We start from the raw sequence: 55861 nt of genomic DNA, 5'->3' as shown, positions 1-55861 counted from the left end.
GATCGCGCCGGTCCGCGCGGGCTTCGCACCGACGGACACCGAACGGGAGTGGGCCCGTAAGATTCTCACCGCGGGGGAGTCCGTGTCCACTGTGGACGGCCGGATGGTGGACAAGCCGGTGCTCGCCAGGGCCCGGCGGATCCTGGGGGAGTGAGCGCATGGTCCGCAAGACGCACAAGGTCGCGCTGCGCCGGCTGAGGTCCGGCGACGACGAGTTCTGTTTCCAGCTGCACCGCAGCGCGCTCGGCGAGTACGTCGAGGCGATCTGGGGCTGGGACGAACCGGCGCAACGCGCGCACCACGAGAAGCACTTCGACGCGGAGCACACGCAGATCATCACCGTCGACGGCCACGACGCCGGCGCGCTGACCGTCGAAGACACCGGCACCGACGTCGTGCTCGGCCTGATCGAGCTGGATCCGGTGTACCAGGGCCGCGGCTTCGGCGGGCACGTCGTCCTGAGCCTGGTCACCGAAGCGGCGTCGCGCGGCCAGGCCGTCGTGCTGGAAATCCTCGACGTCAACAAGCGGGCGAAGATCTTCTACGAACGGATCGGCTTCGTCGAGACCGGCCGCCCGCGGGCACACAAGATCGCGATGCGCTACCCGCCGCCCTGACCTCGCACCGTCGCCGGGTCGAACCCGAACTCCGTCAGCACCGCGTCGGTGTGCTCGCCCAGTGCCGGCACCGGGTCCATCCGCGGTGCGCGGCCGGGCACCGTGATCGGCGGCAGCGTGGCCCGGATCGGCCCGCCCGGCGTCGAGACGTCCGCGAAACGGTCGCGCGCCGTGAGCTGGGGGTGCGTCAGGACGTCGGGCAGTTCGCGGCGGCGCGCGTGCGCGATCCGGCCCTGACGAAGCCGCGTCTCCAGCTCGGTTCCGGTCAACCGCGCGAAGATCGCGTCGATCTCACGCTCCAGCGCCGGCCGGTTCGCGACGCGGGCACTGCCGGTCGCGAACCGCTCGTCGGTGACCCACTCCGGCCGCTCGACCGCGTGCTCGCAGAACGCCGCCCACTCGCGCTCGTTCTGCACCGCCAGCACCAGCTCGGTCCCGTCGCCCGCGGCGAAGGTGCCGTACGGCGCGATCGCCGGGTGGCTCGTGCCGGTCCGCGGCGGGGGCGTGCCGCCGTAGCCGGCGTAGTAGAGCGGGAACCCCATCCACTCGACGAGCGAGTCGAACAGGCTGACCTCCAGCTCGGTGCCGAGCCCGGTGCGCTCGCGGTCGTAGAGCGCGGAGAGGATGCCGGAGAAGGCGTACATCCCGGCACCGATGTCCGCCGCCGGGATGCCGCTCTTGGCCGGCTCGGACTCCGACCCCGTCACCGAAACCAGGCCGGCTTCCGACTGGATGAGCAGGTCGTACGCCTTCGCGTCGCGGTACGGGCCGCTCGAGCCGTAACCCGACACCGAACACGTGATCAGCCGGGGACGCGCCGCGCGCAATGACGCCGCCCCGAGGCCGAGCCGTTCCGCGACGCCGGGGGCGAAGTTCTGCACGAACACGTCGGCCCGGTCCAGCAACGCCGCCATGACCGGCGCCGCCGCGGCACTCTTCAGGTCGAGCGTGACGCTCTCCTTGGAGCGGTTCAGCCAGACGAAGTGGCTGGACTGGCCGTGCACGGTTTCGTCGTACGCGCGGGCGAAGTCGCCACTGCCCGGCCGCTCGATCTTGAGCACCCGGGCCCCGAGGTCGGCCAGGTGCCGGGTGGCCAGCGGCGCGGCGACCGCCTGTTCGCAGGACACGACCGTGACGCCGTCGAGGGGCAAGGAGCGCATGGCCGCATCCTGCCACCTGGGGTCAGATCGCGCGGGCGATGGCGATGTTGCCGGCCAACCGCTCGCCGGCTTCGTAGATCATGTACTCACGGCCCTGGTAGGTGCCGAAGCTGGGCGCCGCGGACCGCCCGTTGTCCGGGGCGCCCGCCAGCGGGGTGTGGAACGTCCCGAGGTGGGTGCGCTTCGAGAAGTCGTTGCCGACCTCGGTGATCATCAGCTTGCCGCCGTGCCCGATGTCGGTGTTGTACACGACGTAGGTGCTGTTGTTGCGGTACAGCAGGTGCGGGCCGCCGATGTCGTTCGCGCCGACGTCGGTGTGCCGCACGAGCGGCGTCTGGGAGAACGTCCAATTCAGCGCGTCGGGCGACCAGCCCCAGCCGATGTCGCGGTGGTTCGTGGTGTTGTTGAGCATGAAGACCATGACGAAGCGGGCGTTCTTCGCCGGCAGGTCCTGGCGGAACACCCGCGCGTACGAGGTTTCGGTCGTGCCCGCGGGCTGGAGCCGGGTCGACAGCACCTCCTTCTCGTAGGTGAAGTGGATGCCGTCGGCGGAGCTGGCGAGGCGGGTGACGGTGTTCTCGCCGTGGAAGTACAGGTAGATCCGGTCGACGTCGTCGTTCCACAGGGCGTGCGGGGAAGAGACGTGGCTGACGGAGTACTCGCCGGGCCAGGAGTTCTTGATGATCGGGTTGCCCGCGTACTCGGTGAACTCCTCGTCGAGGGAGTTCGCGTACGCCAGGCAGATCCCGCCCGGGGCGTCATGCGGCGCGTAGTAGAGGTAGTACGCGCCGAGGGCGTTCGGGATGCGGTCCTTGGTGCCGCGGACGCACGGGAAGATCAGTTCGCCGGTCGGGTTGTAGCGCAGCTTGCTCTTGACGAGGGCGAGCCGCTGGTACCGGTAGTCGGGGAAGCCGGCGGGCGCGGCGACGGCGGGGACCGGGAACATCGCGCCCGCGCCGAGCGCGGCGGCGCCGGCCAGCAGGCCGCGTCGGGTGAGGGTCATGACCGCTCCTTCGAGGTCTCGTGTCCGGCGACGGTGGCACGCGCTCGAAGGCCAGGTCAATGGAGTAATACGTATTAGTACGGTCGGGACAGGTTTGCTGGAGTTTCGGGCAAAACGGTTGACGGGCCCTGGTGAGGCTTGCACTCTGAATCGGATCAGCTGACTCCGGGCGAGGTGGCGATGGGCAGGGTGCGGCGGATGCCCCGGCAGGCCGACATCGCCCGCGTGGCCGGCGTTTCGCAGGCGACGGTGTCGGTGGTACTGGGCGGCAACCGCACCGGCGTCCGGCTCTCGGAACAGACGAGGCTGCGGGTGCTCGAGGCGGCCGAGCGGCTGGGGTACGTGCCGGACCCGGTGGCGAAGCGGCTGGCGTCGTCGCGCAACAACCTCCTGGGGCTCTACACGTTCACGCCGGCGTTCCCCGTCGACGTCGCCGATTCGTACTACCCGATCCTGGCCGGCGTCGAGGCGGAGGCGGCGGCGCTCGGCAAGGACCTGATCATGTTCACCGCGTCCAGCGCGGTCCCCGACCGGATCCGCCGCACCCGGCTCGCCGACGGCTGCCTGTTCCTCGGCCGGCACGTCCCGGTGGACGGGATCGCCGACCTGCTGGCCGCCGGCTTCCCGATCGTCTACATCGGACGCCGCACGGAGCTGGGCGGCCGCATCCCGCACGTGGGCGCGGACTACGTGTCCGCCTCGGCCGAGGTGATCACGCGGCTGGCGCGGGCGGGCCACACGCGCGTGCGGTACCTGCGCGAGCCGGACGACGCGCCGTCGTCGGGCGACCGCGAACGCGGAGTGCGCGCGGCGGCGGCCGACGTGGGCGCGTCCCTGGTGGTGACCCGCACCGACGGTCCGGACCTCGACGCGGCCTCGGTCCGCCGCTGGCTCGCCGACGGCGTGACGGCGCTGGTGGTCGAGGAGACCGACACGGGCGCGGTGTTCCACGCGACCTGGCGGGCCCTGGGCGAGGCCGGGATCTCGGTGCCGGGCGACGTCTCGCTGGCGGTTCTCGGCCGACCTCCGGAGGGGACGCCGGGGCCGGTGATCAGCGGGTTCGAGGTTCCGCGGCGGGCGCTGGGCCGGGCGGCGGTGCGGCTGCTGGCGTCCCTGGTCGAGCCGGGGGCGGGGGAGCCGTCCTTGCACCGGTTGCTGACGTGCCCACCGGTGGTGGGGGAGACGATCGCGACGGTCGCCTGAGCGCCCCAAGGCCACCTTGGGTGCGTTCAACGCACCGAAGGCCGCCTTGGGTGCGTTCAACGCACCGAAGGCCACATTGGGGCGCTTGGATCCACGCTGGGCTCAGAGGCAGCCGGCCAGGGCCTCCAGCAGCAGTGAGCCCCGCTGGTCGGTGTCCTCGGGCTGCAGCTCGCTCGTCGTGAACGAAAACCCCAGTTCCTCCTCCGGCCACGCTCCGTGCCGGCCGCCGCCCGCGCCGGAGTGGCCGAACGCCACCCGGGCCGGGCCGTAGGTTCCCAGCGAGTCGGCCAGCTCGTACCCCAGGCCGAAGCGGACCGGGCGGTCGTTGATCGCGTCCGTGCCCGCCGACCACGTCGACGTCGCCGCCGCGAGCACCGGACGCGGGAGCAGGCCCGCGCAGATCCGGTCGTACAGCCGGGCCATCGCCGCCGCCGTGCCGGTCGCGCCGCCCGCGGCCAGCTCCGCCCGGCGGTACGCGGCCGAGTTGATCGCGTCCGGCTCCAGCAGCCCGCGGTACATCTTCTCCACGATGCGACGCCGGGCGGGATCGTGGAGAAAAGTACTGATCCGGTAGTCCGCCGACCGGGTCAACCGGGCGACGCGGTGGTCCTCCGACGCCGGCGTGCCGAGGTGGATGTCGGTGTCGCCCAGCAGGGACCGCACCACCGCACCCGCGGAACGGCCCGTGACCCGCCGGATCAGCTCCGTGCACAGGTAGCCGTAGGTCGCCGCGTGGTAGGCGACCCGCGAACCCGGTGTCCACAAGGGACGTTGCGACGCCAGGGCCCGCGCATTCGCCCGGTTGTCCAGGACGGGCACGTCCGCCTCGACGTACGGCAGCCCCACCGTGTGGGACAGCACGTGCGACACGTCGCCCGAGGAGAACTCCGGCCAATACCGCGAGACCGGCGACAAGGGGTCGATCCGCAGCAGCGCCATCACTGTCGCCACGACCCCCTTCGTGCCGGAGAACAGCACGACGAGGGTGTCCCGCGCCCAGCCCGGCCCGCCCCACAGCTCGACGAGCACCTCACCGCGCCGCACGACGCTGAACGCCGCCCCGCCGGCGGTCCGGGCCAGCACGCTGGCGAACGCGTCGCGCACCGGCTCGAACCCCGGTGCCACCGAACCCTTCACAGGCGCGGCGTCGCGGCCAGCAGTTCCCGCGTGTAGGAGTGCGACGGCGCGTCCAGGACGGCCCGGACCGGACCCTCCTCGACGATCGAACCGCCCTGCAGCACGGCGATCCGGTCCGCGACCTCGCCGGCCAGCGCGATGTTGTGCGTCACGAACAGCATCGCCATCCCCAGCTCCCGGCGCAGCTCGCCGAGCAGCTCGACGATCGTCGCCTGCACCGAGACGTCCAGCGCGGACGTCACCTCGTCGCACACCAGCACGTCCGGGGTGGTCACCAGCGCCCGCGCGATCGCGGCGCGCTGGCGTTCACCGCCGCTGAGCTCGTCCGGCAGCCGGTCGGCCAGCTTCCGCCCGAGCCGGACCCGGTCGAGCAGCTCGCCGACCCGCGATCGACGTTCCGCGCGCGAGAGCGACGTCAGCCGCGTCAAGGGCACCTCGATCGACTGCGCCACTGTCTTGCGCGGGTTGAGCGAGGAGAACGGGCTCTGGAAGACGTACTGGATCCGGCGCCGCTGCTCGTCGGACCGCTGCCGCGTGGACACGGCCAGCCCGGTGCCCGCCAGCGACACCGTCCCGGTGTAGGACCGCGTGAGCCCGGCGATGCACTGCGACAACGTGGTCTTCCCCGAACCCGACTCGCCGAGCAGCATCAGGCACTCGCCGCGGGCGACCGCGATGTCGACCCCGCGCAGCACGACGTGCGGTCCATAGGAGACGGTCACGCCCTTCGTGGCGAGCAGCGGATCTTCCGGGGGCGGCGCCACGGTCGTGGCGTCCGGATCGGGCACCGCGTCCAGCAACCGCCGCGTGTAGGCGTGCGACGGCGTCCGCAGCACGGACGACGCCGGCCCGCATTCGACGATCCCACCGTGGTACATCACGGCGACCCGGTCGGCGATCTCGGCGACCACCGCGAGGTCGTGGGTGATGTACAGGGCCGCGACGCCGTGCTCGGCGGTCAGCGACCGGACCGTCTTCAGGACCAGCGACTGCGTGACCACGTCGAGACCGGTCGTCGGCTCGTCCAGCACCACGACGGCCGGCCGGCACGCGAACGCCATCGCGATGCCGACCCGCTGCTGCTGCCCGCCCGAGAGCTGGTGCGGGTAGCGGCGCCGGTACGCCGGGTCCGGCGGCAGCCCGACCTCTTCGAGGACTTCGCCGACGCGCTCGTCGACCGAGCCCGGGTAGCCGTGGGTCTCGAGCACTTCGGCGATCTGCAGCCCGATCCGCAACGCCGGGTTGAGCGACAGCGCCGGGTCCTGCGGGATGTAGGCGACCGTGCTGCCCCGCAGCCGCCGCCGGCCCTCCGCATCCAGCGAAAGAACGTCGACGTCGCCCACGGTGATCTGTCCGCCGGTCGCCGCCAGCCCGCGCCGGAAGTGGCCGAGCGCGGCGAGCCCGGCGGTGGTCTTGCCGGACCCGGACTCGCCGACCAGCGCCAGGACTTCGCCGGGCGCGACGGCGAAAGAGACGTCGTCCAAAATGGACACCCCGGCCACAGTGGCCACGGCGAGCCCGGTGACCTCGAGAGCGGTGTTCATGCGCGGGCCTCCCGCTTCCGGCCGGCCGCGGCCGAGGCCAGCGCGTCGGCCACGAGGTTGGTTCCGACGGTCAGCGCGGCGATGGCCAGCACCGGGAGCAGCACGCCCCAGGGCTGGACGACCAGCGCGATCCGGTTCTCGTTGATCATCAGGCCCCAGTCGGCCGAGGGCGGCTGGATGCCGAGGCCGAGGAACGACAGCGACGCGATGTAGCCGATCGAGTAGGTCAGCCGCAGCCCGATCTCGACCATGAGCGGGCCGGTGATGTTCGGCAGGATCTCGCGCAGCAGGATCCGCGACCGCGGCACGGCGTACATCTCGGCCGCGCGGATGTAGTCGTGGCCGGTGACCGCGACGGTGGCTTGGCGCGCGACGCGGGCGGTCCGCGGCGCGTGCGTCAGGCCGATGACCAGCACGAGCAGCCAGCCCTGCGGCCCGATCACCGCGATCGCCAGCAACGCGATCACCAGCTGCGGGAAGGACAGCAGGACGTCGTTGCCGCGCATGAGCAGGCTGTCGAGCCGGCCGCCGCCGTACCCGGCGACCATGCCGAGCAGCGCGCCCAGGACGATCCCGAGCACGGTGGCGAGCACCGCGTAGAGCAGCAGTGTCGTCCCGCCGGCGAGGAACCGGGTCAGCACGTCGCGGCCGAGCCCGTCGGTGCCGGCGAACCCGTCCGGCTTGAACGGCTTCCCGGCGAAGTCGGTCGTGGTGTGCCCGGTGAGCACCGGCCCGAGCCATGGCCCGAGCAGGGCGATCAGCACCACGACGAGGGTGAGCGCCGCGCCCACCTTGGCCTGCGGGAACGTCCACGCGGTGCGGAAAAGCCCACCGGAGCGGGCCGGCGGTGCGGTCTCGGTGACGCTGCCGGGGAGTTCGACGGCGGTCATCGGCCTGCCTCCGTCCTGAGTTTCGGGTCGGCGAGGATGCCGACCACATCGGCGAGCAGGTTCACGACGATGTAGACGGCCGCGATGAGCAGGGTGATCGCCTGGACGACGGCGACGTCGCGCTTGCCGACCGCGTCGATCAGCGCCTGGCCGATGCCGGGGTAGCGGAACAGGAACTCGACGACCACGACCCCGCCGGCGAGCCACGCCAGCTGCAGCGCGACCACCTGGGCGACCGGGCCGATCGCGTGCGGCAGCGCGTGCCGGACCAGCACCGTCCGCTCCCGGACGCCCTTGAGCCGGGCCATCTCGACGTACCCGCTGTCGAGGACCTCGTTCATCGTCGCCCGCATCATCCGCGTGATGTACGGCGTCACGACCAGCACGAGCGTGAGCACCGGCAGCACGAGCTGGGCCGGCTCGTCCCACACTGCTTCGCCGGGCGCGGTGATCGTGACCGACGGGAAGATCTTGAACACCGTCGTGGAGAGCAGCACCACGAGCGCGACGCCGATGACGAACTCCGGCAGGGCGGCGATCACCAGGCTGATGCCGGAGACCACCTGGTCGGCGGCCCGGTCGCGGCGGAGCGCACTCCACGTGCCGAGCGCGAGCCCGAGCGGGGTGGCCAGCACCGCGGCGACGAGCAGCAGCACGAGCGACGCCGAGACCCGGTCGCCCAGCAGTGCCGTGACCGGGCCCTGGGTGGACGTCGACGTGCCGAGGTCGCCGGTGAACAGCCCGCCGAGCCAGTCGAGGTAGCGCTGCCACACCGGCAGGTCGAGGTGCAGCTGGTGCTGCAGGGCGGCGACGCGCTCGGGCGTGGCCTGCTGGCCGAGGATGGCCCGCGCGGGGTCGCCGGGCAGCAGCAGCGTCGCGACGAAGACCAGCAGGGACACCACCCAGAGCACGAGGACGCTGACGAGCAGGCGGCGCAGGATCAGCCGGGTCATCTCACGCCTCCTTCGTCGTGCCGAGCCAGGCATTGCGGAACTGGTAGCCGCTCAGCGAGATCCCGGTGCGGTCGGGGACCAGCCCGGCGACGTACTTCTGGTGCGCGTCGACCTGGTTGACGAAGCCCCAGACGATCAGCCCGCCGCGCTCGTACTCGATCTTCTGCGCCTGTTTCAGCAGGTCGGCCCGGGCCGCGGGGTCCACGGTGGAGCCGGCGCGGGTGACCAGGTCGACGAACTCCGGGTCCTGCCAATGGGTCTCGTTGTACGGCGCCTTCGGCAGCGTGCCCGAGGCGACCTGCGGGAGGTAGTTGCGGGTGTACCAGAAGTCCTGCGCGAAGTCCCAGGACAGGTAGTTCTCGCCGTAGAACGTCGTCGTGTCGAGCTTGCGGATCTTGACGGTGATCCCCGCCGCCTTCGCCTGCTGCTGGAACACCTGCGCAGCTTCGACCGCGCCCGCCTGGATGGGCGCGGTGACCAGCTCGACGTCCAAAGTGGAGTGCCCGGCTTCGGCGAGGAGCTGCTTCGCCTGGTCGATGTCGTGCCTGCGCTGGGGGAGTTCCTTGGCGTACGCGGGGTCGAACGGCGCGTAGAGGTCGTTGCCGAGCCGGCCCTGTCCGCTGAGGACCTGGTTGATCATCTGCTCGCGGTCCACGACGAGCCGCATGGCCTGGCGCACGCGGACGTCGTCGAACGGCGGCCGGTCGACGCGCATGGTGAACGGCAGCCAGGTGCCCGTCTCGGCGGCGAGCACCTCGAGCCGGGGGTCGCTGCGCAGGACGTCGACGAGAGCCACCGGGACCTGGTCGATCGCGTCCACCTGGGACGAGAGCAGCGCGTTGATGCGGGCGTCGTCGTCGGCGAAGTTGATCAGCACCAGTTCGTCGAGGTAGGGCTGACCGGGCCGCCAGTAGTGCTCGTTGCGGGTGAAGGTGCTCTGCTGCCCGGCCGTGAACGAGCCGGCCTTGAACGGGCCGGTGCCGATCGGGTGCTTCAGGTCGAAGTCCGCCGGGACGATGCCGAGCGAGTACTGGCCGAGCAGGTCGTCGAAGCCCGCGTTCGGCGTGTTCAGCCGGAACTCGACGGCCCGGTCGCCGCTCGGCGCCACCTCGGCCAGCATGGTCAGCCCGGCCGCGCCGCTCTTGGGGTCCTTCGGGTCCATGATCCGCTTGAAGGTGGCGATGACGTCCTGCGGGGTGACCGGGCGGCCGTCGTGGAACTTGACGCCGTCGCGCAGCACCGCCGTCCACGTCCGGGCGTCGGGCGACGGCGTCAGCGACTGTGCGACCAGGAACTCCAGCTTGTAGTCGTGGTCGCGGTTGAGCAGCGGCTCGTACAGGTTGATCACCCGCGCGATGTCCGGGTTGGTCGCCGGGGTGTGCGGGTCGAGGGAGTCGGACGCGCCGCCGCCGGTGACGCCGACGCGCAGCCGGCCACCGGACCGGGGCGGCCCGGTCGGGACCGGCGCGGCGTACGTCGCGCCGCAGCCGGCCGCCAGCAGCGCGACCCCGGTGGCGGCGAAGAACCGGCGGCGGGTGAAAGGACTACATCGCTCTTCCATGGTGGGGACTTCCGGTGGGAGCGGGCGTTCGGGTCAGGCGATGGCGCGCCCCGCGTAGTCCGGGACCGGGCTGAGGTGTTCGCGCAGCCGCTCCGCGACGTCGTCGGGAAGCGGCGAAGCTCTTGAGTCCGTGACGTGGATCGCCAGGATCTCCTCGGTGGCGACGAGGTCACCCGCGACCCGCATCTCGTGGCAGAGGCGGACCTTCTTCGCGCCGAGGCCGACCACCGACGTGGTCACGTTCAGTTCGGCGTCCGGCCCGACTTCGCGCAGGTAGCGGACGTGGGCTTCGACGGTGTACAGCGAGGAACCGCTGCGCTCCGGGCCGAGGCCGACGGTGTCCATCAGGTGTGTCGTCGCATCGCCGAAGACCAGCACGTAGTACGGCTCCGACAGGTGGCCGTTGTAGTCGATCCACTCCGGACGGACGCGGTCGTGGTGGGAGAGTTCAGCCACCACGCGCCTCCTCGACGGCCCGCTGGACGGCGATGATCGCCCGGTCGCGTTCGGCGACCAGATCGGCGATGGTGCGTTCACCGGCCTCGTCTTCACAGCCCTCGACAACCGCGTCCCGCAGTTCCGGTGTCAGTTCGGGGGCTTCGAGACGGGTCCACGGCGCCTTCAGCGACGGGCCGAAGTGGTCGAGCATGTGCGCCATGCCGCCCTCACCACCGGCGAGGTGGAAGGTGAGCATCGGGCCCTGGATGGGCCAGCGCAGGCCCGGCCCGGCGGTGATGGCGGTGTCGATCTGCTCGACGGTGGCCTCGCCGTTGTCCACCATGTGCAGGGCCTCGCGCCACAGTGCTTCCTGCAGCCGGTTGGCGATGAAGCCCGGGACCTCGCGGTCCATGGTGATCACGGTCTTGCCGACCCGCCGATAGAACTCCGCGGCCCGCTCGACCGCCCAGGCTTCGGTGCGCTCGCCGCCGGCGACCTCGACCAGGGGGATCAGGTAGGGCGGGTTGAAGGGGTGCCCGACGACCAGGCGTTCCGGCGTCACGGCGTCGGCCTGCATCTCCGTCATGCCGTAGCCGGACGTCGAGGACGCGACGACGATCCCGGCGGGGGTGACGGCGTCGATCTCGGCCAGGAGCTTCCGCTTGAGCGGGAGGTCTTCGGGGGCGCTCTCCTGGACGAAGGTCGCTTCGGACACCGCCTCAGCAAGCGTGGCGGTGACGACGAGGTTGTCCCGGCTCGCGCCGTCCTTCAGGCCGAGTGAGGTGAGCGCGGGCCAGGCGGCGTCGACCAGCCTCTTCAGCTTGGCTTCCGCGTCCGGTGCCGGGTCCCACGCGCGGACGTGGAAGCCCTGGGCGAGGAAGTGCGCGACCCAGCCGCCGCCGATCACCCCGGCGCCGACGCACGCGACGGTCTCAGGCATGGACGCGCTCCTTCAGGCCGAGGATCTCGCGAGCACGGGAAGCGCTTACCACGGTGGCGCCGAGATCCTGGACGATCCCGACGGCGCGCTCCACGAGCTGGCCGTTGGTCGCCTTGACCCCCTTGGCGAGGTAGAGGTTGTCCTCCAGCCCGACCCGGACGTGCCCGCCGAGCAGCACCGACTGCGCGACCCACGGCATCTGGTCCCGCCCGATGGCGAACGACGCCCACTGTGCGCTTTCGGGAAGCAGCTTCACCATCGCTTGCAGGAGCCCGGGGTCGACCGGCGCGCCGTAGGGGATGCCCATGCAGAGCTGGAACAGCGGGGGAGCGTCGATCAGGCCCTCTTCGACCATTTTGGACGCGAACCAGAGGTGGCCGGTGTCGAAGATCTCCAGCTCGGGCTTCACGCCGAGTTCCTGGATCCGTTTGGCGCCGGCTCGCAACATGTCCGGTGTGGACACGTAGAGCTGGCTGCCCTCACCGAAGTTGAGGGAACCGCAGTCGAGGGTGCAGATGTCCGGCAGCAGCTCTTCGACGTGCGGCAGGCGATCCATGGCGTTGACGAGGTCGGTGCCGTCGACCGGCTTGAGCGGGTCCTCCTGGTCGATCACCAGATCGCCGCCCATGCCCGCGGTCAGGTTGACGACGACGTCCACTTCGGACTCTTTGACCAGCCGTACGACTTCGCGGTACAGCGCGACATCCCGCGACGGCGAGCCGGTTTCGGGATCCCGTACGTGGATGTGCACGACGGCGGCGCCGGCGTTCGCGGCCTCGACGGCGCTCGCGGCGATCTGCGCGGGAGTGACCGGGACGTGCGGGCTGCGGCCGACGGTGTCCCCGGCCCCGGTGAGGGCACAGGTGACGATGACCTCGTGGTTCATCAGGGGTTCCCCCTTTTCAGCGTTTTCTGTGTGGACTGGTGACCTTCACCCGGCCGAGGTTCGGTGTCTTCGAGCGCGGACAGTTAGCGTCGCCGGTGTGTCTCGATTCCGCCTGTTGCCGACGCCCGTCCAGGAAGTCGGCTTGGTGGAGCATTGCTCGCACGCCCGGTTCGTGTGGAACCTCGCGTGCGAGCAGTACGCCCACTGGCGACCGGGCCGCGCGGCGGCTCCCGGCTACGGGGAGCAGGCGCGTCAGTTGACCGATGCGCGTGCGGCGTTCAAGTGGCTGAGGACAGGCAGTGTCACCGTTCAACAACAGGCTCTCCGGGACTTCGCTCAAGCGATGGCCAACTTCCACGGAGGAACACATCGCCGCCCGACTTGGCGTAAGGCGGGGCGACACGAAGGCTTTCGCCAGGTTGGTATGAAGCCCAGTCACGTGCACCAATTGAGCCGGAGGCGAGCCCGGCTCTGGGTGCCGAAGGTAGGGTGGGTCAGGTTCGTCCTGTCCCGTCGAGTGGGCGAGGCCGCGAGGTCCTATCGGGTCACAGTCGACCGGTGCGGGCGGTGGCATGTCGCGTTCGCGGTGGCTCCCGAACCGATACCGGCGCCCGGTAATGGCCGGGCAGTGGGAGTGGACCGTGGGGTCACTGTTTCGGCGGCGTTGTCGACCGGAGAGTTGTTGAAGGTGCCCGGTCTCACCGCCGGCGAATGTCGGCGGCTGAAGCGCCTTCGAAGAGCTCTGGAGCGGGCCGTTCCGGGATCGAACCGACGCAGTCAGGTCCGTCGGTCGTTTGCCCGGATGAAGGCTCGCGAAAGTGACCGGCGCAAGAACTGGGTGGAGCTGGTCAGTACGGATCTCGCTCGTGGCTTCGATCTTGTACGGGTCGAGAAGCTCGATATCCGTGCCATGACACGTTCCGCGAACGGGACGAATGATCGGCCAGGCCGGAACGTGCGGCAGAAAGCGGGGCTGAACCGGGGAATCCTGGCCAACGGATGGGGTCGGCTGGTCGTCAGGCTCGAGCAGAAGGCTGCAGGTCGCGTCGAGAAAGTCAGTGCCGCGTACACATCGCTGCAGTGCGCTACCTGTGGGCACGTCGCGCCGGAGAACCGCAAGAGCCAAGCGGCCTTCCGATGTGTCGCCTGCGGGTTCGCCTGCCACGCCGACGTCAACGCCGCACGCAATATCGCCACCGGACGGGCGGTGACAGCGCGGGGAGCCCTCCAGCCACTGGGCGGGGCTGTGAATCGCGAACCTCGACACAGTGCCTCCGGTCCTTGATCGGCGGTGTGGGTCGGAATCCCCGCGATGCGCGGGGAGGACGTCAACAGGCTCCTTTGACGATCGAGCTTTCGATGAAGTCGTGCAGGTGGTCTCGCATGCTTTCGACGGAGCTGCCGGGCCGCCCGGTCATCACCTGGATGCCGAGACCGTCGATCAACGCCGTGAGGAGCGTGGTCGCCGCGTCCGGGTCGGTCACCGCGAACACGCCCTGCTCGCGGCCCGTCCGGATGGTCATGGCGATCGAGCGGTACCAGCGGTCGATCGAGTCCGTGTACAGCGCGCGGAACGACGGGTCGAGCGAGGCCTCGTTCCAGACCTGCAGCCACACCGACCACTCGGCGCGCAGGACGCCGTCGGTCGGCAGCTGCAGCTCGACCAGGCGGTGCAGCCGCTCCTGCGCGTCCTCGATGGAGTGCAGCTCGGCCACCTGGCGGTCGAACGCGAGCTTCACGTTGCGCCGCAACGCTTCGTTGAGGACTTCGGTCTTGCTCGGGAAGTGGTAGTGGATGGTGGCGGTGCTGGTGCCACACGCCTCGGCGATGTCGGCGATGCGCACCTTGTGGTAGCCGCGTTCGGCGATCAGCGTCCAGGCCGTCTCCAGGATGCGGCGGCGGGGCTCGGACTGGGCGAGGTGGTCGGGATCGTCGCTCGCCAGGCGGGCGGCCGGCGCGGGCACCGCCGTGACGGTGACCGCGTCGTCGCTGCCGTTGAGCAGCCAGTTGACCGTGACGCCGCAGTACTCGGCGACGCGGACCAGTTCGTGCGGCGAGAACCGGCGGGTGCCGTTCAGCGCCTTGGACAGCTTCGTCTCGTCGAGCCCGATCGCGGCGGCGAACTCCCGCTGGGCCCCCGGCATGGCCTTGACCAGGCCGCGGACCCGGTCCCGCAGCTCGACGGTTTCGTCCATGCCAGGAGACGGTAACGCCACGTTGCGATAACCGCAATCCTTGACTGATGAGTCAGTCGAGGCGCAAGACAGGTGCGGACGTCAGCGCGGCACCACCGTGAACCGACGCAGGTCGAGCGCCGGGTTCTTCGCCCGTACCTCGGTGATCCGCTCCGGCGATACCTCGCCGACGGCCACGCCGGTCTGCTCGCCGAGCGAGGTGACGACCACGCCCATCGGGTCGACGAGCATGCTCGTGCCGGACCCGGTCGGCGCGGCTTGACCCGCCGCGGCGACGTAGAGCGTGTTCTCGATCGCGCGAGCGCGGACCAGCGTGCTCCAGTGGTACTCCTTGAGCGGCCCGGGCACCCACTCCGCGGGCAGCAGCACGACCTGCGCGCCCGCGTCGGCCAGCCGGCGCGTCACCTCGGGGAAGCGCAGGTCGTAGCAGGTCTGGAGGCCGAAGCGGACGCCGTCGACCTCGAACGTCTCCGGTTCGCTGATCTCGCCGGCGCGCACGACGTCGGACTCGCGGAAGCCGAACGCGTCGTACAGGTGGATCTTGCGGTAGAGGGCGGCCACCGCACCGTCCGGACCGGCCGCGACGAGGGTGTTGGAGATCCGCGAGCCGTCGAGGCGTTCGTTCATCCCGCCGACGATCGCGACGCCACGATCCTTCGCCAGGCCTCGCAGACCGGTGACGAACTCGCCGTCGAGGTCCTCGGCGGACTCGACGAACCGCCGGTCCATCGCCGGGACCGTGAACATCGCGTATTCGGGCAGCACCACCACTCGCGCGCCGCGGTCGGCCGCGTCGGCGACCAGCTTCGTGATCAGCGCGAGATTGGCGGTCTTGTCGTCTCCGGGCGCGAACTGCGCCAGGGCCACGTGCGTCATGCGACTTCCTTCCGGGGAGCGGCGGGCATGCGGTCGAGCTTGCCGAGCACGACCGTGTAGCAGAAGATCCCGGCGAGCAGCACCACGCCGGTGACGAGGAACGCGCCGGCGAACGAGCCGGTCACGTCCACGACGGTGCCGGTCACGATCGGCGCGGCGATGCCGATCATGTTGGCCACGAAGTTGACCAGCCCGCCGAGGGTGCCGGAGCAGCCTTCCGGCGCGATGACCGCGACGATGCTCGACCCGGCCGGGACCGACACGGCGAGCCCGGCGGCGCCGACCGACAGGAACACCAGCGCCACCGCGACCGACCCGGCGTAGGCGGCACCGGCGACCGAGAGCGCCACCAGCATGCTCGTCACGAGCACGATCCGCCGCGCCTTCGTTTCGTTGCCGGTGCGGGCGATCAGCCGGTCCAGCACGACCCCGCCGACGAGGAACTGCGCGAGCACCGCGACCAGCCACGGGATCATCGTGTAGAAGCCGCCGGCCAGGAGCTTCACGCCGAACTGCTTCTCCAGGTAGCCGGGCAGCCAGGTCAGCAGGACGTAGTACGCGTAGGTGTAGGAGGCGTACCCGAGGGCGAGGCCCCAGGTCTTGCGGCGGCGCAGCAGGTGTCCCAGCCCGGTGAGCGAGCTCGGCGTGGGCGCGTCCTCGTCGTCCGCGCCGCCTTCGCGCAGGTACGCGAACTCTTCGGGGGACAGCCTGCCGCGGGCCAGCGCCTGCTTCGGCGTCAGGTACAGCAGCCACCAGACCAGGAGGTACCCGACGCTGAGGACACCGGTGAAGACGAACGCCGCGTGCCAGCTGAACGCCGTCACGAGGAACGCCATCACCGGGATGCCGAGGACGTTGGAGATCTTGGCGCAGCCGTCGAAGACCGCGGTGGCGCGGCCGCGTTCGGACCGCGGGAACCACTGCCCGATCGCCTTCCAGCCGGCCGGGATCGTCGGCGCCTCACCGAATCCGAGGATCAGCCGCGACGCCATCAGCAGGCCGAGCCCGCCGGATGCCGCGGTCAGGAACGACGCGATCGCCCACAGCAGCGCGGCCGCGCGGTTGACCCAGCGGACGCCGATCCGGTCGATGATCGCGCCGATCGGCAGCTGCAGCACCGCGTACGTCCAGAGGAACGCCGAGGCGACGACACCGAGCTGGGCCGCGCTGAGGTGGAACTCGCGCATCATCTCGGGCCCGGCGATGGACAGGTTGACGCGGTCGACGTAGTTGACGAACGAGCCGAAACCGAGCACGCCGGCGATCGTCCAGCGGGTGCGGCCCGCGGTCCGGGTCTTGGTTCGCTCGGCCGTCGTCATCGCGTCTGCTCCGCGAGTGTGGTGGTCTCCTGGAAGGCCGCGGTGAGGCCGGCGGCGAGCGCGCCGTGCTGCATCGTCAGCGCGAGCTGGCCGGCGCCGTGGGCGAGGGCGAACTCCTTCTCTTCCCGGCTCCACGCGGGCAGGACCCACGGCTTTCCGGCCGCGCGGGCAGCGTCGGCGACGCGCTCCAGGTCGGCGAAGTCCCCGGGTTCACGGGTGTAGGCGCCGCGGTCCCGGCGCAGGGACAGGTCGGACGGGCCGACGAACACCCCGTCCACGGAGTCCAGCGCGAGGATCTCGGTGATGTCCTCGAGCGCGCCGGCGTCCTCGATCATCGGCAGGCAGCGGGTGCGGCGGTCCTGCTCGGTGACCCAGTCGTCGGTGAAGCCGCGGTAGCCGGTGGTGCGCCCGCCCGCGAAGCTGCGGTCGCCCAGGGGCGGGAACTTCGCGAACGCCGTCACGGCCTTGGCGTGCGCCGCGTTCTCGACGTGCGGGATGACGACCGCGTCGGCGCCGAAGTCGAGGGCCTGCTGGATCGGGCCGCGCTCGGGGCCGAGGACCTTGGCGAGCACTTCGAGCCCGAGCGCGCGCAGGAACGGGACGAACCGTTCGAGGTCGGCCAGGTCGAACGCGCCGTGCTCGATGTCGAGGACGGCGGCGCCGTAGCCGATCCCGCGGGCGATTTCGGCGGCCGCGAACGAGGGGTCGGAGAGCCAGACGGCGTAGCGCCGGTCGGCGGGGACTGGGGACATCGGGGAACCTCCTGCGCGCTCATGACGGTAGCTCCGGTCTTTGTGTGCACCGTGTATACACGATGGATATCAGTGGGTCCAGACGCTAAGCTGGCCGCCGGGACGACGAGGGGAGAGGCATGACGACCAGCGCTCCGGCCGGGCCGGCGCGGGACCGCGTGTACGCCTGGCTGCGCGACGGGATCATCGCGGGCGAGCTCGAAGGCGGCCGGTTCCTGGACGAGCAGTGGGTCTCGGGTGCGGTCGGGGTGTCGCGGACGCCGGTGCGCGAGGCGTTCCACCGCCTGGAGGCCGAGCGGTTCATCAGCCTGCTGCCGCGCAAGGGCGCGCAGGTCCGGACCGTGACGGCGCGCGAGCTGGAGGAGGTCTACCAGAGCCGGCGGCTGATCGAAGGCCACGCGATCGCGGAGGTCTGCGCGCTCCGGGCGGGGGCGCCCGCGGAGATGGCCGGCCTGATCGAGGAGATGGACCGCGCCGGGAAGGCTCGCGACTGGTTCGCGGTGTCGGGCCTGGACCGCTCCTTCCACCGCGCGATCGTGAACGCGGCGGGCAACTCGGTGCTGACGGAGTTGTACGACACGCTGCGCTCGCGCCAGCAGCGGGTCGCCGTGCGAGCACTGGAGGCTCGCCCGGAACGGCTGCCGGTGATCGACGCCGAGCACCGCGCTTTGGTGGCCGCGCTGGACGCGCACGACGCCGGGGAGGCGTCGAGGATCCTGAACCAGCACCTGCGCCCGGTGTCCGAAGTGGTCTCGGCCCTGGACCGCGGCTGACCCTCGGACGTCATGAACGACTCTTTCATGTCGTCCGGCGCGGTGAACGAGTCTTTCATGGCCTGTGGCGGGCCGGCGTCCCACGTAAGTCCGCGACCAGCGGCACCGGCCGGGCGAATGATAGGAATGGCCGGTGACCGAACCGAACCTGATCGAAGCCGCCGCGGCCGAGGCCGTCACGCTGACCAGCGAGCTCATCCGCATCGACACGACCAACACCGGCGACCCCGACACGCTGGTCGGCGAGCGGGCGGCGGCCGAGTACGTCGCGGAGAAGCTGACCGACGCCGGCTACGAGATCACCTACGTCGAGTCGGGCGGCAAGAACCGGCACAACGTCATCGTGCGGCTGGAAGGCGCCGACCGGTCCCGGGGCGGCCTGCTCATCCACGGCCACCTCGACGCGGTGCCCGCCGACCCGTCCGAATGGTCGGTGCACCCGTTCTCGGGCGCGATCCAGGACGACTACGTCTGGGGCCGCGGCGCGGTCGACATGAAGGACATGTGCGGGATGGCGCTCGCGCTGGCCCGGCACTACAAGATGAACAACGTCGTGCCGCCGCGCGACCTGGTCTTCGCCTTCCTCGCGGACGAGGAAGCGGGCGGCAAGTTCGGCGCCCAGTGGCTCGTCGAGAACCGGCCCGACCTCTTCGAAGGCGTCACCGAGGCGATCAGCGAGGTCGGCGGGTTCTCGATCACGCTCAAGGACGACGTCCGCGCCTACCTGATCGAGACGGCGGAGAAGGGCATCCGCTGGATGAAGCTGCGCGTGCGTGGCACCGCCGGGCACGGCTCGATGATCCACCGCGACAACGCCGTGACGAAGCTCGCCGAGGCCGTCGCGAAGCTCGGCAACCACCGGTTCCCGCTCGTGCTCACGGACTCCGTGAAGGAGTTCCTCGCCGGTGTCACCGAGATCACCGGCTGGGACTTCCCCGAGGACGACCTCGAAGGCTCGGTCGCCAAGCTGGGCAACATCTCCCGGATGATCGGCGCGACCCTGCGCGACACGGCCAATCCGACGATGCTCACCGCCGGGTACAAGTCGAACGTCATCCCGTCGGTCGCCGAGGCCGCGGTGGACTGCCGGATCCTGCCCGGCCGGCTGGAGGCGTTCGACCGCGAGCTCGACGAGCTGCTCGGGCCGGACATCGAGAAGGAGTGGATGGAGCTCCCGCCGGTCGAGACGACGTTCGACGGCGCCCTCGTCGACGCCATGACCGCCGCCGTGCTGGCCGAGGACCCGGGCGCGAAGACCCTGCCGTACATGCTGTCCGGCGGCACCGACGCGAAGTCCTTCCAGGACCTCGGCATCCGCAACTTCGGCTTCGCGCCGCTCAAGCTGCCGGCCGACCTCGACTTCTCGGCGCTGTTCCACGGCGTCGACGAGCGCGTCCCCGTCGAGGCGCTGAAGTTCGGCACCCGCGTGCTGGACCGGTTCCTGCGCACGTCCTGATGACCGCGTTCGCGCTCGCCGACGGCACGCCCCTGCAGGTGGTCCGCAGGGGCGACCCGGCCGCGCCGGTGACCGTGGTGTTCGTCCACGGCTACGCGCTCGACCAGCGCAGCTGGGGCCGGATCGCGCCGCTGGTGCCGGACGCGGCCGACGGGCCGGTGGCCGTGCTGACCTACGACCAGCGCGGCCACGGCGGCTCCGGGCGGGCGCGGCGCGGCACGGCGACGATGGCGCAGCTCGGCGACGACCTCGCCGAGCTGGTCGAGCGCGAGGTGCCCGAGGGACAGGTGGTGCTCGTGGGGCACGACATGGGCGGCCTGGCCATCATGTCGCTGTCCCAGCGCCATCGGGAGCTGTTCGCCGCGCGCGTGTCGGGGCTGGTGCTGCTCGCGACGTCGTCCGGAACGCTGGCGACCGAGGTGTCGGCGGCCTGGCCGAACGCGCTCGGCAAGCTGGCTCGCGACCTCGAGGCGGTGCTCGGCTCGAAGCTCTTCGGCGTGGTCCGGGAGCACACGAGCCGGGCGGTGAGCGCGGGTCTGCGGTGGTGGCTGTTCGGCGACGACCCGGACCCGGAGGTGGTCGAGCTGACGGTGAAGATGATCCGCGGCAACTGGCCGCACACCGTGTCGCTGTTCCGCCCGGCGCTGGACGCTTATGCCCGCGACTCGGCCTTGACGCAGGTCGGCGGCCTGCCGGTGACGGCGATCGTGGGGGAGCGGGACCGGATCGTGCGCGCGTCCGACGTCGAGCAGTGGGCCGCCGGCCTCGGCAACGGGACGGCGGTGGTGTTGCCCGGCGTCGGGCACGTCGTGCCGCTGGAAGCCGCGGCGCAGGTGCTGCCGCGGGTCGTCGCCCTGGTCAACGGCAGTACCCGACAAGAAGAGAGTTCTTGACAACTTCTGTGTTCGGCACGATGCTGAGCCCATGTTCTCCGTGGCGGTGATCGAAGACGCGTCGGCGGCCGAGGTGTCGCTGGACCCGGTCCGGGCCCGGCTGCTGGCCGAACTGGCCGAGCCGGCGTCGGCGACCATGCTGGCCGCGCGGGTCGGCCTGCCGCGCCAGAAGGTCAACTACCACCTTCGGGCGCTGGAGAAGCACGGCCTGGTGGAGCTGGTCGAGGAGCGGCGGAAGGGCAACGTCACCGAGCGGATGATGCGGGCGACGGCGTCGTCGTACGTCATCTCCCCGGTCGCGCTGGCCGCCGTCCAGCCGGACCCCGCCCAGTCGCCCGACCGGCTTTCGGCCCGCTGGCTGCTCGCGGTCGCGGGCCGGCTCGTGCGGGACGTCGGCCTGCTGATCACCGGCGCGGCCAAGGCCCAGCAGCGGGTCGCGACCTTCGCGCTCGACGGTGAAGTCCGGTTCGCGTCCCCCGCCGACCGCGCCGCGTTCGCCGAAGAGCTCGCGACCGCGGTCACCACCCTGGTCGGGAAGTACCACGACGAGACGGCCGAGAAGGGCCGTCCGCACCGGGTGGTCGTCGCGGTCCACCCCAGCGTCCCGGAGGAGACCGCCAGTGGGGCATGAGTTCGAAACGACCGACACCGCCGAGGTCGGCGCGACGCCGGAACAGCTCTGGGAAGCCATCGCGACCGGACCCGGCATCGACTCGTGGTTCATGGGCCGCAACGAGGTCGAGGGCGGCACCGGCGGAGTCGTCCGCGGCGCGTTCGGTGGCTTCCAGCCGGAGTACCGGATCCGGGAGTGGGACCCGCTCGAGAAGCTCGTCTACGGCAACGATCCCGCACCGGACGGGCGCACGATCGCCTACGAGTTCCTCATCGAGGGCCGCGCCGGCGGGAGCTCGGTGATCCGCTGCGTCACGAGCGGGTTCCTGCCCGGCGACGACTGGGAGGACGAGTTCGAGGCGATGACCGCCGGCGGCGCGATGTTCTTCCGCACCCTGGTCGAGTACGTCACGCACTTCGCCGGGCGCACGGCGGTGCCGGTCACCGCGTTCGGCCCGCCGGTGGGGGACTGGTCCGCCGCGTGGACCCGGCTCGGCGCGGCGCTGGGGCTGCCCGCGCGGCCCGCCGAGGGCGACCGGGTGCGGGTCGAGCTGCCCGGCCGGACCCCGCAGGAAGGCGTCGTCTACGCCGCGAACGACCAGACCGCCGGAGTGCGGACCGCGGACGCGATGATCCGCTTCCTGCGCGGCTTCCACGGCCCGATGGTCGCCGCCCACCACCTCTTCACCCCGGGTGCCGAGGCCGAAGCCGAGGAGAAGGCCTGGAGCGAGTGGCTGAACCGGGTGTTCGGCTAGGTCGGCAGTCCGCCGGGGAGACTCTCGGCCGTCTTCTTGCGGCGCAGCCAGACCTTGCGCGTGCCGTCGGCGTAGAGCCGCACGTTCCGCAGTTCCCAGCCCGCGAACTCCGCGTGGATGGAGAGCTGGATCGCCGCCGCACGCCGGGACACACCCGGGGGGAGGTGCAGGCGGCGATACTCCCAATCCCCTTCGACCACCGCCTCGCTGACCGTCGTCATGGCTGGATCACCTGGGTCCCTTCTCCGGCCGCCGAGCCGATGACCACCCGGCCGCTGGTTTCGTCCACCCCGACCGAGTCCGGCTGGCGCACGGTGGGGAAGCGGTACTTCTCGACGGGCTCGCCGCCACGGACGTCGAACCCGACCACCTCGTTGCGTTCGGTGAGCGTCACCCACGCCAGGCTTCGCTTCGCGTCGTAGGCGATCCCGTACGCGCCACCCGGCACGGGGTAGCGCTGCCGCATGATCAGCGGCGACGCCGAGAACGCGATCAGCGCACCCGCCCGCGCGTCCGTCACCAGCACCCGCCCGTAGGAGTCCGCCACGGCGTTCGCGGCACCGTCACCCGCGCGCAGACCTTCGTTGACCTTCCCCGCGGCGACGTCCACCGAGAACACGGCCGTCCGCAGCCGGTCCAGCACCACGACACCCGTCCCGGCGGCGACGATGTCGTCGGCGCTGTAGAGCTGCCCGCCGATCGTCCGCGCCGGACCCGTCGCCGGCAGCACCTGGATGTCCTTCGCCGTCCCCATCGCGACCAGCCGATCGGCGCCGTAAGCGATGCTCGACGCCGGCTGCCCGCCCGTCTTCGTCTCCGTGAGCTTCCGGCCCGGCAACGTCAGCTGCTGCACCACACCCTGAGCCGGCTCCGCGATCTCGACCCGCCCCGGCGCCACGGCCAGCTTCTCCGCTTTGCCGTATAACGGCATATTCACCGGGGCGGACGTGAGCGCGTCCAAGTCGTACAGCTGCAGCGAAGGCGGCTCGGAAAGCGCAACGACCAGGGTCCGTGAAGCACTGTCGACGGCGACGGCCGAAATCGCTCCGCCGGGCAGGACCTGACCGGCCGGCCGCACGGTCACCGCGGGGGAGACCGCGGGCTTCGCCGCCACGGGGTTGGCCACGATCTGCAGGTCGTCGCTGTCGGACTTGGCCGACGAGCAGCCCGAGAGCACCAGGACACCGGCGAGCGGGATCGCGATCCACGACACGGCGGCGAACCGACGCACGTTGCTGCCTCCACGTGTCCCTCGACGAGCGGTCAACACCAGCATCCTCCACGATCGTCTTGCCGTCACGTGCATGTCACCCAACAGACACCTAGCGCGGCCACCGCTCCGGGTAGCCGACCTCGATCGCGCTGACGTCGTCGAGCGCGGAGCGGATCGCGGGCGGGAGGGTGATGTCCTCCGCCGTCAGCGAGCCGGTGAGCTGACCGGTGTCCCGCGCCCCGACGACCGGGGCGGCGACCCCGGGCCGGTCGCGGACCCAGGCCAGCGCGACGGCCAGCGGCGACGTGCCGAGCCCGTCGGCGGCCGTCGCGACCGCCTGCACGATCCGGGCGGCCCGGTCGGTGCGGTGGTGCTCGACGTAGCCGGCGTACGCGCTGTTCGCGCCGCGCGAGTCGGCGGGCGTGCCGGTGCGGTACTTGCCCGTCAGCACGCCGCGGCCCAGCGGCGCCCAGGGCAGCAGCCCGACGCCGTGGTGCTCGGCGGCCGGGACGACCTCGCGGTCCACGCCGCGTTCCAGCAGCGAGTACTCGACCTGGGTGGAGACGATCGGTGCGACCGCAGCGGCGCCGGCGGCGGCCGTGGCCAGCTGCCAGCCCGCGTAGTTCGAGACGCCGACGTAACGGGCCTTGCCGGTGGTGACGGCGTACTCGAGCGCGGCGAGGGTTTCGGCGATCGGCACGCAGGTGTCCCAGGCGTGCAGCTGCCACAGGTCGACGTGGTCGGTGCCGAGCCGCTTGAGCGAGCCCTCGAGCGCGGTGAGCAGGGCGCCGCGGGAGGCGCCGCCGCCGAACGGGCCGTCGGTGCGCCGGGCGACCGCCTTGGTCGCGAGGACGATGTCGTCGCGGGGCACGAGGTCACCCAGAAGTGAGCCGAGGACCCGTTCGGCCTCGCCCTCGCCGTAGATGTCGGCCGTGTCCACCAGGGTGCCGCCGGCGTCCACGAAGGCGACCAGCTGGCTGGCCGCTTCCTCCGCGTCGGTGTCGCCACCCCAGGTCATGGTGCCGAGCGCCATCCGCGAGACACGCAGTCCCGAGCGGCCGAGCAGTCGCTTTTCCACGACCGCCGAGCCTAGTGGGCGGCCCCTCTCGAACATGACCAAGGTGAGTCGTGTCGCCCACAAGGGCCCCCGTTAGGGTTCGGCCCCGTGCGACTCGGACTCAATCTCGGCTACTGGGGAGCGGGGAACGACCCCGCGAACCTGGCCCTGGCGAAACAAGCGGAAGACCTCGGCTACGCGGTCGTGTGGGCTGCGGAGGCCTACGGCTCGGACGCGGTGACGGTGCTCACGTGGATCGCGGCGCGGACGTCGCGGATCGACGTCGGCGCGGCCGTGCTGCAGATCCCGGCCCGGACCCCGGCGATGACGGCGATGACCGCCGCGACCCTCGACACGCTCTCGGGCGGCCGCTTCCGGCTGGGGCTCGGTGTGTCCGGCCCGCAGGTGTCCGAAGGCTGGCACGGCGTGCGGTTCGCGTCGCCGCTGGGCCGCACCCGCGAGTACGCCTCGATCGTGCGCTCGGCGCTGCGGCGGGAACGGGTGAAGTTCGAGGGTGAGCACTTCACGCTGCCGCTGCCGGACGGCCCGGGCAAGGCGCTGCGGCTGACCGTCCGGCCCGCCCGCAAGCACATCCCGCTCTACCTGGCCGCGATCGGCCCCAAGAACCTGGAGCTGACCGGCGAGATCGCCGACGGCTGGCTGCCGGTGTTCTTCTCGCCGGCGCACGCGGGGGAGCAGCTGGCGCAGCTGCGGGCCGGTGCCGAGCGGGCCGGCCGCACGCTGGAAGGCTTCGACGTCGTCCCGACCGTGCCGCTGGTGCCCGGCGACGACTGGCGGGCCTGCGCGGACGCCGTCCGCGGGTACGCGGCGCTGTACCTCGGTGGGATGGGCAGCAAGGAGCAGAACTTCTACAACCGGCTGGCCTGCCGGATGGGCTTCGAGGCCGAAGCCGCCGAAGTACAGGAGAAGTACCTGGCCGGCGACCGGGCGGGGGCGATGGCGGCGGTGCCGCTGGAGTTCCTCGACGCGACGTCGCTGCTGGGCCCGAAGGAACGGATCGCGGAGAAGATGACCGAATACGCCGAGGCCGGCGTGACGACCCTGTCGGTGTCGCCGTACACCCCGGACGCCGGGGCCGCGCTGACCACCGCCGTCGAGGCGCTCGAGAAGGCGGGGGTGGCCTGACGTGGGCTGGTTCGAAGCACTCGTCCTGGGCCTGGTCCAGGGCCTGACGGAGTTCCTCCCGATCTCCTCGAGCGCGCACCTGCGGATCGTCGCGGCGCTCGTCGGCTGGGACGACCCGGGCGCGGCGTTCACCGCCGTCACCCAGATCGGTACCGAGCTGGCGGTGATCCTCTACTTCGGCAAGAAGATCGGCCGGATCCTGCAGGCCTGGTTCTTCTCGCTGTACAAGCCGGACTGGCGCCGCGACCCGGACGCCCGGCTGGGCTGGCTGATCATCATCGGCTCGCTGCCGATCGTGGTGCTCGGCCTGCTGCTGCAGGACCAGATCGACAGCGCGTTCCGCGACCTGCGGATCACCGCCACCGTGCTCATCGTGTTCGGCCTGATCCTGCTCTACGCCGACCGGGTCGGGAAGCAGGAGCGGACGCTGGACCACCTGACCGTGCCGCACGGCCTCGGCTTCGGGTTCGCCCAGGCGCTGGCCCTGATCCCGGGCGTCTCCCGCTCGGGCGGCACGACCAGTGCGGGCCTGCTGCTGGGCTACACCCGCGCGGAGGCGGCGGAGTACTCGTTCCTGCTGGCGCTGCCCGCGGTGTTCGGGTCGGGCGTGTACAAGCTCAAGGACATCGGGTCGGGCGGCGTGCCGGCCCAGTGGGGCCCGACGATCCTGGCGACGCTGGTCGCGTTCGGCGTCGGGTACGCGGTGATCGCGTGGCTGATGGCCTACATCAAGAAGCGCAGCTTCGTGCCGTTCGTGATCTACCGGCTGGTGCTCGGCGTGCTGCTGTTCGTGCTGATCTTCACCGGCGTCCTGGACCCGAACGCTGGTCCGGTCAGCAACTGACCTGCGGCGCCGGTTCCGCCTGCGCGGCTGTGGTGTCATGAACGACCCTTTCACCGCGTCAGACGCGGTGAAAGGGTCGTTCATGACGTCCGGGCTTGCCTGGTCCGCCGGACTCCCGAACGGCGGGTGAGCCACTGATCCGCCCGCGTGGGGACCGCTTGATCGGTCCCCACGTAGGGTGGGGCTCGTGAGTACGGTCATTCTGCTCAGGCACGGCAAATCGACGGCCAACGGCTCCGGTGTGCTGGCCGGGCGTTCCCCGAAGGTCAACCTCGACGACACCGGCCGCGCCCAGGCGGAGAAGCTCGTCGAACGGCTCGATGGCGTGCCGCTGGCGGAGCTCGTCGTGTCGCCGATGCTGCGGTGCAAGCAGACGGTCGGCCCGCTGGCCACCGCGCGCGGGCTCGGCAAGGTCGTCGAGCCCGGGTTGTCCGAAGTGGACTACGGGGACTGGACCGGCAAGGAGCTCAAGCACCTGGCGAAGGAGCCGCTCTGGCGGGTCGTGCAGGCGCACGCCTCGGCCGCGGTGTTCCCCGGCGGCGAAGGGCTCGCGGCGATGCAGGCGCGGTCGGTGGCCGCCGTCCGGGCGCACGACCGGCGGATCGCCGCCGAGTACGGCGACCACGCCGTCTGGCTGCTGTGCAGTCACGGTGACGTCATCAAGTCCATCCTCGCCGACGCGCTCGGCCAGCACCTGGACGCGTTCCAGCGGATCGTCGTCGACCCCTCGTCGATCTCGGTCGTGCGCTACACCGAGACGCGGCCGTTCGTCATGCGGGTCAACGACCACAGCGGCGACCTCCGGGGAATCGTGCCGCCGGAACCCAAGCCGAAGCGGGGCAAAAAGGCCGCCGGGAGCAGCGACGCCGTCGTGGGCGGTACCACCGGCCGGTGAGCTTGGCCACCTCCGGAAAGCGCTGACATCCGCACAGGTGGACCACGTAGGGTGGCGGGACCGAGTGTTGCACCCCGACCAGGAGCCTGCCCCGATGATTTCGCCGGACAACCCGTTCGCCGCACCCAGCGAACTGCCCTACGCCCTGCCGCCCTTCGACCGGATCGCGGACGAGCACTACCGGCCCGCGTTCGAGGCCGGACTGGCCGAGCACGCGGCGGAGATCGAGCAGATCGCGGCGCAGGACGCCGAGCCGACGTTCGAGAACACCATCGTCGCCCTCGAGCGCGCCGGCGAGCTGCTGGGCCGCGTGGCGAGCGTGTTCTACAACCTCTCCGGCTCCAACAGCACCGACGAGATCCAGGCGATCCAGGCGGAGTTCGCCCCGAAGCTGGCCGCCCACCACGACGCGATCCACCTGAACCCGAAGCTGTTCGCCCGGATCGACGCCCTCCACGCGCGGCGTGAAGAGCTCGGCCTGGACGAGGAGTCGCGGCGGCTGCTCGAACGGCGCCACCTCGACTTCAGCCGCGCGGGTGCCGGGCTCGGCGAGGCGGAGCAGGCCCGCCTGCGGGAGCTGAACGGGCAGCTGTCCACGCTGCAGACGAAGTTCCAGCAGAACCTGCTCAAGGACACCAACGACCTGGCCGTGGTGATCGCCGACCGCGCCGAGCTGGCCGGCTTCGGCGACAGCGCGATCGCCACCGCGGCCGAAGCGGCGACGGCCCGCGGCGAAGACGGCAAGTACGTCATTCCGCTGACTCTGCCGACGAGCCAGGCCTCACCGCTGGAGACGCTGCGCGACCGCGACGTCCGCGCGCGGATCCACGCCGCGTCGATGGCGCGGGGCAACCGCGGCAACGAGTTCGACAACAACACCCTCGTCGCGGAGATCGCGCACCTGCGGGCCGAACGCGCCGCGCTGCTCGGCTACCCGAACCACGCGGCGTACGTCATCGCCGACGAGACGGCGAAGACCGCCGAAGCCGCCGCCGGGCTGCTCGAGCGGCTGGCGCCCGCCGCCGTGGCGAACGCCCGCACCGAAGCCGCGGAACTGCAAGGGCTGCTCGAAGCCGACGTTCCCGGGACGACGCTGCGTCCGTCGGACTGGCCGTACTACGCCGCCCAGGTCCGCCGCGAGCGCTTCGACGTCGACACCGAGGCCCTGCGCCCGTACTTCGAAGCCGACCGCGTCTACCTCGACGGCGTCTTCTTCGCCGCCACCAAGCTCTACGGGCTCACCTTCACCGAGCGGACCGACCTCCCCAAGTACCACCCGGAGGTCCGGACCTTCGAGGTGTTCGACACCGACGGCACCCCGCTCGGGCTGTTCCTGCTCGACCTCTACACCCGCGACGCCAAGCGCGGCGGCGCGTGGATGAACACCTTCGTCGACCAGTCGGAGCTGCTGGACCGCAAGACGGTCGTGGTCAACGTGCTCAACGTCGGCAAGCCGCCGGCGGGGGAGCCGACGCTGCTCACGTTCGACGAGCTCGTCACCGCGTTCCACGAGTTCGGCCACGCGCTGCACGCCCTGGTCTCGTCGGTCCGCTTCCCGACGTTCTCCGGCACCAACGTGCCCCGCGACTTCGTCGAATACCCGTCCCAGGTCAACGAGATGTGGATGCTGTGGCCGGAGGTGCTGGCCAACTACGCCAAGCACCACGAGACGGGGGAGGCCCTGCCCCAGGAGCAGGTCGACAAGCTCCTCGCCGCCCAGCAGTACGGCGAAGGCTTCGCCACCACCGAATACCTCGCCGCGTCCCTGCTCGACCAGGCGTGGCACCGCCTCGGCGTCGACGACCACGTCGAGGAGGTCCAGCGGTTCGAGACCGACGCGCTCGTGAAGGCCGGCGTGGCCGTCGAAGCGATCCCGCCGCGCTACCGCACGACGTACTTCGCGCACGTCTTCAGCGGCGGCTACAGCGCCGGGTACTACTCGTACATCTGGAGCGAGGTCCTCGACGCCGACACCGTCCAGTGGTTCCGGGAGAGTGGCGGCCTGACCCGCGACAACGGCGACCACTTCCGCCGCACCCTCCTGGGTAGGGGAGGGAGCATCGACCCGATGGACGCCTTCCGGGCCTTCCGCGGCCGCGACCCCGAGATCGACCCGCTCCTGGCCCGCCGCGGCCTCAACGGAGTCTGACCACTCTCCTTTAACTGTATAACGCCCTATACCGCGGGACCAATTTTCAAAAAATTGGTCCCGCGGTCGCGTTCATCCCCAAAAACCGCACAGAAGACCGGGGCCAGGGCAGCTGGGACTGCCCTTCGACCTGCGCGTCCGTGACTCTCGCCGAGGTAGCCGGAGAGCTAGCTTGAAGGCTTCGATGATTCTCGGGGAGGGAGATCCGATGAGCGGATCACGTCGGATATCGATGATCGTGAGCTTGTTCGTGCTCGCGATGAGCAGCCTGTTCGTGGTGCCGGCGTCGGCCGGGACCCAGACGGCCGCCACCACGGAGGCGGTCTGCACGGGAGCGGGTTCCTGCTGGTTCAGCTGGGGTCGCATCACGGCGGGCGACTGCATCATGGATGGGGCGAAGTGGACGCTGAACCGGGACGGCAGCGCGTCGTTCGAGGCGGTGATCTTCAGCAGCGACAGCGACGACTGGTGGCTGATGTGGCCGAACGCCTTGGACAGCTCCGGCTTCGTCCTGGGCCCGATCACGCACGGCGGTGACCCCAAGTTCGTGCGGAACACGGTCAAGGGTCAGTGGACGTGGTGGTTCGACGCCGGGTCGTTCGACGCCCGGTTCTTCGACCGGATCGACCGGATGCGGCTGAGCAACAGCTGCTAGCGGACGCTGTGGGGCGGTTCTCCGGAACTGCCCCACAGCGGGTTCGTCAGCTCGTGACGATGTGGTCGACGAACCCGTAGGCGAGGGCTTCGTCCGCGTCGAACCAGCGGTCGCGGTCGGCGTCGGTGGTGATCCGTTCGACGGTCTGGCCCGTCTGGCGGGCGGTGATCTCCGCGATGTGGCGTTTCATCTTGCCGAACACCTCGGCCTGGATGGCGATGTCGGTGGCGCCGCCGCTGATGCCGGCCGAGGGCTGGTGCATGACGATGCGGGTGTTCGGCAGCAGGTGGCGTTTGCCGGGCTTGCCGGAGGAGAGCAGGAACTGGCCCATGGAGGCGACGAAGCCGAGGCCGTAGGTCGAAACGTCCGGTTTGACGAGCTGCATCGTGTCGTAGATGGCCATCCCGGCGGTCACCGAGCCGCCGGGTGAGTTGATGTAGAAGGTGATGTCCTTCGTGGGGTCGTCGGCGGCCAGCAGGAGGAGCTGGGCGATGATCCGGTTGGCCACCTCGTCGTTGACCTCGGAGCCGAGGAAGACGATGCGGTCGCGCAGGAGTTGCTGGTAGACCGAGTCTTCGGGTGCCGCGCTCGGTACTTGCATTTCGGGTAGGGCGAGTGTGGTCATGGTCCGACGGTAGGGCCGGGGGTCGCGGGTCCGCCGGTGGTTTCGCTGTGAGCGTGCGGAGTTCGCCGCCCGCGAAACCCGAGCTTGCGGTATTAGTCGAGCCGCACTAACGTACAACCACATGGTTGTACTTCAGGAAGAGGACGAGGAGTCGCTCAACCAGCTCTTCCGCGCTTTGGCCGACGGCACGCGCCGCGACATCCTGGCGCGGTCGATCACCGAAACGCCGTCCGTGTCCGAGCTCGCCGCGCACTACGAGATGAGTTTCGCCGCCGTGCAGAAGCACGTCGCCGTGCTCCAGCGGGCGGGTCTCATCCGGAAGCGTGCGAACGGCCGTGAGCAGCTGGTCGCGGCCGACCGCGAGCGGCTCCGGCGGGCGAGTGAGCTCCTCGATTTTTACGAGTCTGTTTGGCGCCGGCGAGTGGCACAGCTCGACGATGTCCTACTGGAGAAAGAAGACTGACGATGCCGGTGACCTCTGTGACGAAGGATCCCGAGGCGCTCACCCTGACGCTGGTGGCCGACTTCCCGGTTCCGCAACGACGACTGTGGGAGGCCTGGGCCGATCCGCGGCAGCTCGAGCGCTTCTGGGGGCCGCCGTCGGCGCCCGCGACCTTCACGCACCACGACTTCCGGGTCGGTGGGCGCGCGGAGTACTTCCTGACCGGGCCGGACGGGGAGAAGTGGAGCGGGGCCTGGAAGTTCACGGCGGTGCACCCGATCGACTCGTTCGAGGCGGACGACGGTGAGGACAACGCCGAGGACGAGGACATGCCGATGTCGATGACGTTCGCGTTCGAGACGACGCCGACGGGGTCGCGGATGATCAGCGTCACCCGGTTTTCGAGTGTGGAAGCCATGGAACAGACGACCCCGGGCATGGAAGAAGGCCTGCGGGCCGCGATGCCCCAGCTGGACGAGGTGCTGGCCGGATGAGAATTCTCAAGATCATCGAACACGTTTCGCTGGACGGCGTGATCCAGAACTCCGTCGACGGGGACGGCTTCCCGTACCCCGACTGGACCGGGCCGTACCGGAGCCCGGCCGGCGCGGAGATGATGCTGTCCGCGCACGGTGACCGGTTCGACCTGCTGCTCGGTCGTCGCACCTACGACATCTTCTCGGGGTTCTGGCCGACGGTGTCGGGTTTCCCGATGGCGGACCGGCTCAACGCGGCGAAGAAGTACGTCGTGACCCATCGCGGCGACGATCTCGGCTGGGGTCCGGCCGAGGGTGTCGGACCGGACCTCGTCGAGGGTGTCCGGCGGATCAAGGCGGAGGACGGTCCGGGGCTGGTCGTGACGGGCAGCTCGACGCTGACGTCGGTGCTGCTCGAGCACGGGCTCGCGGACGAGGTCGTGCTGGTCGTCTACCCGGTGCTGGTGGGTACGGGCAAACGGCTGTTCGCGGAGGGAACTCCGGGGCAGACGTTCGAGTTCGCCGGGACGACGCCGACCCCGTCGGGCGTCCTGCTCAGCACCTACAAGGTCGCCGGGCCGCTGAAGGCCGCTTGACGCGAGCGGGGCCACCGTCCCAGGTGGACGGTGGCCCCGCTCGCGGTCGTGGTCAGGCTCAGATGAGGCCGAGCTTCTGCACGGTGTCGCGCTCTTCGACGAGCTCGGCGACGGAGGCGTCGATGCGGGCGCGGGAGAAGTCGTCGATCTCCAGGCCCTGGACGATCTCGTACTTGCCGTTCTTCGCGGTGACCGGGAACGACGAGATGATGCCTTCGGCGACGCCGTAGGAGCCGTCGGAGACGACGCCGGCGGAGGTCCAGTCGCCGTCCGGGGTGCCGTTGACCCAGGTGTGGACGTGGTCGATGGCGGCGGAGGCCGCGGAGGCGGCGGAGGAGAGGCCGCGGGCCTCGATGATGGCGGCGCCGCGCTTGGCGACGGTCGGGATGAAGTCGCTCTCGAGCCAGGCCTGGTCGACCTCGACGCTCTTGCCGCCGACCTCGGCGTGCTGGACCGAGGGGTACTGGGTGGCGGAGTGGTTGCCCCAGATGGCGAGCTTCTTGAGCTCGGTGACCGGGACGCCGAGCTTCTTGGAGAGCTGGGCGAGCGCGCGGTTGTGGTCGAGGCGGGTCATCGCGGTGAAGCGGTCGGCCGGCACGTCGGGGGCGTGCGAGCGGGCGATGAGGGCGTTGGTGTTGGCGGGGTTGCCGACGACGAGGACCTTGATGTCGTCGGCGGCGCCGGCGTTGATGGCTTCGCCCTGGGGCTTGAAGATGCCGCCGTTGGCCTCGAGGAGGTCGCCGCGCTCCATGCCCTTGCTGCGGGGGCGGGCGCCGACGAGGAGGGCGATGTTGGTGCCTTCGAAGGCCTGCTTGGGGTCGTCGAAGATGTCGATGCCGGCCAGGAGGGGGAACGCGCCGTCGTCGAGCTCCATGGCGGTGCCCTCGGCCGCCTTGACCGCCTGCGGGATCTCGAGGAGCCGCAGCTTCACCGGGACGTCCTGGCCGAGGAGCTGACCGGACGCGATGCGGAAGAGCAGCGCGTAGCCGATCTGGCCGGCGGCGCCGGTGACGGTCACGTTGACAGGGGCTTGGGTCATTGCGGTTCTCCAGCTTGAGACGACTTTGGCTAGTGCATGGAGCCTATCCCTCCTCGTGGTTGCGGGTCGGGTGCGTCCAGTCACTCTCGCTGGATCGATCAGGTGTCGGTGACGTTGCCGGCGAGGCGGTGCAGGAGGTCGGCGAGCTGGGCGATTTCGGCGTCGGAGAGGCCTTTTCGCATGCGTTCGTCGTGGGCGATGGCGGCGGAGGCGAGGCGGAGGAAGAGCTGTTCGCCGTCGGGGGTGAGGGTGACCAGGTGGACGCGGCGGTTGTCCGGGTCGCGGCGGCGGGTGACGAGGCCGGTGGTCTCCATGCCGTTGAGGTGGTGGGTGAGGGTCGCGCCTTGGATGCCGACGGCGTCGGCGAGCTCGCGCTGGTTGGCGACGGGTCTGGTTTTGAGGGAGATGAGGATCTGCCAGACGGGCTGGGAGCCGCCGGCGGCGGCGAGCGCCTGGTCGAAGGCGCGGCCGGCGGTCTTGGCGGTGCGGGCGAGGACGACCCCGATGGGGGCGGTGGCGGGTGCTGGCACGGGGTGAATCCTACCGCAGATACCGAGGGATCTAAGCGTTTGACATCTAATGGTTAGACATCTAACGTTGTGCTCATCGAACCGGAAGGGGAACGCGATGAGCACCGAAGAGCAGGTCCGCGAGTTCGGCCGGGTGTGGGCCGCGGCGGAGGAACGCGGGGACACCGAAGTCCTGGCCGGTCTGGCCGCCGACGGCTTCCGCCTGGTCGGCCCGCTCGGCTTCGTCCTGGACCGCGACCAGTGGCTGCAGCGCTACAGCGGCGGTGGGCTGGTCACCGAGAAGCTGGACTGGGACGACGTCGAGGTCCGTGACTTCGGCACCACCGCCGTCGCGATCGGCGTGCACGCCCAGGTCGCGAAGCACCAGGGCAACCCGGTGAACGGCCGGTTCCGCGCCACGCACGTCCTGGTCCGCGACGAGGACCGCTGGCGCCTGGCCGGCATCCACCTGAGCCCGATCGGCGGCCCGCCGCCGTTCGCGCCCGAGGGGGCCGCGCGATGAGCGTCGAGCTGAACCACACGATCGTGTGCGTGACCGATCGCGAGAAGTCGGCGGAGTTCCTCGCCGCGATCCTCGGCCTGCGGACCGAGCCGGTCGACGGCCCGTTCCTGCCGATCCGGCTCGCGAACGGCGTGACGCTGGACTACCTGCGGGTGGACCGCGCGACGAGCCAGCACTACGCGTTCCTGGTCGGCGAAGACGACTTCGACGCCGCGATGGCGCGGATCGAGCGGGCCGGCATCACCTACTGGGCGGACCCGTTCCACGAGCGGGCCGCCGAGGTCGACGACGGGAACGGCGGCCGCGGGGTCTCCTTCGAGGACCCGGACGGCCACCACCTGGAACTGCTCACGAAGGGGTGGTAGTCATGCGGTTGAGCATCGGGGTCACGGACTTCTCGTGGCCGGACAAGCTGACCGGCGAGCTGTCGAGCATCGCCGTGGCGGCCGACGACGCCGGGCTGGACACGCTGTGGGTGGCCGACCACCTGCTGCAGGCCGACCCGCACAGCACACCGGATTCGGCCATGCTCGAGGCGTACACGACACTGGGGTTCCTGGCCGCGCGGACCAGCCGGATCGGGCTGGGCACGATGGTCTCGGCGGTGACGTTCCGGCCGCCCGCACTGCTGGTCAAGGCGGTCACGACACTCGACGTCCTCTCCGGCGGACGGGCCCGGTTCGGGATCGGCACCGGGCACCACGACGGCGAGGCGCGGGCGATGGGCCTGCCCTTCCCGCCGGTGGGCGAGCGCTTCGAGCGGATGGAGGAGACCATCCGGCTGGCGCTGCGGATGTGGGCCGGGGACGACTCGGCGTTCGAGGGCGAGCACTACCACCTGGACCGTCCGATCGGGATCCCGCTGCCGGTGCGCCGGCCGAAGGTGCTGATCGGCGGGGCGGGTGAGCGCAAGACGCTGCGCCTGGTGGCGCAGTACGCCGACGCGTGCAACGTGTTCGACATCCCGGACGGCGGGAAGACGGTGCGCCACAAGCTGTCGGTGCTCGCCCGCCACTGCGAGGACGTCGGGCGGCCGTACGAGGAGATCGAGAAGACGATCAGCACGCGCCTGCAGCCCGGTGAGTCCGCGGAGTCGTTCGCGCGGCGGTGCGGGGAGTTCGCGGAGTGGGGGATCGGCCACGCGGTCGTGATCACGGCGGGGCCGTGGTCGCCGGCGGGGGTCGCGACGCTGGGGCGGGTCCCGGGTCTGCTGGCGGAGTGAAACGATCAAGCCCGGACGTCGCGGGGTGATCGCGGACGGCGGGCAGCGGTCCGGCGGCGCGAAATCGTTTTCCGGTCGAATCCATTCGTATTCACGGGAATGATGCTCGAAATTATCGGTATACCGCGTGGCGGGACAGCTACTGCGCGTTGCTCCGTTCAGCGGGGTTTCGGACCATGATCCTTTCGCTACCATGGTCGTCGCCCCTGTACCCAATGAGAATGTATTGGGAAGGATTCCGATGCTTTCTGTGGTCGTTGCTGCCGTGCTGGCGCTGTCCTCTGTGGTCACCCCGCATGCGTGGAACACTCCGCCGCCGCCCGACAAAATTGTCATCGACGTCGTCAACGCCAATGGCACGGGCTGCCCGCTCGGCACGTCCGCGGTGGCGGTGTCGCAGGACAACACGGCGTTCACCGTGACCTACAGCGCCTATACGGCACTGGTCGGGGTCGGCGCCGGCCCGCTGGACGCCAGGAAGAACTGCCAGATCGGCCTGCGGGTGCACGTGCCGCAGGGCTTCACCTACGGAATCGCGCAGGCGGACTACCGCGGATTCGCCCATCTGGAACGTGGCGCGACCGGCCTGGAAAGAGCCAACTACTATTTCCAGGGCAATTCTCCGACGGCGTTCATGCAGCATCCGCTGGCCGGTCCGTTCGAAGACGACTGGCATTTCACCGATTCGACGGAGGTCGGTGCGATCGTGTTCAAGCCGTGCGGTGAGGAACGCAATCTGAACATCAACACGGAATTGCGGGCCGCGGCCGGGACGTCGGATCCGAAGAAGACGACGAGCTACGTGACGATGGACTCGACCGACGGCAGCATCACGACCACGTACCACTTCGCGTGGTTGTCCTGTCCCTGATCGGAGCACCGTGGGAACGGGGCGGCGCGGCTTGGCACCGTGCCGCCCCGGCGGTCACTTCTTCGCGGGGGCGCGGGGATCGGTGGCCTGGACGTCGAAGACGCGGCCGAGGGAGACGAGGCCTTCGTCGAGGTGGCTGAGGCTGGAGAGGACGGCCCGGGTTTCGGCCTGCTCGACGCGGTCGGACACCGGGGTGCCGTCGTCGCGCACGAGCGTGCCGGGTGTGGGGCCACCCGGCGCGTCGAGTGCTTTGCGGAGGACGTCGATGTTGGCCAGCAGCCGGCCGGTGAACTGGCGCAGGCGGTCGGCGTTCTCGCCGGCGAGCTGCCCGGGCTGGGCGCGGGCGGCGACGTGGCGGGCGCGGAAGGCGATGGTCTCCAGCGTGGTGAGCACGTGCCAGCCGTAGTCGCGGCGGGCGCTGCGCAGGTTGACCGGGTGGGTCAGCGGCTCGATGGTGGTGCGGACCTGTTCGACGGCGCGGTCGAGGTCGCGGGAGAGCTCGATGATGTTGACGTTCTCCTCGCCGGCGAGCAGGTCGCGGGTGTGTTCGAGGAACTCCGCCAGCTCGTCGAGCACGGCGGAGATGTCGTCGAGCATGACCGCGCGGGTGCGGACGGGGACGATGACGACGGCCGCGAGGATGCCCGCGGCGGCCCCGACCGCGGTTTCGGCGACGCGGATCCAGAGCACTTCGAGGCTGAACGTGCCGAGCAGGCTGTAGAGCAGGCCGAGCATGCTGGTGATGAAGAACGCCATCACCACCTGGGAGACGCGGGCGGTGTAGACCATCCCGAAGACGCACACCAGGATCAGCGCGAGCGTGGCCGGGGTGCTGCCGGTGACCAGGAGAGCGAGCACGACCCCGCCGACGATGCCGATGAGGGTGCCGCCGAGGCGGCGGACGCCCTTGACGAAGGTGGCGCCGGCGCTGGAGGCGCCGATGAACACGACGAACACCGTGAGCACGGCCCAGTACCAGCGCTGGTGGGAGACGAGTTCGCCGCCGAGCACGGCGAGCCCGCCGCCGACGACGGCCTGGATGGCGCTGCGGGTCTGGTTGTCGTAGGCGAACTTCGGCGCCGGCTCGTCCTCGTCCTCGTCGGCCGGCGAGTCCGGAGTGGACTCGGGCGCCGCGGCGCGCTGGGCGCGGTCGTCGGCCAGCGCGAGCTCGGCCAGCGCCTTGCGGACGCCGTCACCGGGGGCCGCGTGTTCGTCGATGCGGCTGCCCTCGACGAGCATGCGGCTGTACTCGCCGGTCTGGCTGATCAGCGGCAGCTCGCGCGGGTCGCGTTCCATGAGGGCGCGGAAGCGGGCGAGCCGGGCGATGAGGTCGTCGCGGACCTCGGGGCTGAGCTCGTCGGAGCAGGTGCGCTGGACGGTGCTGACCAGCCACTGGACGGCGAGCTCGACCTCGATCGCGCGGCGGCGCAGGCGGTCGGCGGCGCGGGCGTCGACGACGTCGGGGGCGGCGTCCTCGATGAGCAGCACGCACTCGTGGAGGCGGTTGATCGCCGAGCGGAGCTGCTTGCGGGTGCGTTCGCTGCCCCCCACCGCCAGGTACGCCTCGGTGGCGCGGACGACCGCGGCGAGGCGGGCGCGGAAGGCTCGGCGGACCCGGAGGAACTCGGCCTCGGCGTTGCGGCGCAGCAGGACGAACCGGACGACGGCGTTGGCGAGCACGCCGACGCCGAGCGCCATCAGCAGCTGCGGGACCTGCGCGAGGTGGGCCTGCAGGAACATCGGGAAGAAGAACAGGAAGAACCCGATCGAGCCGAGCGCGGTGCCGCGGGGGCCGAAGCGCTGGGCGTAGACGGCGACGAAGATCAGCAGGACGAACACGACGCTGTCCATCGGCGGCAGGGCCGAGCCGAGGCTGGCGACGGTGATCGACGCCGCCCCGGTGAGGAACGCCAGCACGAGCGTGACGGCCTGGCCGCCGGGTGCCGGGTCGTTGACGGTGAACGCCGTCATCATCGCGGCGACGGCGCCGACCAGCATCACGGTGAGCGGGACGTGCGTGGGCAGCAGCGCGCCGACGGCGAGGACGATGCCGAGGACCGCGGACCCGGCCAGCCGCAGCCGGACGAGGCCGGGGTCGGCCGCCGCCAGCCGGTCGAGCGCGGCGGTGCGGAAGTGGTTCATCGGGCGAGCAGCTCCCACTGGGCGAGGGTGGCGCGGCGGCCGCGGGTGGCGGTGATCCGCAGCCGGTAGTGCGGGTGTGCGGCCGGGGTGGCGAGCGCGAACGGGCGGGTCTGGCGGCGCCAGCGGAACAGCTCGCCGGTGCGTTCGTCCAGGGTGGTCCAGTCGGTGCCGTCGTCGGAGCCTTCGAGGACCCACGCGCTGGGGTCGCCGCCGCCGGCGCCGGAGGTGAGCGTGTACATCGTGACCTCGCGGGGTTCGCCGGTGACCGTGAACTCGATCGCCGGGGTCGCGCCGCGGAAGGTGACCTGGGTGCGGGTGGTGTCGTCGAAGAGCGCACCGAGGTTCTTGGCGTCTTCGCTGGTGGCGGTGCCGGTGAGGTCGGAGATCGGGTCCGGCTGTTCGGCGGGCGGCGGCGGGGCGCCCCATCCGGTGGGCTCGGTGGTGAGGTCGAAGACCAGCTCGGCGCCGCCGGCGAGGGTGGCGTGGGCGATGCTCGTCGCGTCGTGCGGTTCGCCGTCGACGGTCAGCCCGCGGACGTACACGGTCTCGTCGGTGTTGCCGGGCGCACGGACCACGAGCGTTTTGCCCTCGCCCAGGTGCACGGTCGCCTTCTCGAACAGCGGCGACCCGATCGCGTAGCGGGGGCTGCCGACGGCCAGCGGGTAGAAGCCCAGGGCGCTGAACACCCACCACGCGGACATCTCGCCGTTGTCCTCGTCGCCGGGGTAGCCCTGGCCGAGCTCGCTGCCGAGGTAGAGCCGCCGCAGCACCTCGCGCACGGCGCGCTGGGCCTTCGCGGGCGCGCCGGCGAGGTTGTAGACGTACGGGATGTGGTGGGAGGGCTGGTTGGAGTGGCCGTACTGGCCCATGCGGACGTCGCGGGCTTCGGTCATCTCGTGGATCAGGCCGCCGTACGCGCCGGGCCGCCGGCCGGTCTCCGGCGTGGCGAAGAACTCGTCGAGCTTGGCTTCGAGACCGGCGTTGCCGCCGTGCAGCGCCGCGAGCCCGGGGCCGTCGTGGGGCGCGGTGAAAGCGGTGTTCCAGGCGTTGGTCTCGACGAAGTCGCCGCCCCACGCGGCCGGGTCGTAGCCCTCGGGGCCGAACTTGCGGCTGCCGTCGCGGTTGCGGCCCTGGAAGAAGCCGATCTTCGGGTCGAAGTGGTGGACGTAGTGCTTCGCGCGTTCCCGGAAGTAGGCGGCGTAGTCGGCGTACATCCGGGCCCGCGGCCCGTCGCTCTCGCGGGCGAGCGCGTCGGAGAGGTTGGCGAGGCCGAAGTCGTTGATGCAGCCTTCGAGCGCCCAGGACAGTCCTTCGTGGACGGAAGTCGGGGTGTAGCCGAGGAAGATCGACCGGTCGAGGCCCTTGCGGCCGACCGCGCGGTGCGGCGGGGTGACGGTGGCGTTCTTGAGGGCGGCGTCGTAGGCGGCCTCGACGTCGAAGTCGCGGACGCCCTTGAGGTAGGCGTCGGCGAAGGCGACGTCGGAGCTGGTGCCGGTCATCAGGTCGGCGTAGCCGGGTGAGGACCAACGGGAGATCCAGCCGCCTTCGCGGTACTGCTGGACGAACCCGTCGACCAGCCGGCCGCAGCGCTCCGGGGTGAGCAGCGCGTAGGCGGGCCAGGTGGTGCGGTAGGTGTCCCAGAAGCCGTTGTTGACGTACATTTCGCCGTCGACGATCTTCGCGCCGGTGCGCCGGCGGGTGCTCGGCCACCGCCGGGTCGCCACCGGGCTGGCGTGCCGGATGCCCTTCGGCGTGTTCTCGTGCGCGATGTTCGGGTAGAGGAACAGCCGGTACAGGTTGGAATACAGCGTCGTCCGCTGGTCCTCGGTGGCGCCTTCGACCTCGACGCGGCCGAGCTGCTCCTGCCAGAGCGCACGGGCCTCGTCGCGCACCTGCTCGAACGTCGTCCCGGCGGGGATCTCCAGCTCGAGGGTGCGCTTGGCCTGCGCGAGGCTGATCAGCGACGTCGCGATCCGCAGCGTCGCGTCGGGACCGTCGAACTCGAAGTAGCCCGAAACGCGCCGCCACGGGGGCCAGTGGACCTTGGCGCCGCGGGTGGCCGGAGCGTCGGTCACGCCGTAGACGAACATCCGGCGCGCGCCGGCGGACAAGCGGCTGCGGACCGTCGTGTACCCGCTGATCACGCCGGTGTCGGCGTTCAGGCGGAGGCGGCCGCGGTTGGCGGTGTTGTCGAACAGCAGCCAGCCGTGCTTGTCGGGGAAGGTGAACCGCATGATCGCGGCGTGCGACGTCGGCGCGAGGTCGGCGGTCATGCCGTTGGCGAACCGGACGCCGTAGTGGTGCGGCGAGTCCGTCTCGTCGTCGTGGGAGAAGGCCAGCGCGCGCTTGCGGCGGTCGCGCTCGACCGGGCCGGTGCCGGGCATCACGTGGAAGGTGTGCCGGTCGCCCATCCACGGGCTCGGCTGGTGGCTCAACGCCAGCGCCTGCAGCGCCGGGCGGTTCTCCGCGTCGTTGTGGCGGTGGTAGGAGTAGATCCAGTTGGTGACGCCGGCGTCGGTGACCGGGGTCCAGAAGTTGAACCCGTGCGGCACGGCCGTCGCGGGGAAGTTGTTGCCGCGGGAGTAGTCGCCGCTGGAGTGCGAGCCGCGGGTCGTGCGGACGAAGTCGACCTGGTCCCGGGGCCGCTCGGGCCGTTCGGCGACGCGGACGTCGTCGATCCAGCCGGTGATCTCGCCACCGGGGGACGCGGTGCGCAGCACGATCCGGCTGATCCGGCGCCCGGCGAACACCCCCAGCGGGCGGCGGACGAGGTTCCACTGGTCCACCCACAGCGTCTTGTCGTCCTCGGGCTCGAACCCGGCCGACGTGCCATCCGCGAACTCGACGTCGAGGCTGACCCAGGTGGCGTGGTAGGCGGGGATCTCGCCATCGGACCGCGGGAAGACCACATAGGACAGCTCGGTGTGCCCGGTGACGGGCGCGTCGAGCTCGAACAGGACGCTGCGCGGCCGGTCGGTGTAGCGCAGGGCCTTGGCCCCGGTGAAGCCGACCCCGGTCTTGGCCGTGGGGGAGCGGTCCGGGCCGCTGTCGACCGTCAGCGCGGGGTCCGCGGGCTGCGGGTCACCGGTTTCGAACGAAGAGGAGAACACGGCGTCGGACATGCGCCCACCGTATCGGCCGAACGGCGTAGCGTGTGCTCGACGCGGGGGGAGGTACCGGTGAGCACGCACATCGTCCGGCACGAGGGCGCCGAACTGCGTTACGAGCTACTCGGTGCCGGCCCGCTCCTGCTGCTGATCGCCGGCCGCGGCGGCTACCGCGCCCGGTACGCCGAGCTCGCGCGGCGGCTCGCCGGCGCCTACGCGGTGCTGACCTACGACCGCCGCGGCCCGGGCCCCGACTTCGACATGGCACAGCAGGCCCGGGACGCGGCCGCGGTCATCCGGGCCGCCCGCCCGGCCCATCCGCGGGCGGCGGTGTTCGGCCAGTGCGCGGGCGGCTCGGTCGCGTTCGAGCTCGCCGCGCAGATCCCGGACGCGGTGACCGAGCTGGTGGTCCACGAGGCCCCGGCGATCACCCTCCTGCCGGACGCGCCGAAGTGGCTGGCGCTGGCCCGGCAGGTCCGGATCACCCACGAGCGCCAGGGCCTCGACGAGGCGCTGGCCCTGGCCGGTCTCACCGCGGCCGACTTCCCGGATCCGGCGGCCGCGGCACTGTTCCTGGCCCGCGAGTTCCCGGCCGTGGTCATGCACACCCCGGACCTCGACGCGGTCCGCCGCACGGGCATCCCGGTGGTGACGGCGGCGGGGGAGACCAGCCGCGACACGTGCCTGGAGCAGTCGGCGCGGATCCAGGCCGAGCACCTGGCGTGCTCGTACGCCCGCTTCCCGGGCGGCCACCACGGCTTCGAGTCCGACGTGGACGCCTTCGCACCGGCGCTGTGCACGACGTTGGCAAACCTCCGCCGCCTGTGATCCGACCCTCCAGGTACGCGAACCGACTGCCTGGGCACGCGAGCCGACCCTCGCGGGGCGTGAACCGCCGGGCTCAGCTCGGTCGGTTGCCGACCGCCCGGGTCACCTCCGGCGCCAGGAATGAGTCATTCACTGCATTCCCGCCGCCGATCGGCCGGCGATCACGGAGCCGGTTCAAGCCGGGCGGCCGCCGAACTGCCACCGGTGCACTTCGACCCCGTCGTACCGCCCCGGAGTCAGCACCGCCCGCGCAGCGGAAGCGTCCGGCGCCCGCACCAGCACCGCCGTCCCCAGCCACGCCGCGCCGTCGTCCGACAGCAACGGCCCGTACGCGATCAGCTCGTCGCGCGGTCCCGCCACCTCGACCGGCTCACCCGAACCGAACCCGAGGACCAGGTACCGGTTCCCGCCGGTCCGGCCACCCGGGAAGTCCCACATCGTGCGCCCCAGCTCGTTGCGCCAGCGGCGCAGCAGCACCTCCCGGTACGCGCCGGCCTGGTAGCCGGGCTCGTCGAACGCGAAAGCGCGCGCGGCGGCCGGATCCGGCAGGTCCACGATGTGCACGCTGCCGGTGGGGGTCTCGCCGTCGAACGTCGGGCCGCGGGCGATCAGCGGGAACCGGTCCATGTAGGACCAGTGCTCCGCCACCAGCTCCTGGCGCAGCGCCATCGAGCCCGGCCGGTCCCGGTGGTAGCAGAAGAACTCCACGTCACCTCCCGAAAAGAGTGAAGGCCTCCCCGCCGAGGCGAGGAGGCCTTCACCGAACCTACCGCGAGACTAGATCTTCGCGCACTGCCCGGCGGACGGGCCGCGGACGGTGTTCGGGAGGTCGTAGTCCGTCGGAACCGGCGAGTTGGCCGCGCAGGCCAGCGGGCCGCCGATCGTGCTCGACGTCAGCACCGGCCCGTGGTTGCCGGTCAGCGCGACCGGGCCGGCGACGCTCGTCAGCTCGATCGACACCGGCCCGCTCACCCCGGTGATCGCCACCGGGCCGCCCACCTTGGTCCGGTTGAGCACGACCTGGGCGGCGCCGGTCGCGGCCAGCGGGCCCTTGATCTCACCGCCACGGACGATCAGCGAAGCGCCGCCGCCCACGGTGACCGGACCCGACACGGTCGCGTCCTGCAGGCACACCGTGCCGCTCGAGACCGACAGCGGTCCCTTGCGGTCGCCGGTGATGGTCTGCGTGCAGGCGGCGTCCGGCTTGCCCAGCAGCTCGAGCTCGGCCAGCTGCGCCGGGACGCCGGTGCTGGTCGCGGTGACCTCGAGCTTGTAGTAGGCGTAGTGCGCCGGGTTGGCCACCTTGAACGCGCGGGTCTGCTGCCGCCAGCTGAACGCCTGGTTCGACTGCTGGTCCGCGACCGCCCACGTCTTGCCGTCGTAGGAGCCCTTCAGCGTCCAGCTCTTCGGGTCGCCCGCACCGGTCTGGGACGTCAGCGTGTAGGTCGTGACGGCCTCGTCGGTGTTGTTCAGCTGGTACTGCACGGCCCCGGTGACGGCGGCCTGGGTGCGAGACGTGTTGTCCAGCAGCGCCCCCGCGTTGGAGCCGTCCGAAGTGGACAGCGTGCCCTTGCCGGGACCGGTCTCGTCGTGCAGCGGCGCCGGGACGGCGTCACCGGTGGTGATCGACTTCGGTGCGTCGTTCGGGCCGGTGCCCCAGTTCGAGGGGTTCGGGCCCATGTCGAAGTCGATGACCCCACCGCGCGCGATGACGTCCTGCGGCAGCGACGTCGAGCTGTAGGCCTTGCCGTTGACCTTCACACCCTGGACGTAGACGTTCTTCGCGTTGTTCTTTGGCGCGTTGATCACCAGGTCCTTGCCGCCGGCCAGGTGGATCGTCGCCTTCTTGAACAGCGGCGACCCGATCGCGTAGTTCGGGCTGCCCATCTGCAGCGGGTAGAAGCCCAGCGCGCTGAAGGTCCACCAGGCCGACTGCTCGCCGTTGTCCTCGTCGCCCGCGTAACCCTGCCCGATCTCGCTGCCGGTGTAGAGCCGCGAGAGCGCCTCGCGGACCTTCGCCTGCGTCTTCGACGGCTGACCGGCGTAGTCGTACATGTAGAGCGTGTGGTGCGAAGCCTGGTTGGAGTGGCCGAGCTGGCCCATCCGCACGTCCCGCGCCTCCCGCATCTCGTGGATCACGCCACCGTAGGAGCCGGGGAAGTTCGCGGTCTCCTGGTCGGCGAAGAACGCGTCCAGCTTCTTCGCCAGGCCCGCCTTGCCGCCGTAGAGGTTCGCCAGGCCCTGACCGTCCTGCGGCACGGAGAACGCCATGCCCCAGCCGTCGGTCTCGGTGTAGTCGATGCCCCACACCCGCGGGTCGTATTCCTGCGGGGAGCGGCCGAACTTGCCGGCGGCGTCGCGGCCCTGGAAGAACCCGACGCTCGGGTCGAACACGTTCACGTACTGCTGGGCCCGGCTGGTGAAGTACTCGTAGTTCGCCTGGTACTCCTGCTTGCGCGGGTCGTTCGCGGGAGCTTCGTCGTAGAGCTTCTTCGACAGGTTCGCGATCCCGAAGTCGTTGACGTAGCCCTCGATCGACCAGGAGAACCCGTGCTCCGAGGTGTTCGGGGCGTAGCCGAGGAAGATGCCCTGGTCGAGACCCTTGCGGCCGACGGCGTTGTTCGGCGGGGTCACCGTCGCGTCCTTCAGCGCCGCGTCGTAGAACGACTTGACGTCGAAGTTCTTCACGCCCTTGAGGTAGGCGTCGGCGAACGCGACGTCGGCGCTGGTGCCCGTCATCAGGTCCGCGTACCCCGGCGACGACCACCGGGAGATCCAGCCACCGTCGCGGTACTGCTGGACGAAGCCGTCGATCATCTTCCCGGCCATGTCCGGGGTCAGCAGCGAGTACGCCGGCCACGTGGTGCGGTAGGTGTCCCAGAACCCGTTGTTCACGTAGATCTGGCCGTCGACCACCTTCGACCCGGTCTGGGTCACGGTGTCCTGGCCGGTCTTCGCCGACACCGGGCTCGCGTACTTGTAGACCGGCTTTTCGGTGGTGCCGGTGTTCTCGAACGCGGAGTTCGGGTACAGGAACAGCCGGTACAGGTTCGAGTAGAGCGTCGTGATCTGGTCCTGCGACGCGCCCTCGACCTCGATCACCTTCAGCTGGTCGTCCCACGCCTTCTGCGCGGCGTCGCGCACGGAGTCGAAGGTCGCGGCCGGGGCGATCTCCTGCGCGAGGTTCTTCTTCGCCTGGTCGAGGCTGATCAGCGACGTCGCGATCCGCATGTTCACGGTCTTGTCGGCGCCCGCGGCGAACCGCAGGTACCCGGTGACGTTGTCGCGGCCCTGACCGGTGAGCTTGCTGCCCGCGGTGACGGGCTTGTCGAACGTCGCGTAGACGAACATCCGGCCCGCGCCGGCGTACACGTTGGTCTCGGTGTAGCCCGAGAGCGTGCCGGTGGCCGGGTCGAGCGTCAGCCCGGCCGAGTTGTCGACGCTGTCGAAGATCAGGCTCGAGTCCGCGCCCGGGAAGGAGAACTTCATCATCGCCGCGTGGTCGGTCGGCGCGATCTCGGTCTTGATCCCGTTCTGGAACTGGACGCCGTAGTAGTGCGCCCGCGCGACCTCGTCGCTGTGCTTGAACGGCAGCGCCCGCGCGTCGCGGTTGGCGTCCGGTACCCCGGCGGCCGCGGACGGCATCACCTGGAAGGACTCCCGGTCACCCATCCACGGGCTCGGCTCGTGGCTCACGCTGAACGCCTGCAGCTGCGGGAGGTTCTGCGCGTTGTTGCTCGTGCTGTAGTTGTACAGCCAGCTGCTCGACCCGGCGTCGGTCACCGGGGTCCAGAAGTTGAACCCGTGCGGCACCGCCGTGGCCGGGAAGTTGTTGCCGCGGGAGAACGTGCTGTTGGCCATCGTGCCGCGCGTGGTGAGCACGTTGTCGCTCGGGCGGGTGCTCGCCGGCGGAGTCGGCGTGGCCGAGACCTTCACGTCGTCCAGCCAGCCCTGCAGCGAGCCGGGGCCGTCCGGGTTGTCGTAGCCGACGAGGATCCGGTCGATGGTCTTGCCCTTGGCGACCGTGCCGATCACCGAGCGCACCAGGTTCCACTGGTTGGTGTAGAGGACCTTGCTCTTGCCCTGGCCCTCCGGGGTCAGCGGGAAGCCGTACTGGTCGGTCGCGCCGAGGTTGCGCAGGTAGGTGCCGTCGGTGAAGGCCAGGTCGATCGCGACGTTCGTGCTCTGGTACTTCAGGTCGCCGGTGATGAACTGCGGCTGCACCTTGTAGGAGAGCTCGGTCGAGGCGACGACCGGGACGTTCACGTCGAAGATCTTGTTGTACGACCAGCCGTGGCCGGAGACGGTCTGGCTGCCGGAATAGCGGAACGCCTTGAGCCCGGTGTAGCCGACGCGGTTCTTGTTCGTGTAGCCGCTGGTCGGGCCGGAGTCGGTGAAGCTGCGCATGTTCGGCAGCGGCGGCGGTGCCGGGTCGTCGTTGGCCAGCAGCAGCTCCGCGGCCTGCAGGATGTCGCCGCCGTTGTTGGCGGTCACGTTCAGCCGGAAGTACTTGTACGGCGCGCTCGGCGCGGCCAGCTTGTAGTCCTTCTGCTGGAACCGGGCGCTGAAGGTCTGGCCGGCCTGCTTGTCCAGGTCGGTCCAGGACTGCGCGTCGTCGGAACCCTGCAGGGTCCAGTCCTTGGGGTCGCGCTCGTCGTGGTCGTTGGCCGAGGTGACCGCGTAGTGCGTCACCGAGGTGGCCTCGGACAGGTTGACCTGCGCCCACGCCGTCGGGTCCCAGGACAGCCACTTCGTGTCCGGGGTGCCGTCGACGAGGTTCGCGACGACCTCGCCGCCGTCGGTGTTCTCGCTGCTCGCGCTGGTCTCGGTGACCTTGCCGCGGATGTCGCCGGGGATGGCGGTGCCGTTCGCGCCGTTGACGCCGAAGGCGCGCGGCTTGCCCGCCTTGTCGGTGTCGACGGTGTCGGTCCACGTCGGCTGGGCGTCACCGGCCTCGAACGAGGACGAGAAGTCGGCGGGAAGGGCTTCTTCCGCCGCGGACGCCGTCGCGGGGAGGGCGACCAGGCCGGCGGCGACCACGGCGGCGGTCACCAGGAAAGCGACCGGCGGTCTGGCGCTTCGGGGCATCGTTGCTCCAAGCTCTGGAGGGTGAACTGGGGACCGACGGACGGGGACCGGCGGCGCCCAGGAAGCGAAACGCGCGGGTGACATCGATGTCAAGACCGGTCGGCAAACCTGGCCAGAACTGGACAACCGAGGGGAAGGACCCCGATGAGAACAGTCCGGATCTTCACCGCCGTCGTCACGCTCACGCTCGCCACCGCCGGATTCGCCCCGGTGGCCGCCACCGCCGCGGCGGAGTCCCCCGTCCGGCCGATCACCGCCTGCGGCGACCTGGTCCGCGGGTTCGCCCTCCCGGGCGCCGCCACGCACGTCACCTCGGCGGCCGTCGTCCCCGCGACCGGCACCGACCCCGAACACTGCGGCGTCCAGGGTTACGTCGAGCCCGCCGTCCGCTTCGAGCTGCGGCTGCCCACCAAGACCTACGCCGGGCGCTACCTGCAGTACGGCTGCGGCGGCTTCTGCGGCTTCGTCAACCCGCCCGCCTTCGCCGACTGCGGCCTGCCCCACGGTGGTGACGTCGCGGTCGCCGCCACCGACGACGGACACGTCGGCACGCCCCCCGAGGTCGTCGTCGACGGCAGCTGGGGCGCGCACGACCAGGCCGCGCGCAACGACTTCGAGTTCCGCGCACCCCACGTCGTCGCCCGCGCCGCCAAGGCGGTCATCCAGGCGTTCTACGGCGCCCCGCCGCGCAAGTCCTACTTCACCGGCTGCTCCGACGGCGGCCGCGAAGGCCTCCAGCTGGCCCAGCGCTACCCGGCCGACTTCGACGGCATCGTCGCCGGCGCTCCCGCCGGCTACTGGAGCCCCCTGATGGTGTTCCAGGCCTGGCTCGCGCGGGTGAACACCGCCGCCGACGGCAGCCCGATCCTCACCGCCGCGAAGCTGCCCGCTCTCCACGACGCCGTCCTCGCGGCCTGCGACCGCCTCGACGGGCTCGCCGACGGCCAGCTCGACGACCCGCGCGCGTGCCGCTTCGACCCGGCGAAGCTCACCTGCACCGGCCCGGACACCCCGGCGTGCCTCACCCCGGCCCAGGTCACCGCGACCCGCCGGCTCTACTCCCCGCCCACCGACACCCACGGCACGCAGCTCTACCCCGGCGGCGAGCCGCCGGGTTCCGAGCTGTCCTGGGCCGGGTGGATCATCGGCGTGCCCGAGACCGGCGGCATCTCCTTCGCCCGCAGCTTCGCCGACAACTACCTGCGCTACCTCGGCTACCCGATCGGCGCGCCGGCCTCGACCGCCGACACGTTCGCCTTCACCCGGCGCGAGTTCGACCGGCTCACCCCGGTCGGCGTCCGGTACAACGCGATGAGCCTCGACCTCTCGGCGTTCCAGCGCCGCGGCGGCAAGCTCGTGCTGTGGCACGGCTGGGCCGACGAAGCCATCCCGCCGACCGGCACCCTCGACTACTACCAGCGGCTCACCCACGGCCGCACCCAGGACTGGACGCGGTTGTTCCTGGTCCCGTCGCTCTACCACTGCGCCGGTGGCACCACGCTCACCGAGTTCGACCCGCTGAAGGAGCTCGTCGCCTGGGTCGAACGCGGCACCACGCCGACCGTGGCGACCGCGACCGGCCGCGACGCCGCCGGCACCGTCACCCGCACCCGGCCGGTGTTCACCTACCCGCAGCGCGCGGTCTACGACGGCACCGGCAGCGTCGACGACGCGGCCAACTTCCGCCCGGCACCGCCCTCCTCGCCGCCGCGCGACGTCGTCGACTGGGCCGGCAACGGGCTGTACGCGATCCCCGGGCCGGTCGCCCGGTGAATCCGCGCCCGCGGGTCCGGCGTCGTCGCTAAGGTCACGATCATGACGCCGACGCCGGACCCCGCCGACCGAGTTCTCGCCCGCGCCTCCCTCGCCGAAGGCAACCCGACCGGGTGGTTCGAACAGCTCTACACCGCCGCCGCCCGCGGCGAGGCCGAGGTCCCGTGGACGCGCGGCGCGCCCAACCCGGACCTGGCGGCCTGGGTGCGTCCCGGTGCGGGCCGCGCGCTCGTGGTCGGCAGCGCACTGGGCGACGACGCGGAGCTGCTGTCCGCGGCCGGCTGGACGGTGACGGCGTTCGACGTCGCCCCGTCCGCGGTCCAGGCGGCCCGCGCCCGGTTCCCGAAGTCCACAGTGGACTACGTGGTGGCGGACCTGCTGAACCCGCCGGGGGAGTGGCACCACGCGTTCGACCTGGTCGTGGAGATCATCAACATCCAGGCGATGCCCCGCGACTTCCGGGCGGCCGCGATCACGTCGCTGGCCGGGTTCCTCGCCCCAGGCGGCACGGCGCTGGTCTCCGAGGTGGCCGAGGAGAACGTCGCACCCGAGCCGGGCCCGCCGTGGCCGTTCAGCCGCGCCGAGGTCGAGTCCGTCGCCCAGGACGGCGTCCGGCTGGTGAGCCTGGAGACGATCCGCGACGGCGTCCGCTACTGGGCCACCTTCACCCGCTGACGCCGCCGGCCCGGTGGCGGCCGGGCGTGGTGCCCACGACGGCGGTGAACGCCGCGATGAAGTGGCTCGGGTTCGCCCACCCGCAGGCGTGGGCGACGTGGGTGGTGTCGTGGCCGTCGGCGAGCAGGACCAGCGCGTGGCCGATGCGCAGCTGGGTGCGCCACTCGTAGAAGGTCATGCCCAGCTCGTCGTGGAACAACCGGCTCAGGGTGCGGGCACTGGCTCCGGTCGCGCGCCCGAGGTCGGCCAGCGAGGTGGTGTCCCCGGGCTGCTCGTACAGGACCCGCGCGACGGCCCGCAACCGGTCGTCGCGGGGATCCGGCAGGTGCAACGGCTGTTCGCGGGCTTCCCGGAGCTGGTCGACCAGGACGCGGCGAAGCCGGGCGCTCGCGGCGTCGTCGTGGTCGCCGGGACCGGTGAGGGCGAGCAGGAGTTCGCGGGCCAGGTCCGACGCCGCGAACACGGCCGGATGACTCGGCAGGAGCTTCGCCAGTGCGGCCGGCAGGAACACGATCCGCATGTCGGTGTGGCCGTGCGCCCGGTGGCGGTGGGCGAACCCGGCTGGGGTCCACGCGGCCCGGTTGGCGGGCACGATCGACGTCCCCCGTGCGGTGTGCACGGACAGGACCCCGCGGGCCGCGTACACGAGGTGTCCTCGGGGGTGGGAGTGCTCGGGAAGCGTCTCCCCGGACGGCCACAGGTGCACCCCGCCGGACGGCCAGAGCCGGGACTCCGGTGCAGGTTGGCGGCGAGCGGGCACAAGCTGGCATTCTACCGGTGGCCCGCCACCCGCCGACCCGGCGAGGGTGGACGCATGAGCGAGACGATGCGAGCGGCGGTCTGTGTCCGGGCGGGCGGCCCGGAGGTGCTGGAGATCCGGGAGCTGCCGGTGCCGGCGGTCCGGCCGGGCTGGAGCCTGGTGCGGGTGCGGGGCGCGGGCCTGAACCGGTCGGAGCTGCGGACCCGGCAGGGACATTCCCCCGCCGTGCGGTTCCCGCGGGTGCTCGGGATCGAATGCGTGGGCGTCGTCGCGGCCTCCACCGATCCCCGGCTACCGGAGGGGACGACCGTCGCGGCGGTGATGGGGGAGATGGGCCGGGCGTTCGACGGCGGTTATGCCGAGTACGCGTTGCTGCCGAACGCGCTGCTGATGCCGGTGACCACGACGCTGCCCTGGGACACGGTGGCGGCGCTGCCCGAGACGTACCTGACCGCGCAAGGTGCCCTCGACGCGCTGGGGATCGTGGCGGGGCAGCGGTTGCTGATCCGCGGCGGGACCTCGTCGGTGGGCCTGGCCGCCGCGTCGATCGCGGCCGGCCACGGCGTCGAGACCGCCGCCACGACCCGGCGCCCGGGCAAAGCCGGCGCGCTGACCACGGCCGGCGTCGGCCACGTCCTCCTCGACGACGACGTCCGCTCGATCTGGCCCGACGGCCCGGACCACGTCCTGGACCTGGTCGGCGCGGACACCGTGGTGGACTCCCTGCGCCTGGTCCGCCGCGGCGGGACGGTGTGCGTGGCCGGCTCGCTCAGCGGCTGGATCGTCCCGGACTTCGAACCGATCGCGCAGATCCCGTCCGGCACCAAGCTCACGGCCTTCCACAGCGACACCCTCAGAGGAAACGCGGCCGTGCTGCAGCGGGTCGTCCACGAGGTCGAGGCCGGCGTCTACCGGCCGAACGTCGACCGGGTCTTCGGCCTGGCCGACATCGCCGCGGCCCACCGGTACATGGAGGACAACAAGGCCGCGGGAAAGCTGGTCGTGGTGCCCTAGCAGCTTTCCAGGAACCGGGACAGCACGCGGGTGCCGAAGCGCAGGCCCTCCACCGGCACCCGCTCGTCCACCCCGTGGGCCATCGCCCGGTACGGGAAGCCCTTCGGCAGCCACAGCGGCGCGAACCCGTAGTTGTCGATCCCCAGCTGGGCGAACGCCTTCGCGTCCGTGCCACCGCCGAGGCAGTACGGCACCACCACGGCTTCGGGGTCTTCGGCCCGCAGCGCGCCGGCCATCGCGTCGAACCACGGCGAGTCGACCGGCGCCTGCACCGGCGGCTGGTGCGCGACGAACTCCCGCGTGACGTCCTCGCCGAGCAGCGCGTCCAGCACGGTGAACAGCTCCTCCTCGGTGCCCGGCAGCACCCGGACGTCCACCTGCGCGGTCGCCGTCGACGGGATCACGTTCACCTTGTACCCCGCGTCGAGCATCGTCGGGGTGGTGCTGTTGCGGACCGTCGGCACCACCAGCGAGCCCGCCGGGCCCAGCGCCGCCACCATCCGGTCCACATCGGACAGGTCGACCGGGACGCCCAGCGCCGCGCCGGTCCGCTCCAGGAACGCCTGCACGGTCGGGGTCAGCGACACCGGCCAGCGGTGCGCGGCGATCCGGTTCAGCGCGCCCACCAACCGGGTGACGGCGTTCTCGTCGTTGGGCCGCGACCCGTGCCCGGCCCGGCCCCGGGCGGTGAGCCGCAGGTGCGCCGTCCCCCGCTCGGCCGTCCCGACCGGGTACAGGTGCACGTCACGGCCGTCGGCCGCGGGCACGTGGTAGGTGTAGCCGCCCGACTCGCTGATCGCGGCCTCGCAGCCTTCGAACAGCTCCGGATGGGACGCGACCAGCCAGTGCGCGCCCCACTCGCCGCGGTCCTCCTCGTCGGCGACGAACGCCAGCACCAGCTCACGCCGGGGCCGCACCCCGCCGGCCAGCGCGGCGAGCACCATCGCCACGAAGTCCTTCATGTCGGTCGCGCCGCGGCCCCACAGGTACCCGTCGCGGACCTCACCGGAGAACGGGTCCACCGACCAGTCCGCGGCGTCCGCCGGCACGACGTCGAGGTGCCCCTGCACCAGCAGCGCGGGCAGCGACGGATCGGTGCCGGGCACGCGCGCGACGACACTCGCGCGCCCGGGCGCGGCCTCGAGGATCTTCGACGGGATGCCGAGCGAGTCCAGGACCGCCGCCACGTACTCCGCGGCCGGGCGTTCGGGCTCGGCGTCGTTGCCGCCGCGGTTGGTCGTGTCGAACCGGATCAGGTCCGCGCACAGCTCGACAGGGTCGGTCACGTCAGCCATAGATGCCCTGCACCGCCCCGCCCGCGATCGCCGTGACGACCTTGAACGCCTTCATCGCCTCGGTCATGTTCACCGCGTCGAAGCCGACCCGCCGGGTGCCGATCTGCTCCACGGTCGGGATCACCGCCGTCGCCTGCGCCAGGTGGCTCGCGTCGAACTCCACCTCGATCCGGTGCGCCCGGACCTGCCGCTCTTCCCGGCCGGCCCGCGCCATCGCGTCGGCCGCCGCGCCGGTCAGCAGGTCGGCCGTGCGCGCCGGCGGCAGGCAGATCGCCGCGTACCGGCTCACGCACTCCTTCACCTGGACCAGCTCCGCCTCCGGAGCGTAGTCACGGGCGTCGTCACACGTTTTGTCGTCACCCGAAACGAGCAGGACGGGGACGCCGTACTCCGCGGCCATCGCCGCGTTCAGCCGGCCCTCGCTCGCCGGGACGTCGTCCAGCCACACCCCGGTGATCTGGTTCTCCAGGTAGGTGTGGGAAAGCACCCCGTCGAACCCGGCGCCGGCGTGGTAGCCCAGGAACACCACACCGTCCACACCGGAGTCGACGCCCTGCATCATCGACAGCGGCTTGTGCCGCCCGGTCAGCATCCGCGCCCGCGGGTCGAGGTCCTCCAGCAGCAGGTTCCGCTGCGAGGAATGCGCCTCGTTGACCAGGACGTCACTGGCCCCGGCGTCGAACAGCCCGGCCAGCACCGCGTTGACGTCGCCGGTGAACAGCCGCCGGAAGCGGTCCCACTGCGGCGAACCGGGCACGACGTCGTCGGTCCAGGTGACGCCGGTGGCGCCCTCCATGTCCGCCGAGATCATGATGCGCATGCCCGGCACTCTAACCAGGCCGCCGCGGCCCCGGGCACGGATCCCCGATCACGGTGCGTCACCGAACTCGATCGATAACGATCGGACACCTGCCGATGCGGCAACATATTGCGCGGTTGTCCGGGTATGTGGTTACTTCTCGTCCTTGGGGAGGCTTCACAGCGAGAACGATGGGGTGGTTTTTGGTGCATTTCCCACGCAGGATCGGCCGGTTGGGCCGCGTCGGCGCGGTCGTGGCGGCCGCGACCTTGGCAGCGATCCCGCTCGCCGTACCGGCCCAGGCCCAGCAGGGCACGGTGCTGCGGGTCGCGCTGACCACCGGCATCGACCACCTGAACCCGTTCACCGCCGTGCTCGCCGCGTCCACGCAGATCGGCCGGTTCACCTACGAGTTCCTCACCGTCCCGAACGCCGAGAAGGCCGAAGCCGCACCCGGCCTCGCCGAGTCCTGGACGCCGTCGCCGGACAAGCTGACCTGGACGTTCAAGATCCGCAGCGGCGCCAAGTGGAGCGACGGGCAGCCGGTGACCGCCAAGGACGCGGCGTTCACGTTCAACCGCATGCTCACCGACGAGAACGCCCGCACCGCCAACGGCAACTACGTCGCCAACTTCGAGACGGTCACCGCGCCCGACGACACCACCCTCGTCATCAAGACGAAGACCGTGCAGGTCAACATGAACCTGCTCGACGTGCCGATCGTGCCCCAGCACATCTGGGAAGGCGTCAAGGACCTCAAGGACCCCGCGACCGACGACCTCAAGATCGCCGGGGTCTCCGACGGGCCGTTCCAGGTCACCGAGTACAAGCCGAACGAGTACGTCAAGCTCAAGGCCAACAAGGACTACTGGCGCGGCGCCCCGAAGGTCGACGAACTGCAGCTGCTGCAGTTCAAGGACACCGAAGCCGCGGTCAACGCGCTGAAGCAGGGCGAAGTCGACGTCATCAACCGGCTCAACCCCAACCAGTTCGCCGCGTTGCAGGGCCAGGACGGCATCACCACCAACGCCGCCCCGGGCCGCCGCTACGACGAGCTCGCGTTCAACTTCGGCGTCACCGACAGCTCGAACAACCCCATCGGTGACGGCAACCCGGTCCTCAAGGACATCAACGTCCGCAAGGCGATCACCCAGGCCGTCGACACGCAGTCGCTGGTGGACAAGGTGCTCAAGGGCCTCGGCCAGGTCGGCGGCGGCATCGTGCCGCCGGTCTACAGCGCCTACCACTGGGACCCGAGCGACACCGAGAAGATCAAGTTCGACCTCGCCGCGGCCAACGCCACCCTCGAGCAGGCCGGCTACAAGAAGGGCCCCGACGGCGTCCGCACCGCCCCCGGTGGCGCGAAGCTGGAGCTGCGCCTGACCGGGCACTCCAACCGCAGCTACGACCAGGGCGTCGCCCAGTTCGTCGCCGGCTGGCTCAAGGACATCGGCATCACCGTCAAGCAGGACCTCGTCTCCGACGACGAGCTGTCCGACCGCACCGCCACCGGCAAGTACGACCTCGCCATCGGCGGCTACGGCACCAACCCCGACCCGGACTACGCGCTCTCGCTGCACACCTGTGCCGCGCGCCCCAGCGCCGACGGCAAGGGCGGCAGCACCGACACGTTCTTCTGCGACCCGCAGTACGACGAGCTCTACAAGAAGCAGCTCACCGAGACTGACGACGCGAAGCGGGCCGACTACGTCAAGCAGGCCCAGGCCCGGCTCTACAGCCAGTTCCCGACGATCGTGCTCGACTACCAGAACGCGCTCGAGGCCTACCGCTCCGACAAGTTCGCCGCCTTCACCACCCAGCCGCAGCCCAAGGGCGCGATCCTCGAGCAGACCGGCTACTGGGGCGTCTACGGCGCCACTCCGGCCGGCGCGAAGGACGCCACCGGCGGCGGCTCCGATGGCACCGTGGTGTGGATCGTCGTCGGCGGGATCGTCGTGGTGATCATCGTCGTCGGCGGGATCATCATCAGCCGCCGCAACAAGACCTCGGAAGACCGCGAGTAAGCATGACTGCCCCCGAACAAGCCGCGGTGCTCGTCGACCCCCACGAGCACCCCGGGGGGGCCGGGACCCCCCCGGTGGTGGTGAGGGAGATACACTATACGATTCTAATCATCTTGGGTGTGTGTGTGTTG

53 protein-coding genes (1 of these 53 cut by a window edge) are annotated in these 55861 nt (G+C 71.0%); 26 read left to right on the top strand and 27 right to left on the bottom strand.

Annotated elements, in window-relative coordinates:
- Both AB0C38_RS42445 and AB0C38_RS42440 read left to right on the top strand, forming a co-directional pair.
- Positions 1–154 carry the end of a CoA ester lyase gene (locus AB0C38_RS42445; protein ID WP_360684707.1) on the top strand. The gene continues 602 nt to the left of window position 1, outside the view, so 154 of the gene's 756 nt are visible here — the last part of the coding sequence; its start codon lies off the left edge, out of view; its stop codon occupies positions 152–154.
- A 4-nt stretch (positions 155–158) separates the two neighbouring features.
- The gene (locus AB0C38_RS42440) at positions 159–617 is read left to right on the top strand and encodes a GNAT family N-acetyltransferase (protein ID WP_360684704.1); all 459 of its coding nucleotides are present in this window, start codon (positions 159–161) and stop codon (positions 615–617) included.
- Here AB0C38_RS42440 and AB0C38_RS42435 read toward each other — a convergent pair.
- Together AB0C38_RS42435 and AB0C38_RS42430 are read right to left on the bottom strand one after the other, a co-directional pair.
- Positions 602–1777, bottom strand: a complete 1176-nt coding sequence (locus AB0C38_RS42435) for a CaiB/BaiF CoA-transferase family protein (protein WP_360684701.1) — start codon at positions 1775–1777, stop codon at positions 602–604. The genes AB0C38_RS42440 and AB0C38_RS42435 overlap by 16 nt on opposite strands.
- A gap of 22 nt (positions 1778–1799) precedes the next feature.
- The gene (locus AB0C38_RS42430) at positions 1800–2780 is read right to left on the bottom strand and encodes a hypothetical protein (protein WP_360684698.1); all 981 of its coding nucleotides are present in this window, start codon (positions 2778–2780) and stop codon (positions 1800–1802) included.
- 198 nt (positions 2781–2978) lie between these two features.
- Between AB0C38_RS42430 and AB0C38_RS42425 the strand changes: the two genes are divergently transcribed.
- Entirely contained in the window at positions 2979–3983 is a 1005-nt protein-coding gene (locus AB0C38_RS42425) for a LacI family DNA-binding transcriptional regulator (RefSeq protein ID WP_360684695.1), read from the top strand.
- A 102-nt stretch (positions 3984–4085) separates the two neighbouring features.
- Here the strand turns inward: AB0C38_RS42425 and AB0C38_RS42420 are convergent, their stop codons facing one another.
- Genes AB0C38_RS42420 through AB0C38_RS42385 form a run of 8 tightly spaced genes read right to left on the bottom strand, consistent with a single transcriptional unit; the run spans position 4086 to position 12332 of the window.
- Complete coding sequence (locus AB0C38_RS42420) at positions 4086–5108, bottom strand: serine hydrolase domain-containing protein (RefSeq protein ID WP_360684692.1); 1023 nt, start codon at positions 5106–5108, stop codon at positions 4086–4088.
- Positions 5109–5116: 8 nt separating this feature from the next.
- Positions 5117–6664: an ABC transporter ATP-binding protein gene (locus AB0C38_RS42415; RefSeq protein WP_360684689.1), complete on the bottom strand. Its 1548-nt coding sequence runs from the start codon at positions 6662–6664 to the stop codon at positions 5117–5119.
- Positions 6661–7554 carry an ABC transporter permease gene (locus tag AB0C38_RS42410; protein WP_360684686.1) on the bottom strand — a complete coding sequence of 298 codons (894 nt, stop codon included), beginning with the start codon at positions 7552–7554 and terminating at the stop codon, positions 6661–6663. Before AB0C38_RS42410 ends, AB0C38_RS42415 begins: the two co-directional genes overlap by 4 nt.
- Positions 7551–8507, bottom strand: coding sequence for an ABC transporter permease (locus AB0C38_RS42405; protein ID WP_360684683.1), 957 nt, complete (start codon positions 8505–8507; stop codon positions 7551–7553). Before AB0C38_RS42405 ends, AB0C38_RS42410 begins: the two co-directional genes overlap by 4 nt.
- Before the next feature lies 1 nt (position 8508).
- The gene (locus AB0C38_RS42400; RefSeq protein ID WP_360684680.1) at positions 8509–10068 is read right to left on the bottom strand and encodes an ABC transporter substrate-binding protein; all 1560 of its coding nucleotides are present in this window, start codon (positions 10066–10068) and stop codon (positions 8509–8511) included.
- 33 nt (positions 10069–10101) lie between these two features.
- Positions 10102–10524 (bottom strand): thioesterase family protein, encoded by a 423-nt coding sequence (locus AB0C38_RS42395; RefSeq protein WP_360684677.1) that lies wholly within the window; start codon positions 10522–10524, stop codon positions 10102–10104.
- On the bottom strand, positions 10517–11446 hold the full coding sequence (locus AB0C38_RS42390; protein ID WP_360684674.1) for a 3-hydroxyacyl-CoA dehydrogenase NAD-binding domain-containing protein: 930 nt from the start codon (positions 11444–11446) through the stop codon (positions 10517–10519). Before AB0C38_RS42390 ends, AB0C38_RS42395 begins: the two co-directional genes overlap by 8 nt.
- Positions 11439–12332, bottom strand: a complete 894-nt coding sequence (locus AB0C38_RS42385) for a 3-keto-5-aminohexanoate cleavage protein (protein WP_360684671.1) — start codon at positions 12330–12332, stop codon at positions 11439–11441. Before AB0C38_RS42385 ends, AB0C38_RS42390 begins: the two co-directional genes overlap by 8 nt.
- On the opposite strand from AB0C38_RS42385, the gene AB0C38_RS42380 reads away from it, so the two are divergent.
- Positions 12316–13617, top strand: a complete 1302-nt coding sequence (locus tag AB0C38_RS42380; RefSeq protein WP_360684789.1) for a transposase — start codon at positions 12316–12318, stop codon at positions 13615–13617. The genes AB0C38_RS42385 and AB0C38_RS42380 overlap by 17 nt on opposite strands.
- A gap of 43 nt (positions 13618–13660) precedes the next feature.
- Here the strand turns inward: AB0C38_RS42380 and AB0C38_RS42375 are convergent, their stop codons facing one another.
- The 4 genes from AB0C38_RS42375 to AB0C38_RS42360 all read right to left on the bottom strand — a co-directional run bounded on the left by AB0C38_RS42375 (position 13661) and on the right by AB0C38_RS42360 (position 17474).
- Positions 13661–14527, bottom strand: coding sequence for a TetR/AcrR family transcriptional regulator (locus tag AB0C38_RS42375; RefSeq protein ID WP_360684668.1), 867 nt, complete (start codon positions 14525–14527; stop codon positions 13661–13663).
- 81 nt (positions 14528–14608) lie between these two features.
- Positions 14609–15403, bottom strand: coding sequence for a carbon-nitrogen hydrolase family protein (locus AB0C38_RS42370; protein ID WP_360684665.1), 795 nt, complete (start codon positions 15401–15403; stop codon positions 14609–14611).
- Positions 15400–16722: an MFS transporter gene (locus tag AB0C38_RS42365; protein WP_360684662.1), complete on the bottom strand. Its 1323-nt coding sequence runs from the start codon at positions 16720–16722 to the stop codon at positions 15400–15402. The genes AB0C38_RS42370 and AB0C38_RS42365 overlap by 4 nt, the downstream gene beginning before the upstream one ends.
- On the bottom strand, positions 16719–17474 hold the full coding sequence (locus tag AB0C38_RS42360; RefSeq protein WP_360684659.1) for an aldolase/citrate lyase family protein: 756 nt from the start codon (positions 17472–17474) through the stop codon (positions 16719–16721). The genes AB0C38_RS42365 and AB0C38_RS42360 overlap by 4 nt, the downstream gene beginning before the upstream one ends.
- Positions 17475–17593: 119 nt before the next feature.
- Between AB0C38_RS42360 and AB0C38_RS42355 the strand changes: the two genes are divergently transcribed.
- The 5 genes from AB0C38_RS42355 to AB0C38_RS42335 all read left to right on the top strand — a co-directional run bounded on the left by AB0C38_RS42355 (position 17594) and on the right by AB0C38_RS42335 (position 21963).
- A complete protein-coding gene (locus AB0C38_RS42355) occupies positions 17594–18247 on the top strand; it encodes a GntR family transcriptional regulator (protein WP_360684656.1) in 654 nt (217 codons plus the stop codon).
- A 133-nt stretch (positions 18248–18380) separates the two neighbouring features.
- Positions 18381–19703, top strand: a complete 1323-nt coding sequence (locus AB0C38_RS42350; RefSeq protein ID WP_360684653.1) for a M20/M25/M40 family metallo-hydrolase — start codon at positions 18381–18383, stop codon at positions 19701–19703.
- Positions 19703–20596 carry an alpha/beta hydrolase gene (locus AB0C38_RS42345; RefSeq protein ID WP_360684650.1) on the top strand — a complete coding sequence of 298 codons (894 nt, stop codon included), beginning with the start codon at positions 19703–19705 and terminating at the stop codon, positions 20594–20596. The genes AB0C38_RS42350 and AB0C38_RS42345 overlap by 1 nt, the downstream gene beginning before the upstream one ends.
- Positions 20597–20627: 31 nt before the next feature.
- Positions 20628–21227 carry a helix-turn-helix domain-containing protein gene (locus tag AB0C38_RS42340; RefSeq protein ID WP_360684647.1) on the top strand — a complete coding sequence of 200 codons (600 nt, stop codon included), beginning with the start codon at positions 20628–20630 and terminating at the stop codon, positions 21225–21227.
- Positions 21217–21963, top strand: coding sequence for an SRPBCC domain-containing protein (locus tag AB0C38_RS42335; RefSeq protein WP_360684644.1), 747 nt, complete (start codon positions 21217–21219; stop codon positions 21961–21963). The genes AB0C38_RS42340 and AB0C38_RS42335 overlap by 11 nt, the downstream gene beginning before the upstream one ends.
- On the opposite strand, the gene AB0C38_RS42330 is transcribed toward AB0C38_RS42335, so the two are convergent.
- From AB0C38_RS42330 to AB0C38_RS42320, 3 genes are all read right to left on the bottom strand, one after another.
- Positions 21960–22184 (bottom strand): DUF5703 family protein, encoded by a 225-nt coding sequence (locus AB0C38_RS42330; protein WP_360684641.1) that lies wholly within the window; start codon positions 22182–22184, stop codon positions 21960–21962. The two genes, AB0C38_RS42335 and AB0C38_RS42330, sit on opposite strands and share 4 nt — an antisense overlap.
- Positions 22181–23194, bottom strand: a complete 1014-nt coding sequence (locus AB0C38_RS42325) for a hypothetical protein (protein ID WP_360684638.1) — start codon at positions 23192–23194, stop codon at positions 22181–22183. Before AB0C38_RS42325 ends, AB0C38_RS42330 begins: the two co-directional genes overlap by 4 nt.
- A 91-nt stretch (positions 23195–23285) precedes the next feature.
- Positions 23286–24254 carry an aldo/keto reductase gene (locus tag AB0C38_RS42320; RefSeq protein WP_360684636.1) on the bottom strand — a complete coding sequence of 323 codons (969 nt, stop codon included), beginning with the start codon at positions 24252–24254 and terminating at the stop codon, positions 23286–23288.
- A gap of 87 nt (positions 24255–24341) precedes the next feature.
- Between AB0C38_RS42320 and AB0C38_RS42315 the strand changes: the two genes are divergently transcribed.
- The 5 genes from AB0C38_RS42315 (at position 24342) to AB0C38_RS42295 (ending at position 29922) form a co-directional block, all read left to right on the top strand.
- Positions 24342–25379: an LLM class F420-dependent oxidoreductase gene (locus AB0C38_RS42315; RefSeq protein ID WP_360684633.1), complete on the top strand. Its 1038-nt coding sequence runs from the start codon at positions 24342–24344 to the stop codon at positions 25377–25379.
- A 1-nt stretch (position 25380) separates the two neighbouring features.
- The gene (locus AB0C38_RS42310) at positions 25381–26223 is read left to right on the top strand and encodes an undecaprenyl-diphosphate phosphatase (protein WP_360684630.1); all 843 of its coding nucleotides are present in this window, start codon (positions 25381–25383) and stop codon (positions 26221–26223) included.
- Positions 26224–26410: 187 nt separating this feature from the next.
- On the top strand, positions 26411–27118 hold the full coding sequence (locus tag AB0C38_RS42305; RefSeq protein ID WP_360684627.1) for a histidine phosphatase family protein: 708 nt from the start codon (positions 26411–26413) through the stop codon (positions 27116–27118).
- Positions 27119–27212: 94 nt separating this feature from the next.
- Positions 27213–29267 carry a M3 family metallopeptidase gene (locus tag AB0C38_RS42300; RefSeq protein ID WP_360684624.1) on the top strand — a complete coding sequence of 685 codons (2055 nt, stop codon included), beginning with the start codon at positions 27213–27215 and terminating at the stop codon, positions 29265–29267.
- A 208-nt stretch (positions 29268–29475) separates the two neighbouring features.
- Positions 29476–29922 (top strand): DUF6294 family protein, encoded by a 447-nt coding sequence (locus AB0C38_RS42295; protein WP_360684621.1) that lies wholly within the window; start codon positions 29476–29478, stop codon positions 29920–29922.
- Positions 29923–29968: 46 nt separating this feature from the next.
- On the opposite strand, the gene AB0C38_RS42290 is transcribed toward AB0C38_RS42295, so the two are convergent.
- Complete coding sequence (locus tag AB0C38_RS42290) at positions 29969–30547, bottom strand: ATP-dependent Clp protease proteolytic subunit (protein WP_360684618.1); 579 nt, start codon at positions 30545–30547, stop codon at positions 29969–29971.
- 121 nt (positions 30548–30668) lie between these two features.
- Between AB0C38_RS42290 and AB0C38_RS42285 the strand changes: the two genes are divergently transcribed.
- From AB0C38_RS42285 to AB0C38_RS42275, 3 genes are read left to right on the top strand one after another with little or no spacing between them, the layout of a single operon-like run.
- Positions 30669–31010, top strand: a complete 342-nt coding sequence (locus AB0C38_RS42285; protein ID WP_360684616.1) for a helix-turn-helix domain-containing protein — start codon at positions 30669–30671, stop codon at positions 31008–31010.
- Between the two features lie 2 nt (positions 31011–31012).
- Positions 31013–31483 carry an SRPBCC domain-containing protein gene (locus AB0C38_RS42280; protein ID WP_360684612.1) on the top strand — a complete coding sequence of 157 codons (471 nt, stop codon included), beginning with the start codon at positions 31013–31015 and terminating at the stop codon, positions 31481–31483.
- On the top strand, positions 31480–32061 hold the full coding sequence (locus AB0C38_RS42275; RefSeq protein WP_360684609.1) for a dihydrofolate reductase family protein: 582 nt from the start codon (positions 31480–31482) through the stop codon (positions 32059–32061). Before AB0C38_RS42280 ends, AB0C38_RS42275 begins: the two co-directional genes overlap by 4 nt.
- 58 nt (positions 32062–32119) lie before the next feature.
- On the opposite strand, the gene AB0C38_RS42270 is transcribed toward AB0C38_RS42275, so the two are convergent.
- The gene (locus AB0C38_RS42270; RefSeq protein WP_360684606.1) at positions 32120–33100 is read right to left on the bottom strand and encodes a malate dehydrogenase; all 981 of its coding nucleotides are present in this window, start codon (positions 33098–33100) and stop codon (positions 32120–32122) included.
- A 98-nt stretch (positions 33101–33198) separates the two neighbouring features.
- The gene (locus AB0C38_RS42265) at positions 33199–33630 is read right to left on the bottom strand and encodes a MarR family winged helix-turn-helix transcriptional regulator (RefSeq protein ID WP_360684604.1); all 432 of its coding nucleotides are present in this window, start codon (positions 33628–33630) and stop codon (positions 33199–33201) included.
- Between the two features lie 97 nt (positions 33631–33727).
- Between AB0C38_RS42265 and AB0C38_RS42260 the strand changes: the two genes are divergently transcribed.
- The 4 genes from AB0C38_RS42260 to AB0C38_RS42245 all read left to right on the top strand — a co-directional run bounded on the left by AB0C38_RS42260 (position 33728) and on the right by AB0C38_RS42245 (position 36225).
- The gene (locus AB0C38_RS42260; protein WP_360684601.1) at positions 33728–34132 is read left to right on the top strand and encodes a nuclear transport factor 2 family protein; all 405 of its coding nucleotides are present in this window, start codon (positions 33728–33730) and stop codon (positions 34130–34132) included.
- Positions 34129–34497, top strand: a complete 369-nt coding sequence (locus AB0C38_RS42255) for a VOC family protein (protein WP_360684598.1) — start codon at positions 34129–34131, stop codon at positions 34495–34497. The genes AB0C38_RS42260 and AB0C38_RS42255 overlap by 4 nt, the downstream gene beginning before the upstream one ends.
- A gap of 2 nt (positions 34498–34499) precedes the next feature.
- A complete protein-coding gene (locus AB0C38_RS42250) occupies positions 34500–35354 on the top strand; it encodes a TIGR03560 family F420-dependent LLM class oxidoreductase (RefSeq protein WP_360684595.1) in 855 nt (284 codons plus the stop codon).
- A gap of 241 nt (positions 35355–35595) precedes the next feature.
- Positions 35596–36225, top strand: a complete 630-nt coding sequence (locus AB0C38_RS42245; RefSeq protein WP_360684592.1) for a DUF4360 domain-containing protein — start codon at positions 35596–35598, stop codon at positions 36223–36225.
- 54 nt (positions 36226–36279) lie between these two features.
- On the opposite strand, the gene AB0C38_RS42240 is transcribed toward AB0C38_RS42245, so the two are convergent.
- Together AB0C38_RS42240 and AB0C38_RS42235 are read right to left on the bottom strand one after the other, a co-directional pair.
- A complete protein-coding gene (locus AB0C38_RS42240) occupies positions 36280–38367 on the bottom strand; it encodes an FUSC family protein (protein ID WP_360684589.1) in 2088 nt (695 codons plus the stop codon).
- Positions 38364–41489 carry a GH92 family glycosyl hydrolase gene (locus tag AB0C38_RS42235; RefSeq protein ID WP_360684586.1) on the bottom strand — a complete coding sequence of 1042 codons (3126 nt, stop codon included), beginning with the start codon at positions 41487–41489 and terminating at the stop codon, positions 38364–38366. Before AB0C38_RS42235 ends, AB0C38_RS42240 begins: the two co-directional genes overlap by 4 nt.
- 57 nt (positions 41490–41546) lie before the next feature.
- Between AB0C38_RS42235 and AB0C38_RS42230 the strand changes: the two genes are divergently transcribed.
- Positions 41547–42302 (top strand): alpha/beta fold hydrolase, encoded by a 756-nt coding sequence (locus tag AB0C38_RS42230; protein WP_360684584.1) that lies wholly within the window; start codon positions 41547–41549, stop codon positions 42300–42302.
- A 174-nt stretch (positions 42303–42476) separates the two neighbouring features.
- On the opposite strand, the gene AB0C38_RS42225 is transcribed toward AB0C38_RS42230, so the two are convergent.
- Positions 42477–43010: a YciI family protein gene (locus tag AB0C38_RS42225; RefSeq protein WP_360684581.1), complete on the bottom strand. Its 534-nt coding sequence runs from the start codon at positions 43008–43010 to the stop codon at positions 42477–42479.
- 69 nt (positions 43011–43079) lie between these two features.
- Complete coding sequence (locus tag AB0C38_RS42220; RefSeq protein ID WP_360684578.1) at positions 43080–47390, bottom strand: GH92 family glycosyl hydrolase; 4311 nt, start codon at positions 47388–47390, stop codon at positions 43080–43082.
- Positions 47391–47534: 144 nt separating this feature from the next.
- Between AB0C38_RS42220 and AB0C38_RS42215 the strand changes: the two genes are divergently transcribed.
- Complete coding sequence (locus AB0C38_RS42215; protein WP_360684575.1) at positions 47535–49163, top strand: tannase/feruloyl esterase family alpha/beta hydrolase; 1629 nt, start codon at positions 47535–47537, stop codon at positions 49161–49163.
- A gap of 42 nt (positions 49164–49205) precedes the next feature.
- Positions 49206–49838: a class I SAM-dependent methyltransferase gene (locus AB0C38_RS42210; protein ID WP_360684572.1), complete on the top strand. Its 633-nt coding sequence runs from the start codon at positions 49206–49208 to the stop codon at positions 49836–49838.
- Here the strand turns inward: AB0C38_RS42210 and AB0C38_RS42205 are convergent.
- Positions 49828–50544 (bottom strand): helix-turn-helix transcriptional regulator, encoded by a 717-nt coding sequence (locus tag AB0C38_RS42205; RefSeq protein WP_360684786.1) that lies wholly within the window; start codon positions 50542–50544, stop codon positions 49828–49830. The two genes, AB0C38_RS42210 and AB0C38_RS42205, sit on opposite strands and share 11 nt — an antisense overlap.
- Positions 50545–50652: 108 nt before the next feature.
- Between AB0C38_RS42205 and AB0C38_RS42200 the strand changes: the two genes are divergently transcribed.
- Entirely contained in the window at positions 50653–51612 is a 960-nt protein-coding gene (locus AB0C38_RS42200) for a zinc-binding dehydrogenase (RefSeq protein ID WP_360684569.1), read from the top strand.
- Here the strand turns inward: AB0C38_RS42200 and AB0C38_RS42195 are convergent.
- Positions 51609–52907 (bottom strand): M20/M25/M40 family metallo-hydrolase, encoded by a 1299-nt coding sequence (locus AB0C38_RS42195; RefSeq protein WP_360684566.1) that lies wholly within the window; start codon positions 52905–52907, stop codon positions 51609–51611. The two genes, AB0C38_RS42200 and AB0C38_RS42195, sit on opposite strands and share 4 nt — an antisense overlap.
- Positions 52900–53727: a M55 family metallopeptidase gene (locus AB0C38_RS42190; RefSeq protein ID WP_360684563.1), complete on the bottom strand. Its 828-nt coding sequence runs from the start codon at positions 53725–53727 to the stop codon at positions 52900–52902. The genes AB0C38_RS42195 and AB0C38_RS42190 overlap by 8 nt, the downstream gene beginning before the upstream one ends.
- Before the next feature lie 170 nt (positions 53728–53897).
- Between AB0C38_RS42190 and AB0C38_RS42185 the strand changes: the two genes are divergently transcribed.
- On the top strand, positions 53898–55730 hold the full coding sequence (locus AB0C38_RS42185; protein WP_360684560.1) for an ABC transporter substrate-binding protein: 1833 nt from the start codon (positions 53898–53900) through the stop codon (positions 55728–55730).
- The last annotated feature ends 131 nt before the right edge of the window (positions 55731–55861 follow it).

It is taken from the genome of Amycolatopsis sp. NPDC048633 (assembly GCF_040650695.1).
Taxonomy (GTDB): domain Bacteria; phylum Actinomycetota; class Actinomycetes; order Mycobacteriales; family Pseudonocardiaceae; genus Amycolatopsis.
Note: the sequence above shows the minus strand (reverse complement) of the source record. Positions and strands in the feature narration are given on the sequence as shown.

Bases quoted from the DNA above. Each gene is read 5' to 3' on its own strand.
- AB0C38_RS42440 (WP_360684704.1), top strand. From the start codon at position 159: ATGGTCCGCAAGACGCACAAGGTCGCGCTGCGCCGGCTGAGGTCCGGC.
- AB0C38_RS42435 (WP_360684701.1), bottom strand. From the start codon at position 1,777: ATGCGCTCCTTGCCCCTCGACGGCGTCACGGTCGTGTCCTGCGAACAG.
- AB0C38_RS42430 (WP_360684698.1), bottom strand. From the start codon at position 2,780: ATGACCCTCACCCGACGCGGCCTGCTGGCCGGCGCCGCCGCGCTCGGC.
- AB0C38_RS42425 (WP_360684695.1), top strand. From the start codon at position 2,979: ATGCCCCGGCAGGCCGACATCGCCCGCGTGGCCGGCGTTTCGCAGGCG.
- AB0C38_RS42415 (WP_360684689.1), bottom strand. From the start codon at position 6,664: ATGAACACCGCTCTCGAGGTCACCGGGCTCGCCGTGGCCACTGTGGCC.
- AB0C38_RS42410 (WP_360684686.1), bottom strand. From the start codon at position 7,554: ATGACCGCCGTCGAACTCCCCGGCAGCGTCACCGAGACCGCACCGCCG.
- AB0C38_RS42405 (WP_360684683.1), bottom strand. From the start codon at position 8,507: ATGACCCGGCTGATCCTGCGCCGCCTGCTCGTCAGCGTCCTCGTGCTC.
- AB0C38_RS42400 (WP_360684680.1), bottom strand. From the start codon at position 10,068: ATGGAAGAGCGATGTAGTCCTTTCACCCGCCGCCGGTTCTTCGCCGCC.
- AB0C38_RS42390 (WP_360684674.1), bottom strand. From the start codon at position 11,446: ATGCCTGAGACCGTCGCGTGCGTCGGCGCCGGGGTGATCGGCGGCGGC.
- AB0C38_RS42380 (WP_360684789.1), top strand. From the start codon at position 12,316: ATGACCTCGTGGTTCATCAGGGGTTCCCCCTTTTCAGCGTTTTCTGTG.
- AB0C38_RS42385 (WP_360684671.1), bottom strand. From the start codon at position 12,332: ATGAACCACGAGGTCATCGTCACCTGTGCCCTCACCGGGGCCGGGGAC.
- AB0C38_RS42375 (WP_360684668.1), bottom strand. From the start codon at position 14,527: ATGGACGAAACCGTCGAGCTGCGGGACCGGGTCCGCGGCCTGGTCAAG.
- AB0C38_RS42370 (WP_360684665.1), bottom strand. From the start codon at position 15,403: ATGACGCACGTGGCCCTGGCGCAGTTCGCGCCCGGAGACGACAAGACC.
- AB0C38_RS42365 (WP_360684662.1), bottom strand. From the start codon at position 16,722: ATGACGACGGCCGAGCGAACCAAGACCCGGACCGCGGGCCGCACCCGC.
- AB0C38_RS42360 (WP_360684659.1), bottom strand. From the start codon at position 17,474: ATGTCCCCAGTCCCCGCCGACCGGCGCTACGCCGTCTGGCTCTCCGAC.
- AB0C38_RS42355 (WP_360684656.1), top strand. From the start codon at position 17,594: ATGACGACCAGCGCTCCGGCCGGGCCGGCGCGGGACCGCGTGTACGCC.
- AB0C38_RS42345 (WP_360684650.1), top strand. From the start codon at position 19,703: ATGACCGCGTTCGCGCTCGCCGACGGCACGCCCCTGCAGGTGGTCCGC.
- AB0C38_RS42340 (WP_360684647.1), top strand. From the start codon at position 20,628: ATGTTCTCCGTGGCGGTGATCGAAGACGCGTCGGCGGCCGAGGTGTCG.
- AB0C38_RS42330 (WP_360684641.1), bottom strand. From the start codon at position 22,184: ATGACGACGGTCAGCGAGGCGGTGGTCGAAGGGGATTGGGAGTATCGC.
- AB0C38_RS42300 (WP_360684624.1), top strand. From the start codon at position 27,213: ATGATTTCGCCGGACAACCCGTTCGCCGCACCCAGCGAACTGCCCTAC.
- AB0C38_RS42295 (WP_360684621.1), top strand. From the start codon at position 29,476: ATGAGCGGATCACGTCGGATATCGATGATCGTGAGCTTGTTCGTGCTC.
- AB0C38_RS42290 (WP_360684618.1), bottom strand. From the start codon at position 30,547: ATGACCACACTCGCCCTACCCGAAATGCAAGTACCGAGCGCGGCACCC.
- AB0C38_RS42285 (WP_360684616.1), top strand. From the start codon at position 30,669: ATGGTTGTACTTCAGGAAGAGGACGAGGAGTCGCTCAACCAGCTCTTC.
- AB0C38_RS42280 (WP_360684612.1), top strand. From the start codon at position 31,013: ATGCCGGTGACCTCTGTGACGAAGGATCCCGAGGCGCTCACCCTGACG.
- AB0C38_RS42275 (WP_360684609.1), top strand. From the start codon at position 31,480: ATGAGAATTCTCAAGATCATCGAACACGTTTCGCTGGACGGCGTGATC.
- AB0C38_RS42270 (WP_360684606.1), bottom strand. From the start codon at position 33,100: ATGACCCAAGCCCCTGTCAACGTGACCGTCACCGGCGCCGCCGGCCAG.
- AB0C38_RS42260 (WP_360684601.1), top strand. From the start codon at position 33,728: ATGAGCACCGAAGAGCAGGTCCGCGAGTTCGGCCGGGTGTGGGCCGCG.
- AB0C38_RS42255 (WP_360684598.1), top strand. From the start codon at position 34,129: ATGAGCGTCGAGCTGAACCACACGATCGTGTGCGTGACCGATCGCGAG.
- AB0C38_RS42250 (WP_360684595.1), top strand. From the start codon at position 34,500: ATGCGGTTGAGCATCGGGGTCACGGACTTCTCGTGGCCGGACAAGCTG.
- AB0C38_RS42245 (WP_360684592.1), top strand. From the start codon at position 35,596: ATGCTTTCTGTGGTCGTTGCTGCCGTGCTGGCGCTGTCCTCTGTGGTC.
- AB0C38_RS42240 (WP_360684589.1), bottom strand. From the start codon at position 38,367: ATGAACCACTTCCGCACCGCCGCGCTCGACCGGCTGGCGGCGGCCGAC.
- AB0C38_RS42235 (WP_360684586.1), bottom strand. From the start codon at position 41,489: ATGTCCGACGCCGTGTTCTCCTCTTCGTTCGAAACCGGTGACCCGCAG.
- AB0C38_RS42220 (WP_360684578.1), bottom strand. From the start codon at position 47,390: ATGCCCCGAAGCGCCAGACCGCCGGTCGCTTTCCTGGTGACCGCCGCC.
- AB0C38_RS42215 (WP_360684575.1), top strand. From the start codon at position 47,535: ATGAGAACAGTCCGGATCTTCACCGCCGTCGTCACGCTCACGCTCGCC.
- AB0C38_RS42210 (WP_360684572.1), top strand. From the start codon at position 49,206: ATGACGCCGACGCCGGACCCCGCCGACCGAGTTCTCGCCCGCGCCTCC.
- AB0C38_RS42200 (WP_360684569.1), top strand. From the start codon at position 50,653: ATGAGCGAGACGATGCGAGCGGCGGTCTGTGTCCGGGCGGGCGGCCCG.
- AB0C38_RS42195 (WP_360684566.1), bottom strand. From the start codon at position 52,907: ATGGCTGACGTGACCGACCCTGTCGAGCTGTGCGCGGACCTGATCCGG.
- AB0C38_RS42190 (WP_360684563.1), bottom strand. From the start codon at position 53,727: ATGCGCATCATGATCTCGGCGGACATGGAGGGCGCCACCGGCGTCACC.
- AB0C38_RS42185 (WP_360684560.1), top strand. From the start codon at position 53,898: ATGGGGTGGTTTTTGGTGCATTTCCCACGCAGGATCGGCCGGTTGGGC.